The organism is Aquiflexum sp. TKW24L (genome assembly GCF_023502205.1).
Classification (GTDB): Bacteria; Bacteroidota; Bacteroidia; order Cytophagales; family Cyclobacteriaceae; genus Cognataquiflexum.
On sequence record NZ_JAMFLG010000014.1, the window covers coordinates 1 to 57,671 of the forward strand.

At 40.2% G+C, this 57,671-nt stretch carries 43 protein-coding genes and 1 riboswitch (1 of these 44 running past the window's edge); of the genes, 17 read left to right on the plus strand and 26 right to left on the minus strand.

The features are described from left to right. Window positions 1–686: 686 nt before the first annotated feature. The 4 genes from M3O96_RS10850 to M3O96_RS10865 form a co-directional block, all read right to left on the minus strand. Window positions 687–2,192, minus strand: a complete 1,506-nt coding sequence (locus M3O96_RS10850; protein ID WP_249720580.1) for a glycoside hydrolase family 32 protein — start codon at window positions 2,190–2,192, stop codon at window positions 687–689. A gap of 37 nt (window positions 2,193–2,229) precedes the next feature. Continuing rightward, window positions 2,230–4,368: a glycoside hydrolase family 97 protein gene (locus M3O96_RS10855; RefSeq protein WP_249720582.1), complete on the minus strand. Its 2,139-nt coding sequence runs from the start codon at window positions 4,366–4,368 to the stop codon at window positions 2,230–2,232. Between the two features lie 71 nt (window positions 4,369–4,439). After that, entirely contained in the window at window positions 4,440–7,154 is a 2,715-nt protein-coding gene (locus M3O96_RS10860) for a cation-translocating P-type ATPase (protein ID WP_249720584.1), read from the minus strand. Between the two features lie 156 nt (window positions 7,155–7,310). After that, window positions 7,311–8,399, minus strand: a complete 1,089-nt coding sequence (locus M3O96_RS10865; RefSeq protein ID WP_249720585.1) for a site-2 protease family protein — start codon at window positions 8,397–8,399, stop codon at window positions 7,311–7,313. A gap of 360 nt (window positions 8,400–8,759) precedes the next feature. On the opposite strand from M3O96_RS10865, the gene M3O96_RS10870 reads away from it, so the two are divergent. From M3O96_RS10870 to M3O96_RS10890, 4 genes are all read left to right on the plus strand, one after another. Further along, window positions 8,760–12,137: a methylmalonyl-CoA mutase family protein gene (locus M3O96_RS10870; protein ID WP_249720587.1), complete on the plus strand. Its 3,378-nt coding sequence runs from the start codon at window positions 8,760–8,762 to the stop codon at window positions 12,135–12,137. Between the two features lie 237 nt (window positions 12,138–12,374). Continuing rightward, entirely contained in the window at window positions 12,375–12,791 is a 417-nt protein-coding gene (locus tag M3O96_RS10875) for an OsmC family protein (RefSeq protein WP_249720589.1), read from the plus strand. Window positions 12,792–13,054: 263 nt separating this feature from the next. Further along, window positions 13,055–14,056 (plus strand): PDC sensor domain-containing protein, encoded by a 1,002-nt coding sequence (locus M3O96_RS10885; protein WP_249720592.1) that lies wholly within the window; start codon window positions 13,055–13,057, stop codon window positions 14,054–14,056. Then, window positions 14,057–16,954, plus strand: coding sequence for a PAS domain-containing hybrid sensor histidine kinase/response regulator (locus M3O96_RS10890; RefSeq protein ID WP_249720593.1), 2,898 nt, complete (start codon window positions 14,057–14,059; stop codon window positions 16,952–16,954). A 9-nt stretch (window positions 16,955–16,963) separates the two neighbouring features. On the opposite strand, the gene M3O96_RS10895 is transcribed toward M3O96_RS10890, so the two are convergent. The 5 genes from M3O96_RS10895 to fmt form a co-directional block, all read right to left on the minus strand. Further along, a complete protein-coding gene (locus M3O96_RS10895; protein WP_249720596.1) occupies window positions 16,964–18,280 on the minus strand; it encodes a dihydrolipoamide acetyltransferase family protein in 1,317 nt (438 codons plus the stop codon). Window positions 18,281–18,363: 83 nt separating this feature from the next. Then, on the minus strand, window positions 18,364–19,626 hold the full coding sequence (locus M3O96_RS10900) for a competence/damage-inducible protein A (RefSeq protein ID WP_249720598.1): 1,263 nt from the start codon (window positions 19,624–19,626) through the stop codon (window positions 18,364–18,366). Continuing rightward, window positions 19,623–20,123, minus strand: coding sequence for a dihydrofolate reductase (locus tag M3O96_RS10905; RefSeq protein ID WP_249720599.1), 501 nt, complete (start codon window positions 20,121–20,123; stop codon window positions 19,623–19,625). Before M3O96_RS10905 ends, M3O96_RS10900 begins: the two co-directional genes overlap by 4 nt. A gap of 128 nt (window positions 20,124–20,251) precedes the next feature. Continuing rightward, on the minus strand, window positions 20,252–21,178 hold the full coding sequence (locus M3O96_RS10910) for a DUF4412 domain-containing protein (RefSeq protein WP_249720601.1): 927 nt from the start codon (window positions 21,176–21,178) through the stop codon (window positions 20,252–20,254). A 165-nt stretch (window positions 21,179–21,343) separates the two neighbouring features. Beyond that, window positions 21,344–22,267, minus strand: coding sequence for a methionyl-tRNA formyltransferase (gene fmt, locus M3O96_RS10915; protein WP_249720603.1), 924 nt, complete (start codon window positions 22,265–22,267; stop codon window positions 21,344–21,346). Between the two features lie 306 nt (window positions 22,268–22,573). On the opposite strand from fmt, the gene M3O96_RS10920 reads away from it, so the two are divergent. From M3O96_RS10920 to M3O96_RS10935, 4 genes are all read left to right on the plus strand, one after another. Next, window positions 22,574–22,939 carry a hypothetical protein gene (locus M3O96_RS10920; RefSeq protein ID WP_249720605.1) on the plus strand — a complete coding sequence of 122 codons (366 nt, stop codon included), beginning with the start codon at window positions 22,574–22,576 and terminating at the stop codon, window positions 22,937–22,939. An 83-nt stretch (window positions 22,940–23,022) separates the two neighbouring features. After that, window positions 23,023–23,358 carry a hypothetical protein gene (locus M3O96_RS10925; protein WP_249720606.1) on the plus strand — a complete coding sequence of 112 codons (336 nt, stop codon included), beginning with the start codon at window positions 23,023–23,025 and terminating at the stop codon, window positions 23,356–23,358. Between the two features lie 595 nt (window positions 23,359–23,953). After that, entirely contained in the window at window positions 23,954–28,279 is a 4,326-nt protein-coding gene (locus M3O96_RS10930) for a PAS domain S-box protein (RefSeq protein ID WP_249720609.1), read from the plus strand. Between the two features lie 62 nt (window positions 28,280–28,341). Continuing rightward, window positions 28,342–29,649 carry a hypothetical protein gene (locus tag M3O96_RS10935; RefSeq protein ID WP_249720611.1) on the plus strand — a complete coding sequence of 436 codons (1,308 nt, stop codon included), beginning with the start codon at window positions 28,342–28,344 and terminating at the stop codon, window positions 29,647–29,649. On the opposite strand, the gene M3O96_RS10940 is transcribed toward M3O96_RS10935, so the two are convergent. Beyond that, window positions 29,646–30,230, minus strand: coding sequence for a RidA family protein (locus tag M3O96_RS10940; protein WP_249720613.1), 585 nt, complete (start codon window positions 30,228–30,230; stop codon window positions 29,646–29,648). The two genes, M3O96_RS10935 and M3O96_RS10940, sit on opposite strands and share 4 nt — an antisense overlap. Before the next feature lie 138 nt (window positions 30,231–30,368). Then, a riboswitch (SAM riboswitch) is annotated at window positions 30,369–30,468 on the plus strand. A gap of 59 nt (window positions 30,469–30,527) precedes the next feature. On the opposite strand from M3O96_RS10940, the gene M3O96_RS10945 reads away from it, so the two are divergent. The 4 genes from M3O96_RS10945 to M3O96_RS10960 are packed head-to-tail and all read left to right on the plus strand — an operon-like array spanning window position 30,528 to window position 36,099. Continuing rightward, window positions 30,528–31,571 carry a homocysteine S-methyltransferase family protein gene (locus M3O96_RS10945; protein WP_249720614.1) on the plus strand — a complete coding sequence of 348 codons (1,044 nt, stop codon included), beginning with the start codon at window positions 30,528–30,530 and terminating at the stop codon, window positions 31,569–31,571. Beyond that, on the plus strand, window positions 31,564–34,272 hold the full coding sequence (gene metH / locus M3O96_RS10950; protein WP_249720616.1) for a methionine synthase: 2,709 nt from the start codon (window positions 31,564–31,566) through the stop codon (window positions 34,270–34,272). Before M3O96_RS10945 ends, metH begins: the two co-directional genes overlap by 8 nt. A 2-nt stretch (window positions 34,273–34,274) precedes the next feature. Then, window positions 34,275–35,228, plus strand: coding sequence for a methylenetetrahydrofolate reductase [NAD(P)H] (gene metF / locus M3O96_RS10955; RefSeq protein WP_249720619.1), 954 nt, complete (start codon window positions 34,275–34,277; stop codon window positions 35,226–35,228). Between the two features lie 22 nt (window positions 35,229–35,250). Then, window positions 35,251–36,099, plus strand: coding sequence for a hydroxymethylglutaryl-CoA lyase (locus tag M3O96_RS10960; protein WP_249720620.1), 849 nt, complete (start codon window positions 35,251–35,253; stop codon window positions 36,097–36,099). Window positions 36,100–36,152: 53 nt separating this feature from the next. Here M3O96_RS10960 and M3O96_RS10965 read toward each other — a convergent pair whose 3' ends face one another. Continuing rightward, window positions 36,153–37,205 (minus strand): acyloxyacyl hydrolase, encoded by a 1,053-nt coding sequence (locus M3O96_RS10965; RefSeq protein WP_249720622.1) that lies wholly within the window; start codon window positions 37,203–37,205, stop codon window positions 36,153–36,155. A 238-nt stretch (window positions 37,206–37,443) separates the two neighbouring features. Here M3O96_RS10965 and M3O96_RS10970 point away from each other — a divergent pair, with 238 nt between their 5' ends. Both M3O96_RS10970 and M3O96_RS10975 read left to right on the plus strand, forming a co-directional pair. After that, window positions 37,444–38,001, plus strand: coding sequence for a PepSY domain-containing protein (locus M3O96_RS10970; protein WP_249720624.1), 558 nt, complete (start codon window positions 37,444–37,446; stop codon window positions 37,999–38,001). A gap of 52 nt (window positions 38,002–38,053) precedes the next feature. Further along, window positions 38,054–39,706, plus strand: a complete 1,653-nt coding sequence (locus tag M3O96_RS10975; protein ID WP_249720625.1) for a Na/Pi cotransporter family protein — start codon at window positions 38,054–38,056, stop codon at window positions 39,704–39,706. 73 nt (window positions 39,707–39,779) lie between these two features. On the opposite strand, the gene M3O96_RS10980 is transcribed toward M3O96_RS10975, so the two are convergent. After that, a complete protein-coding gene (locus M3O96_RS10980; RefSeq protein WP_249720627.1) occupies window positions 39,780–40,607 on the minus strand; it encodes a universal stress protein in 828 nt (275 codons plus the stop codon). Window positions 40,608–40,751: 144 nt separating this feature from the next. On the opposite strand from M3O96_RS10980, the gene M3O96_RS10985 reads away from it, so the two are divergent. Continuing rightward, entirely contained in the window at window positions 40,752–41,516 is a 765-nt protein-coding gene (locus tag M3O96_RS10985; protein WP_249720628.1) for an SDR family NAD(P)-dependent oxidoreductase, read from the plus strand. A 115-nt stretch (window positions 41,517–41,631) separates the two neighbouring features. After that, window positions 41,632–42,285 (plus strand): Crp/Fnr family transcriptional regulator, encoded by a 654-nt coding sequence (locus tag M3O96_RS10990; RefSeq protein WP_249720631.1) that lies wholly within the window; start codon window positions 41,632–41,634, stop codon window positions 42,283–42,285. A gap of 45 nt (window positions 42,286–42,330) precedes the next feature. Here the strand turns inward: M3O96_RS10990 and M3O96_RS10995 are convergent, their stop codons facing one another. The 12 genes from M3O96_RS10995 to pdeM all read right to left on the minus strand — a co-directional run bounded on the left by M3O96_RS10995 (window position 42,331) and on the right by pdeM (window position 54,499). Continuing rightward, window positions 42,331–42,948, minus strand: a complete 618-nt coding sequence (locus tag M3O96_RS10995; protein WP_249720632.1) for a carbonic anhydrase — start codon at window positions 42,946–42,948, stop codon at window positions 42,331–42,333. After that, complete coding sequence (locus M3O96_RS11000; RefSeq protein ID WP_249720634.1) at window positions 42,948–44,699, minus strand: SulP family inorganic anion transporter; 1,752 nt, start codon at window positions 44,697–44,699, stop codon at window positions 42,948–42,950. The genes M3O96_RS10995 and M3O96_RS11000 overlap by 1 nt, the downstream gene beginning before the upstream one ends. Window positions 44,700–44,866: 167 nt before the next feature. Further along, window positions 44,867–47,848, minus strand: coding sequence for a TonB-dependent receptor (locus M3O96_RS11005; protein ID WP_249720636.1), 2,982 nt, complete (start codon window positions 47,846–47,848; stop codon window positions 44,867–44,869). Window positions 47,849–48,128: 280 nt separating this feature from the next. Next, window positions 48,129–48,473, minus strand: a complete 345-nt coding sequence (gene gldC, locus M3O96_RS11010) for a gliding motility protein GldC (protein ID WP_249720637.1) — start codon at window positions 48,471–48,473, stop codon at window positions 48,129–48,131. A 134-nt stretch (window positions 48,474–48,607) separates the two neighbouring features. Continuing rightward, on the minus strand, window positions 48,608–49,267 hold the full coding sequence (locus tag M3O96_RS11015; RefSeq protein ID WP_249720639.1) for a 3-oxoacid CoA-transferase subunit B: 660 nt from the start codon (window positions 49,265–49,267) through the stop codon (window positions 48,608–48,610). Between the two features lie 285 nt (window positions 49,268–49,552). Then, a complete protein-coding gene (locus M3O96_RS11020) occupies window positions 49,553–50,251 on the minus strand; it encodes a CoA transferase subunit A (RefSeq protein ID WP_249720641.1) in 699 nt (232 codons plus the stop codon). A gap of 18 nt (window positions 50,252–50,269) precedes the next feature. Beyond that, window positions 50,270–51,202 carry a bifunctional riboflavin kinase/FAD synthetase gene (locus M3O96_RS11025; RefSeq protein WP_249720643.1) on the minus strand — a complete coding sequence of 311 codons (933 nt, stop codon included), beginning with the start codon at window positions 51,200–51,202 and terminating at the stop codon, window positions 50,270–50,272. Further along, window positions 51,189–51,872, minus strand: coding sequence for a tRNA pseudouridine(55) synthase TruB (gene truB, locus M3O96_RS11030; RefSeq protein ID WP_249720644.1), 684 nt, complete (start codon window positions 51,870–51,872; stop codon window positions 51,189–51,191). The genes M3O96_RS11025 and truB overlap by 14 nt, the downstream gene beginning before the upstream one ends. Before the next feature lies 1 nt (window position 51,873). Then, the gene (locus M3O96_RS11035) at window positions 51,874–52,668 is read right to left on the minus strand and encodes an undecaprenyl-diphosphate phosphatase (protein ID WP_249720645.1); all 795 of its coding nucleotides are present in this window, start codon (window positions 52,666–52,668) and stop codon (window positions 51,874–51,876) included. A 3-nt stretch (window positions 52,669–52,671) separates the two neighbouring features. After that, on the minus strand, window positions 52,672–52,881 hold the full coding sequence (locus tag M3O96_RS11040) for a DUF3098 domain-containing protein (RefSeq protein WP_249720647.1): 210 nt from the start codon (window positions 52,879–52,881) through the stop codon (window positions 52,672–52,674). Window position 52,882: 1 nt separating this feature from the next. Continuing rightward, window positions 52,883–53,773, minus strand: coding sequence for a cell division protein FtsX (locus tag M3O96_RS11045; RefSeq protein WP_249720649.1), 891 nt, complete (start codon window positions 53,771–53,773; stop codon window positions 52,883–52,885). A gap of 51 nt (window positions 53,774–53,824) precedes the next feature. Then, entirely contained in the window at window positions 53,825–54,499 is a 675-nt protein-coding gene (gene pdeM, locus M3O96_RS11050; RefSeq protein ID WP_249720650.1) for a ligase-associated DNA damage response endonuclease PdeM, read from the minus strand. A gap of 123 nt (window positions 54,500–54,622) precedes the next feature. On the opposite strand from pdeM, the gene M3O96_RS11055 reads away from it, so the two are divergent. After that, window positions 54,623–55,066, plus strand: coding sequence for a DUF2147 domain-containing protein (locus M3O96_RS11055; protein WP_249720651.1), 444 nt, complete (start codon window positions 54,623–54,625; stop codon window positions 55,064–55,066). A gap of 444 nt (window positions 55,067–55,510) precedes the next feature. On the opposite strand, the gene M3O96_RS11060 is transcribed toward M3O96_RS11055, so the two are convergent. Both M3O96_RS11060 and M3O96_RS11065 read right to left on the minus strand, forming a co-directional pair. Beyond that, complete coding sequence (locus tag M3O96_RS11060; protein WP_249720653.1) at window positions 55,511–57,445, minus strand: TlpA family protein disulfide reductase; 1,935 nt, start codon at window positions 57,443–57,445, stop codon at window positions 55,511–55,513. Between the two features lie 98 nt (window positions 57,446–57,543). After that, window positions 57,544–57,671 carry the end of a VOC family protein gene (locus M3O96_RS11065; RefSeq protein ID WP_249720654.1) on the minus strand. The gene runs 262 nt beyond the window's last position, so the window shows 128 of its 390 coding nt (coding positions 263–390); its start codon lies off the right edge, out of view — the gene reads right to left on this strand; its stop codon occupies window positions 57,544–57,546.

Genomic DNA, 57,671 nt, shown 5'->3' on the forward strand with positions numbered 1-57,671 from the left:
TTAATTTACCACGGCGCTCAGAAGGCACAGGGGAAAAGAAAAAAAAACGAGGAGTGTTGGTGGACAAACATTGGCGGCGACTGACCACGTAGTGGTCAAATATTGGTAGCCCCGAGTGAGGCACGAAACTCGGGGTAAAAAACGAGAATAGCGATTCTGGTTTTTGGCCGAGGAAATGCAAATGAGGAATTATGGTCTCCGCCAAAAACAGGGAAGGTTCAAAATCCTTTGCGAAACCATTATATCCTTTGCGGTTAAAAAATTTACCACGGAGCACTCAGAGGGCACAGAGGAAAAGGAGAAAAAAACGAGGAGTGTTTGTGGGCCAAAAATGGCAGAGACCGACCACGTCGTGGTCAAATATGGGTACCCCTTTGCAGTTAATTAATTTACCACGGAGCACTCAGAGGGCACAGAGAAAAAGGAGAAAAAAAGGAGGAATATTTGTGGGCCAAAAATGGCAGAGATCAACCATAAAGTGGTCAAATATGGGTAGCCCTTTGCGGTTAAATAATTTACCACGGAGCGCTCAGAGGGCACAGAGGAAAAGGAGAAAAAAATGAGGAATGTTTGTGGATACAATGCCTATGGCGAAAAGCACGCCCATGTCCGTGTCTTCACGGACATCTAAAATGTAGCCAGTTGGGGCATTGTCAATAGCAAAGAATATTTTTATGGTTTTTTTTTTACCAAATGGACATGAGATTATGGATCGAACCAGAATTTTCAAATCCTGTCAGTTTCAATTTAGTGTAGGCTTCAGTCGGGAAAACCAATTCTGACATGACTATTTCTCCGTCATTGACAAAAATCTCTACAGACGAGCGATCGACAAAAATCCTTAATGATTTTACTTCTATACCATTGAGCGGGGCGGTATGGACTTTGGCAAATCTTGCTTCGAAGTCTACCAAACCAGATGCTGTTCTGTCAAAAACCAAACCATCCCCTGACTTTTTGAAAATGACTTTTTCTCCTTTTTCATTTAAAAGTTCGATCTCAAAATCAGTTCCGGCGGTGGGTGTCAGTTCTAATTCTACCAATTCTTCTTCCAGGTTAACCGATTCACCCGAGATTTCTTTGGTGAATTTTCTTAAGGATTGTAATTCTGAAACAGGTCTTGAGGCTACTTTATAATCGTCTCCCGATTTAACCAATTCAAGACTTCTAGGCAAAGTTGTCGCCGATCTCCAAGGGTGTGTTGGTACGACTTGGGCATAATCCCAATTGCTCATCCAACCAATAAAAAGCTTTCTGCCGTCTTGTTCAGGCACATTAGACCAAGTAACACCTGCATAGTTATCAGCACCATAATCCAACCATTTGACATCGTCATGATCTGCTATGAAGTTTTTTCCATCAAAGTCACCGATAAAATATTGGGTTGCGGATCCGCCGTTCGGACCTCCTGGATTGATGCTGACAAATAGGATCCACTTTTCTGTTCCGTCCGCTGCTTTCAGTTGGAAGAGATCAGGGCATTCCCAAACGCCTCCATATGCCGCCCAATCCGGGTTGAAGGAACTTTCCAATGTCCATTCCAAAAGGTTTGGCGAAGAATAAAAACTAATTCTGTCCAACACGGCCAAGGACATAACCCATTTGCCTAAACCATCTCCGCCTTTTAACCAAGATACTTTTGGATCTCTGAAATCTTTGATGCCAGGATTTTTCAACACAGGATTGCCTGCGTATTTTATCCAAGTTCTACCTTTATCCGTGCTGTAAGCTATTCCTTGAGTCTGGAAATCGATTCTTTTTTCTTTTTCTCCCACAGGATCATGGTAGGTATAAATGGCTACCATCGCGGGATTTTCTTTGGTTCCCAATCCGCTCGTGTTGTCATGATCGATCACTGCCGAACCAGAGAAGATATAACCCAAAGAATCGGGTTCGATGGCGACAGGCAGATGCTCCCAATGAACCAAATCAGTGGAAATCGCATGTCCCCAATGCATCGGACCCCATATGGTACTGTCTGGATAATACTGATAAAAAAGATGGTATTCCCCATCGAGATACACCATGCCATTTGGATCATTCATCCAATTGGCCGCTGGCGTAAAGTGGTATTGGGGCCGATGAGGTTCGTTGTGTTCTATGATTGATTCTTGCGCCACAGATCCCTGCTGATAGCAGGAAGTAGTCAGAATTGGTAAAAATAAGAATGTTATAAGATTAAATTTTTTCATGATTTTAGAAATGACTCTTTAAAATTTACCTAATGACTTATAATTTCTTCAACCCCTTTAATTCCTCTTTACTTGCCTCCTTAATACTGATGGCATAGCCACCGCCGGGAGCGCTGAGTTGAGACAACTTGGATTTGGAGGTAACGACCACTTTTCTGATGTTGTAAGCCTGAGGATTGTTTCTGTAATGGGCGCCTTTGGCATCGGAATAGATCGTTGCAATATAAGTTTTCTCTGCATCCAAGAAATTAAAATTGATGTTAGAAACCCTTTCACGAGTCCCATTCACGTTTCCGACAAACCAACTCGAAGTACCTTTTTCTTTCCTTGTTATGGTCAGGTAATATCCCGGTTCTGCTTCCAAGTACCTGCTTTCATCCCAATCTAAAGCCACATCTTTGATAAATTGGAAGGCATCTGGGAACCTTTCGTAGTTTTCAGGCAAGTCAGCAGCCATCTGCAGCGGACTGTACATGGTCACATAAAGTGCAAGTTGGTTGGCCAAAGTACTGTTGACCCAAGAGTTGTTTTGTGGATTGATTTTGCTGATATCCATTTCAAAAATCCCCGGAGTATAATCCATCGGTCCACCGATTAATCTTGTAAATGGAAGCACGGTGACATGGTTTGGTTTGGAACCGCCAAATGCCTGATATTCTGTTCCCCTTGCAGATTCATTACCGATCAGATTGGGATAGGTTCTGCCAATTCCCGTCGGGCGAACTGCCTCATGGGCATTGACCATAATTTTGTAGTCAGCGGCTTTTTCTAGCGCATATTGGTAATGGTTGACAATCCACTGACTGTAGTGATTCTCTCCGCGTGGAAGGATAAATCCCACATATCCGCTTTTCACGGAGTTGTAGCCATTGTCTTTCATAAACTTATAAGCCTCATCCATATGCCTTTCGTAATTCCTCACTGAGGAAGATGTCTCATGGTGCATGACCATTTCCACACCTTTACTTTTTGCATAATCCCGGATTCCAACCAAGTCAAAATCAGGATATGGCGTAAGGAAATCAAATACAAAATCCTTGGAATTGCCAAACCAATCTTCCCATCCAATATTCCAACCTTCTACCAAAACCCCATCAAAACCGTGCTCAACAGCGAAATCAATGTATTTTTTGACATTGGCAGTCGTCGCACCGTGCTTGCCGTTTGGCTTGGCTTTGGAAAAATCAGTGACTCCAATCTGCACTGCCGGAAATTCGTCTGTATATGCCCAAGAGCTTTTTCCTGTGATCATTTCCCACCAAACTCCAACATATTTCATGGGTTTGATCCAAGAGGTATCTTCGATTTTTGAAGGTTCGTTGAGGTTGTAAGTCATTCTTGACGCGAGGATTTTTCTTGCATCATCACTTACGATAATGGTTCTCCATGGCGAATTACTTGGCGTCTGTAAATAACCTTTGTCCCCCAATACATCTGGGGTTAACCAGGATTCGAAGACCATGGTTTTGTCATCAAGGTTGAGGTGCATGGTCGAGTAATCAATTAAAGCTGCTTCATGCAGGTTGATGTAAAGCCCATCCGCTGTTTTCATCATCAGCGATGTCTGTATTCCCGTTGGGGAAAAAGGCTTTTGCGCTAAATTGGCAGTAACAGCAGAAGCCATCAAAGGCCGGATTTCAGAAAGTTTGGATTCGGTATAGTCGTATTCTTGCGTGTCATAGTCTCCCGCAATCCAAAAAGCCGTATGGTCTCCGGCCATGGCGAATTGGGTTTTTTCTTCCTTGATCACAAAATGAGCAAGATTTGGTTGGGAGGGAAATTCATATCTGAAGCCCAACCCATCATCAAACAAGCGGAAACGGATGATCAATGTCCTCCCTGTGGCTTGCTGATCGAGGACGACAGCCAATTCGTTGAAATGGTTTCGGATCTCTTTTTCCTCGCCCCAGACCGGAGTCCATTTTTCATCAAAGGAGTCATATTCTATTTCTTTGATTGAAAAACCTTCTGTAAGTAAAGGTTGGTTTTTGAGCTCCAAACCCAATTTACTCGGCTTGATGACCTCTTTCCCTTTGAATGTCATATCATAGGTCGCTTGGCCTTCCTTTATTTCAAAGTTAAGTTTGAGGTTACCATCCGGGGATTGGATGGACTGTGCCCAAATCAGAAAGGGTAACAGTAAGAAATTAACAGAAAGTAAAATGAATTTTTTCATAATGTGGATTTGATTTTGCTCAGATAGAACATATTTCGATTATTGTCCCTAAATCATATTTGAAGAAAAAATTAGTGGGTATTTGTGGCCATCCTATTGTAAATCAGCTTGAATACTTCCATTACAAGAATAACTGGAATAGCTAAAGCAAATACAGTGAGCCATTCATTTAAGGAAACCGGCGCAACCCTCAAAATTTCCTGCATTGAGGGGATATACATGATGCTGATATGCAAAGCCTGTACTGCAATGATAAGAATTATCAACCAGTAATTTTTGGCTATGGAGATTTTAAAAGTCGATTTTCTTTCCGACCTACAATTGAAAATATGAACATTCTGCAATAACACCATGAGCAGCAATACCAGATTTCTGGCACTCTGTTCATCCATTTGCACATTTTTGATCAAATGGTACCAATATCCAAATGCAATACCTCCGATAACTAAACCTGAAAGAAGGATTTGTAGGCTCATGATTTTATTGAAAATTCCCTCACTTGGCTTTCTGGGTTTTCGTTCCATGGTTTCAGGTTCACCGGCTTCAACAGCCAAAGCCTTGTCCTGAATTCCATTGGTCACTAAGTTTAGCCATAGGAGCTGTACTGCCAATAATGGCAATGGAAGACCTGAAATTATGGCCAAGAGGACCATGAAAACTTCGGAGGCGCCCGTAGAAACCAAGAGATAGATTACCTTCCTCACATTGTCATAAGCAAATCTACCCTCTTCTACGCCGGCAACGATAGAGCTGAAGTTATCGTCCACAACAATCATTGCCCCAACATCTTTTGCAACATCAGTCCCTGAACCCATAGCTACACCTATATTTGCACGCTTAAGTGCCGGGGCATCGTTTACTCCATCTCCTGTTACAGCTACAAATTCTCCACTTTTTATCAGGACATCGACGATTTCAAGTTTTTGTTGGGGAGAAACTCTACCAAATACCGACGTGGACAAAACCAATTCTTTAAATTTCTCTCCGTCAGGATTACCGGCTTGGAGCAGCATTTTTCCTGTGATGACAGGCTGATCATCATTTTGGATTCCAATCTCCCTAGAAATGTTGGCAGCGGTGGCAGGATGGTCTCCTGTTATCATGATGACTTTAATCCCTGCCTTTTTACATTTGTCTATCGATGATTTGGCTTCCGCTCTTAATGGGTCTATGAAGCAAATCAGGCCTACAAATTCAAGTTCCGGTATATCTTCCTCCCGAGCATGGACTTCTTGTTGGGATAAGCTGGCAGTATTTTCAGCAAAAGCAAGTACCCTGTAACCGTTCTTTGCCAATTCTTCTGCCTGGTCAAGGACCTGTTCCTTCGAAAACCCTCTTTCCTCCGGATTGCTACAAAAATCCAATACAGTCTCTACAGCCCCTTTCATCCCACAATAAGTATTGGACCCTCTTTTATAAAAAGATGCAGAAAATTTCTTCTCCGATTCATAGGGTATTTTACCTATAGAAGGCAAAGCTTTGCTGATCTCCATGGGGGATACTCCGGCTTTATATCCCAATCCAAGGAGGGCAACATCCATGGCATCACCATGGTAATCCCATTTGTCTTTTTTCTTTTCCAGCACACCCTCATTCGCCAAAATGGAAATTTCAATGATTTGTTTCAATCCATTAAAATCAGAAAGATCCCTTATTTTCTCAGAGGTTCCCGTGGTGTAAATTTCGCCTTCTCCATTATATCCTTCCCCTGAAATGTCGAATGATTTGCCATCCGGAAGATAGATTTTCTTCACAGTTTGCTGGTTAACTGTTAGTGTTCCGGTTTTATCACTCGCGATTACCGTACAGCTTCCCAAACTTTCGACGGAGGTAAGTTTTCTGACTATGACATTTCTCTTTGCCATCCTTTTGGTGGCAACAGCCAGGGCTATTGTTAGAGAAACAGGCAATCCTTCAGGAATGGCAGAAACGGACAAAGCAACCACAAAGAAAAATATAGCAGACATGTCCATACCCTGAAAGCGCAGCAAAACTGCAAGAATCACGCAAAGGACAACAATGAAGTAGGCAATGTTTTTGGTGAATTTTTCCATTCGGAGAATCAAAGGAGGTTTGGCTGATTCTCCCTGTGAGACATTCTGGGCAATTTTTCCCACCTCTGTATCAAGTCCTGTGTAGATGACTATGCCACTTCCTCTGCCTGACATGACCGTGGCACCTGCAAAAGCCATGTTTTTTTTATCAGCCACAACAACATCTTTTTTTATTGCATCTATGGTTTTGATGACAGCTTGGGATTCCCCGGTAAGGAAACTTTCATCAATCTCCAGACCATTGGCATTTATCAGCCTTAGGTCTGCCGGAACTTTGCTTCCGGATTCAAGCAAAACAAAGTCGCCAGGAACCAATTCTTCAGAGTCTAAAGATTGCTCGGAGCCTTCCCTCATAACTCTGGAAGTGATTCTAAGAAGCTTTTGTAAGTTGGCGGCACTTTTTTCAGCATTATATTCCTGAAAGGCACCGATAGCAGTATTAATCAATATTACCAAAAAAATAAAAATGGCATCCTTGGGTTCTCCGATTACTACAGAAGCAATTGCCGCCGCAATGAGAATAAAAATCAATGGATTGACCAATTGGCCAAAAATGATTTTCCAAAGGTTGATACGATGTTTTTCGGGAAGCGTATTACGCCCAAATGCAACCTGCCTTTCCTGAACCTCTGAATTACTAAGTCCCTCTGATGAGGTTTTGAGTGTGGTCAACACCTCATCAGATTCCAATGAATGCCATTTCTTTTCTATGAGTATTGCTTTGTCAATCATTGCTTTACTGTTTATGGACAATCATTTGAATTATTGATTGCTTTGACCATTACTTTTTTTGCTTGATTTATTTAGAATAACTACTAGTGAAATCTTTTCCCATACCTTCAAAAAACATCCTATCAAGATAGTATAGGGGTACTTTCCGCATTGTCTTTATTTTTGAATAGCCGTCTTTACCATGACAAATTCACTGATATTTTCTTGGTCCAGAATTCCGAGGAAGTGACCGTTTTCTATAACGAAAGCAACTTTTCTACTTTCTGTAAGCATTCTTTTCCAAGCATCATCTAGGTCTTCTTCGGTTTCCACTTTCATTGGATTCATATCAGCTACTTTTTCAATGATCAGATTTTCGCCTCCTTCCTGTAGGCCTTTGATGATTTGATTACGGCTCAAAGTTCCCACTGCAACATCGTCTTTCACCACTACAAAATGGGTTGCTTGGGAATTGAGCAATTTTTCAACAGCTTTAGAAAGCGGTGCGTCAAACGCTAGAATCTGGAATTTCATCATTACAGCATCTTTCACCTTAAAACCCTTGAGCAAACTTTCCTGCTGGGTATGACTAACCTCTGCTGCCGCTCCAAGGAAAATAAACAGGCCGATCAAAACCAGTATTGGATTGTTAAATAATCCATAGAAAATGAAAAGTATGGCAAGGAATTGACCAATGCTTCCTGCGATTTTGGTAGCTCTTGCCCTAGGCATGCGGATGGCCAAAAATGCCCTCAGAATCCTGCCCCCATCCATAGGAAATGCAGGGATGAGGTTGAAAAGTGCCAGAATCAAATTAGCAGAAGCAAGATACAGAATGAAGGTACTTGGTCCGATTTTGATACTTTCAAGTTGTTCAAGAGCGGTCAAGTCAAAGCCTGTGAAGTTCAGGACAATAGACAGGATCAAGAATATTCCGATATTCACCAAAGGGCCAGCTATTGCGACCCAAAGTTCCTGCTTGGGTTCTTCCGGTAATTTCTCCAACCTTGCCACACCGCCGATAGGATATAGGACAATATCCTTTGTCTTGATGCCATATTTCTGTGCTGCCAAAGCATGTCCAAATTCATGGAAAACGACACAGGCAAAAAGAGCCAATACAAAAATGATAATCCAAAGAATATCCATCCCAGGCATTCCCTGACGTGAATTAGAGATGATAATCCAAAGTAGCAAGAGTGAAAAAGTCCAATGGATAAAGACCTTTACATTTTTGTAACTTCCCAAAGACAAGGATAATTTCATAAGAATCAAGTTAAGTGTATGGCTGAACCCGAATTTAAGCCATTTTATCGGTGTACCCTACAAAGAAAATAGTCTGGGATCTTAAAAAGGCTGATATTCGTCAGGAATAAAAATGATTCTCTTTTTGTAAAAGAGTTGTGTATTCCTCTGTATTTTGGAGAGAAATCCAAAGTCTGTTTGGCGATAAGTGTTATGGAGATATAATTCCAAATATTGTTTGGGAGATGCTGTTTTTTTGACCTTTCAACTTTTTTATTTTTCTTATATTCGCATTCAATAATTAAGAATTAATTTATTCCATTTATCATCCAATACACTGATGATCATCGGCTGTTTGTAAGATATACTAACCCAAATAAAATGTCATTTACGCAAGAAATTTATAAACCCAAAAACCACATCAGACTTGTTACCGCTGCCTCTCTTTTTGATGGGCATGATGCCGCAATCAATATCATGAGGCGGATCATCCAAGCGACAGGCTGCGAAGTCATCCATCTTGGACATAACAGATCCGTTCAGGAAATCGTCGATTGCGCCATTCAGGAGGATGTTCAGGCGATTGCGATCACTTCCTACCAAGGTGGACACGTGGAATTTTTCAAGTACATGTTTGATTTACTTCGCGAGCAAGGCGCAGGTCACATAAAAATATTCGGTGGAGGTGGCGGAACAATTTTACCTGAAGAAATCAAGGAACTTCATGCCTATGGGATTACCCGAATATATGCTCCTGACGACGGACGGGCGATGGGTTTGCAAGGAATGATCAATGACCTTGTCAGCACTTCGGATTTTCCTGTCGGAGATGATTTCCAAAACATCAAATTGGACAAATCAAACCAATCGAGTATTGCAAGGATAATTTCCGCTGCTGAAAATTTTCCTGAGGAAAGTAAATCGGTCTTGGAAGAAATCAGAAAAGTGGCGAGCACTAGCAAAGCTCCGGTTTTGGGAATTACCGGCACAGGCGGTGCGGGAAAATCTTCCTTGGTAGATGAATTGGTCAGGCGGTTTTTGATAGATTTTACTGATAAGAATATTGCCATCATCTCTGTAGATCCTTCCAAAAGGAAAACAGGTGGTGCGCTCCTAGGAGATAGGATAAGGATGAATGCGATTGATCATCCACGGGTTTACATGCGTTCTTTGGCCACGAGGCAATCCAATCTTGCCCTTTCCAAATACGTGCAGGACGCGGTGGACATTGTCAAAGCAGCTGATTTTGACTTGATCATTTTAGAAACTTCGGGTATTGGTCAGTCAGATACCGAGATTATTGAGCACTCAGACATGTCTTTGTATGTGATGACGCCTGAGTATGGTGCCGCCACACAGTTGGAGAAAATCGACATGCTTGATTTTGCGGATATCATTGCTTTAAACAAATTTGATAAAAGAGGTGGACAAGATGCCCTCCGTGATGTCAAAAAACAATACAAGCGAAACCATAATCTTTGGGACATTACCGAAGAAGAAATTCCCGTGTTTGGGACTATCGCCTCGCAATTTAACGATCCCGGGATGAACAACCTGTACAAAGCCATCATCCATAAATTGGTGGAGAAAACTGGTGTGGACTTGCAGACTTCTTTTGAACTCAGCAAAGAAATGTCTGAGAAGATCTACATCATTCCCCCGGCGAGAACAAGATACCTCTCAGAAATCTCAGAGAATAATCGAGGGTATGACAAATGGGTAATGGCCCAAAAAGAAGTAGCGCAGAAACTATACAGCATACAAAAATCCATTGAAGCCGTCAAATCCACCAAAGTTGCTGATGTCGATAGATTGGTCAAAGAACTTCAAGAAGTCTACGCCCAGGTAGAATTGGAACTTGATCCAAAAAACAAAAAATGGCTGGAAACTTGGCCTGAAAAAGCCCAAAGATATGTGGATGATTTTTATGTGTTCAAAGTTAGGGACAAGGAAATCAAGATCCAGACTTATTATACATCACTTTCCCAATCCAAAATTCCAAAAATTTCCCTTCCAAAATATGAAGCTTGGGGAGATTTGTTGAAATGGGGCTTGACTGAAAATGTCCCAGGCGAATTCCCTTATACATCAGGCGTTTTTCCTTTCAAGCGCGAAGGTGAAGATCCTACAAGGATGTTTGCAGGAGAGGGCGGCCCAGAGCGGACCAATAAGCGTTTCCACTACGTTTCAAAAGGGTTGCCTGCAAAAAGACTTTCGACAGCCTTTGATTCCGTGACCTTGTATGGCGAAGACCCGGATTACAGGCCTGATATCTATGGGAAAATCGGAAATTCCGGAGTCAACATCTGTTGCTTGGATGATGCCAAAAAACTGTACTCAGGTTTCAATCTTGCCAATCCGATGACTTCAGTCTCCATGACGATCAATGGACCTGCAGCAGCCATGACTGCATTTTTTATGAATGCAGCCATCGATCAGCAATGCGAGATTTATATCAAAGAAAATGGGTTGGAGGAAGAGGTCAATTCCAAAATTGAAGCGATTTACAAAGAAAAAGGTGCCGCAAGGCCAACATATAATGCTTCCATTCCGGAGGGAAATGATGGTCTTGGACTGATGTTGCTAGGGGTGACAGGAGATCAGGTATTGCCGGGGGAAGTCTATGAAAAAATCAAAGCTTTTACCTTAGCCAATGTCAGAGGAACGGTTCAAGCCGATATCCTCAAAGAAGATCAGGCACAGAATACCTGCATTTTCTCCACTGAGTTTTCTCTGAGATTGATGGGGGACATGCAGCAGTATTTTATCGACCAAAATGTCCGGAATTTCTATTCAGTTTCTATTTCGGGTTACCATATAGCTGAGGCCGGTGCCAATCCGATTACACAGTTGGCTTTGACACTTTCTAATGGATTCACCTATGTGGAATATTATGTGTCCAGGGGAATGGACATCAACCAATTTGCGCCAAACCTTTCCTTTTTCTTTTCCAATGGTATCGATCCGGAATATGCCGTAATAGGTAGGGTGGCAAGGAGGATTTGGGCTAAGGCCATGAAATTGAAGTACAATGCCAATGAGCGTTCGCAAATGCTCAAGTACCATATCCAGACTTCGGGACGATCACTTCACGCTCAGGAAATTGACTTCAATGATATCAGGACGACCCTTCAGGCGCTGTATGCGATCTATGACAACTGTAATTCGCTACACACCAATGCCTATGACGAAGCCATCACGACCCCAACAGAAGCCTCGGTACGGCGTGCGATGGCTATCCAACTGATCATCAATAAAGAATTGGGATTGGCAAAAAATGAAAATCCGATCCAGGGAGCATTTATTATCGAAGAACTCACGGATTTGGTTGAGGAAGCGGTTTATAAAGAATTCGACAGAATCACCGAAAGGGGAGGAGTTTTGGGTGCCATGGAGACAATGTACCAAAGGGGAAAAATTCAGGAGGAAAGCCTTTATTATGAGACTTTGAAGCATACAGGAGAGTATCCGATCATCGGTGTCAATACATTTCTGTCATCTGATGGTTCACCGACAGTCACCCCCGGAGAAGTGATCCGTGCTACTGAGGAGGAAAAAGAAGCCCAGATCCAGACGTTAATCCAACTCCATGACAAGAACTCGGAACTTACACCAAGCCAATTGAACGAACTGCAACATGTCGCTGTTCGGAATGAAAATATATTTGAAAGACTGATGGAGGCCGCCAAAACCTGTTCTTTGGGACAGATTACCCGAGCCCTGTATGAAGTCGGCGGTCAGTATAGGAGGAATATGTAAGTACGATGTACGAAGTTTGAAGTAGGAAGTTGGGAAGTAGGAAGTTGGGAAGTCAGTAGGAGGTAAGAATTGAAGTAGAAAGTGGGAGGTAAAAGGTAAATGGTTTCTCTACTTAATAAGGGGTTGGTGGTAAATTCAGTTAACCAGTTAATCAAATAATCAAATAGCCAGTTAATCAAATAACCCAATAACCAGTTAATCAAATAACCCAAAAACAAATAACCTATTAACAATAATATGAGCAAAAAACACGTCACCGTCAGAATGAAGGCGGATATGGAATATGAATCTACCAATCACTTTGGCAACAAGGTGGATATCGATATGTATGACAGCGAACATAAAAAAGCCCAATCTCCCATGGAGTTGCTTTTGTCGGCTTTGGGAGGCTGTTCGGCAGTGGATGCCGTCCTGATGATGAAAAAGAAGAGAAGAACGATCACTGATTTTTTCATTGAAATCATTGGTGTCAGACATGAGGGTATTCCAAAATATTACACTCAGATTGATATGAAGTTTGTTTTGGTTTCACCAGATGCTACAAAAGAGGAATTTGCCAAGGTGGTGACATTGGCTGTTGATAAATACTGTTCAGTAGCTTCTTCGCTCAAATCTGAGATCAGGCATATCTCTGAAGTCAGGAGACCGGAATGAGGGTAGTCAGTGAGTTTTCTAAAGAAGGTATCAGAATTTCAGTGTTTTCATGGAACAATAAATACCTGCTAAAATTTGAATTTGGTCCTATGGAGCAAACCTTCAAGATACCTGAAACGGACATCTTGGAGGAATCCGACCTTAACGTGTTTTACGAGGGTGTTTTTTTTGATAAAGTTGTCCTAAGATTTAAAGAAATGGGTGAAAGCTTTCAAAAACAAGTTGAAAATCTTTAGATTTAAAGATTAACTGATGTCAACACAATGAAAGTTTTATTGATCCTTTTGTTTTTTGCTTTTATCGGTTTTGCTTCTTGTAAGCCTTCCCCGGAAAAAGAAAGGCAGGCAAATTTTTTTGAAATCAACACTTTTGTTTCTTTATTGGAATATGACCTTGGACTTCTTGAAGAAGAAATTATCAAGTTGGGCAAAGTTTCTCAAGAATTATTGGAAAATCCAACCTTATCTACTTCGGTCCTTTCAGACCAAAATTTTGATTTGACAGGTGTTTCTTCAAATTCGGAGCCTGGTGCCGATCCTGAAAAAAGCTCTCTTTATTTTCCAACCTCCGGCAAGGATAAGTTAGCAGTTCGTGAAATGATTTTATTGACAACCCCATTGGACGAGGAATTTAAAAAAGTCGTCAAAAAGTTTCCAACAGTTTCTCAAGTTTACTTCAATTCCAAAATTCAGCTCAACAGACTCTTCCCTCCATATGATGTCAATACAATGTTGGAACCGGATCTAGATGTGACCAAGTTCAATTTTTATTACAAAGGGGATGAAAAAAACAACCCTTCTAAGGGACCTGTTTGGATAGAGGAAATGTACATTGATCCCGTGGGGAGAGGGTGGATGGTTACCTTGACGCAACCAGTATATGTCGATGGAGATCTGAAAATGGTTTTGGGATTCGATATCACTTTGAATGATATCATTGAAAATTACATTAACAAATCAAAAAAAGAGCTGATAATAGTGGATAGGAAAGGAACTGTTGTCGCAGGAAAGACCAAAGCCATAGAAGCACTTGCACTGCCATCGCTAAAAAACTATACCTATACCCAAACCATAACTTCGGATAGTTATAGAAAAGAAGATTTCAACCTATTTAAAAGCAAAGATAAAAATGTCCGGGCCCTTGCTGACAAAATTATCAACTCCAATGAAGAGGAATTATGGCTTTCGGAAAATAAAACGAAACTCAAAATCCTATCAAAAAAAATGGACAAACTTGATTGGTATGTTCTTGAAATCCAATTTTAAATGATTCCAAAAGATTATTCCCTCCCAAAATCTGAAACAGGCCTCTACCGCATTTTAGTGGTTTTGGGGATTTTTGTTGTTTTTCTAATTACTTTTTTGGGCTTGGCCTTTTTTCAAGCCCTCAATGATAACCAAATCAATTCTAGCAAAACCACCCTAAATAAACAAGCTGAGCTCGCGTCCAAACAGATTGAAAACAGATTTACGGCATTCTATGATGACATGGTTTTTTTTGTCAATAACCTCGAGCCGGATACCTACGCTGTCAATGACAATGAAAATCTTGCCTTTGAAAAAAGAGCAAGGAGGATTTTCAACAACCACAGGGACTTGCTTGATACCGTCAAAGTGATATTCCCAAATCAAGCGGTAATCTTCCATTTTGACAATCGAAATAATTTCGTTAAAACTTTTTTCGATAAACAACAATTGTCTCAGGAGTTGGGTAAGAATGAGATTTTTTTGAACAATGAATCAAAAAATGTTGCGATCCGGGCCATTGTAAATCTCGAGCGGTTTTTTATTGATGAAATGACAAATTATTACCTCGGGATATCCGGTGAAAAGTTGATTTATTGTGACGGAAAGCTCTTGGGAACACATGAACAGAAACTCAAAAAGGGGTTTTTAATTGATGAAAAAATTTTAGAAAAGATAGCTGCCCAAGTTGAAGAAGGCCTTAAAGGGGACTTCAGTGGTGCTTTTGTCAATCAAAATGAGGAATTGGAATTTGAGGCTTTGATCCACCATTATCCATTTTCGATTTATCCTATAAAAAGTAAATTCACCACTGTTTTTGTTGTCAACAAAAATGTGGTCACTTCAGGTATTTTCAGTACCCATTTTTATCTGATTTTGGCATTATTGATTTTGTTGGCATTGGTTATTTTGATTTTATTTAAGTCCATAAAAAATTCCCAAGTCACCAACGAAGTACTATCTAAAAATGCAGATGAGATTTCGGAACTCTTTAGGAGGCAGGCCCTGCTGCTTCATGAGACCAAAGGCTTCATTTATTTTCAGGATTCTGATGGGAAAATGACAAGTGTGGGAAGAGAGGTCAAAGGGATTCTTGGATATGACACGGAAGATTTTGCCTTAAATTACAAGAAATACATTTCAAAAAAAGACATCGCCAAACTTGAAAAAGCCATTGAGGTTTCTATTTCGAACAGAAAAGACAGCCTTTCCATAGAGTTGGATTTTAAAACCAAGACGGGAAAATTAAGACGGACCAAGATTTTTGAAAGACTGGAATTTGATGAAAATGAAAATTTTTTAGGGAATGTCGGGATTTGCACTGATATCCAGGAAAAGTACGAAACAGAACAGGAAATTGTCAACAGTGAAAATAGGTTAAGGGCTGTATTAAAAAGCTTGCCTGACCTGATTTTCATTTATGACAATGAAGGCAGGTACCTTGATTTTCATGTTAAAAATAAAAGTCTACTTGTAGCGCCACTCGAAGGTGCGATCGGTAAGAAGATGTCCGAAATATTGCCTGAATCACTTGCAAAGCCTATCCAACAGGTTTTTAATAATACAATCAAGACCGGAAACATGCAGACAGTGGAATATGAAGTGGATATTCCTTCCGGAAAAAGATTGTTTGAAGCGAGATTTTTTAGACTTGACAATGACAAAGTGATGTCGATTGCCCGAGACATCACCGGGCAAAAACTTTGGGAGAGAGGACTGATGGAGGCAAAAAAAGCCGCAGATCAGGCCAATTTGGCTAAATCAGAATTCCTTGCTAACATGAGCCACGAAATCCGAACACCGATGAACGGGCTTTTGGGAATAATTCCACTTTTGGAAACAACCCATCTGGACCAAACGCAAAAGGACTATATCCAGATTATCAAAGACTCTGGTGAATCTCTTCTCAATATCATCAAAGATATCCTTGACTATTCCAAGATTGAGTCCGGAGAAATGACCCTGTATAAATCAGTGTTTAATTTTAAAAATGAAATTGAAAAAACTTTAAAGATATTTTCGGGCCTGATCAAGGAAAAAGACATTCAATTCTCTTTTCATTTCGGACAAATGGTGCCGGAATATGTCGAGCTGGACAAAGAAAAGTTGAGGCAAATTTTGATTAATATCATTGGCAATGCTATCAAGTTTACACCGGATGGAGGGAAAATTTCTGTCAATATTTCCGCCGAATCAATTTTTGAAAAGAATGTCATTTTGAATTTTGAAGTGAAGGATAATGGGATAGGAATTCCTGCCGACAAAATAGAGATGCTGACAACACCTTTTTTCCAGCTTGACAGCAGCAGTACCAAAAGGCATCAGGGAACCGGACTTGGTTTGGCGATTTCCCAAAAAATCATTGAGTTGATGGGTGGAGAAATGATTATCAAAAGTGAATTTGGACAAGGGTCTGAATTCACTTTTAGCATTTTTGGTACGATTTGGCACAAAGATGAAAATCTTGACGTAAATGTTCAGGAGGAAGAAGAATTGGAAGGCTTTGTTTGGAAAGACATGGCCCAAGAGTTTCCATTGAAAATCCTTTTGGCAGAGGATAATTCTACCAACCTACTATTTATGGACATGCTCATGATCCAATTGGGATATGTGTATGATGTCGCCAGAAACGGGGCAGAGGCTGTCCGAATGGTAAAAGAATCTGACTATGACCTGATCTTGATGGATATTCAAATGCCTGTTATGAATGGATTGGAGGCTACACAAGTTATCCGAAAATCATTGGGAAATAAAATTACTATTGTAGGGTTATCTGCCAACGCTTTTCAGGAAGACGTTGACCAGGCCTTGGAAATAGGTATGGATTCCTATATTTCAAAGCCTTTAAAAATTAATGAAATAACGAGTATAATCAGGTCTTGTTCTGAAAAAATCCACATAAAAAAAGAGGTCAACTGACCTCTTTTTTTATAACTCTGTATCCAAATCAAATGCCTCCAGATAGTCGGCCACCCTTCTCACAAACATTCCTCCCAAAGAGCCATCCACCACTCGATGGTCATAAGAATGGGAAAGAAACATTTTATGTCTAATAGCGATCACGTCTCCGGTTGGAGTTTCGACCACAGCAGGTTTTTTCTGGATTGCCCCCACTGCTAGGATTGCTACTTGCGGCTGCATGATAATCGGAGTTCCCATCACATTGCCAAAGGATCCCACATTGGACACTGTATAAGTGCCTCCGCTCAATTCGTCAGGCGAAAGTTTGTTGATACGTGCACGGTTAGCAATGTCATTGATTTTTTTGGAAAGGCCGATCAGATTTAGCTGATCAGCATTACGGACCACCGGCACTATAAGGTTTCCGGAGGGCAGGGCCACAGCAACTCCTATATTGATATCTTTTCTTTTGATGATTTTTTCTCCATCCACAGAAATATTGATCATCGGAAAATCTTTGATTGCTTTGGCGACTGCTTCGATAAAGAACGGGGTAAATGTCAATGCCTCACCTTCTTTCTTTTTATAAGCATCTTTGACTTTATTTCTCCACAAAACTATGTTGGTCACATCTGCTTCCACGAATGAGGTCACATGAGCAGAGATTCGTTTGGAATCCACCATTCTTTGGGCGATCATCTTGCGCATTCTATCCATTTCGATGATTTCATCCTGAGCCGAAATGCTCATCTCTACCCGTGGGGCAGAATAGGTAGAAGGGACTGCCTTTGCGGAGGCATCAGACCTTTCTAATGTCTGTTCACCACGATTTTTCAAATACACAAGTATATCCTGCTTGGTGACGCGGCCATCTTTTCCTGAGCCGGCTATTTTTGCCAAATCGGACTTGCTGATTTTTTCTTCTTTTGCAATGCTTAATACCAAAGGAGAATAAAACCTGTCATCTCCATCTTGTAATTCTTCCTGAGAAAAAGAGGAAACAAGAGCAGCAGATTGCTCCGGGGCAATAGAAAGCAATTCTTCTTTAGCACCGGAAGCTTTGACCTCAACTTCAGAAGTTTTTTGGGAATCAGAGGAATCAGGTTCGGTTTCAAGGATAGCAATAGGAGCGCCCACCGCCACGACCTCGCCTTCTTTTGCTAGGATTTTTTTCAATATCCCGGCATGGGTTGCGGGCACCTCGGTATCAACTTTATCAGTGGCAACCTCTAATACTGATTCATCCTGCTCGATAAAATCACCTTCTTTTTTCAGCCAAGTGAGTATGGTTCCTTCAATTATACTTTCACCCATCTTGGGCATCAGCATTTCTACATTTGCCATGCGTATATTATTTAATTGGGTTTATTTCCAAGTTTTAAAATTAAATTTTATTTTAACCAATGCAAAATCAGTGAACATAATTTTTATTCTGTTTTTTCTAAAATGCTAAGTCGTAACAAATTCAAAACTGCTACAGCAGTGAGCTGGATATTGAGCATCCTGTCTTGAGTGAGTTGAAGTTTTTTAGTTACTGTATTGCCTTCAAATGCACAGGCGATCCAAACTGTGCCCACAGGCTTTTCCGCCCATCCTCCTCCCGGCCCAGCGATTCCACTGCTTGCCAATCCGAAATCGGCATTGAATTTTACCCGGATATTTTCGGCCATTTGGATGACAGTAGGTTCGCTTACAGCGCCATGTTTTTCCAAAGTTTCATTTTCAACTCCGAGCAGGCTGTTTTTGAAATGATTATGATAAGGAATCAGACTCCCCTGAAAATAATCACTACTCCCCGCAATACTGGTAATAAGATGAGATATATAGCCTCCCGTACAGCTTTCGGCTAAAGCCACTTTTTGGTTATTTTGTTTTAATAATCTTCCGACAGCTTCCTCCAGTGTTTCCTTGTTGTACCCAAAAATGTACTTGCCAATTATAGGGAATACTTTATTGATTTGATCCTCAACATCATTTTGAAGGATGAAAAGGTCTTCACCAAACGCTGTCAGCCTAAGCTTTACTTGACCCAAAGATGGTAAGTAGGCGAGTTTGATGTGCTGAGGTAGATTTTTTTCCCAATCTTTGATCAGGTCAGCAAGCCAGCTTTCACCGATTCCAACAGTTTTTATTAACTTATGGTAAATGTTGGGAAGGGTGAAAAGAGACTTGATTTTAGGAATAACAAATCCTGTCATCAGATTTTTCATTTCATGTGGCACGCCTGGCATTGACATCCATTTTTTCCCATTTTGTTCAAACCACATTCCTGGTGCAGTTCCCATTTCATTGGGAACGTAAACACACTTTGTGGGCAAGTGTGCCTGAAACCTATTGAGATCGGTCAATTCTCTTCCCCTTTTTTCGAAAAATGTTCTTACCGCTTCCAATGCCTCCGGTACCAATTCGAGTTTGCAGTCAAAATATTCTGCCAAAAGTGGTTTTGTAAGGTCATCGTTTGTTGGGCCGAGACCGCCTGTCATTAAAATGATGTCCGCCCTTTTTTCTGCGGCTTCAAATGCAGCTAAAATCCCATCCCTGTTATCGCCAATTGTGGACCTATGAACCACCCTGACTCCGATTTTATCCAGTTCCTGACTGATCCATTGGCTGTTGGTATCCACGATCTGACCATAAAGAAGTTCATCCCCTATGGCGATGATTTCTGCTTTTACCTCTTTGTAATTCATTTGGAATTTCTTTTGTAAACCACAAAATCAAAATCGTATTGGTTTTTTTCATCCTTTTTGAATGAGGTGGTGGAAATATTAGTCCATTCATTTTTGTCAATTTCTGGAAAAAACACATCACCATCAGGCATTGCGTACACTTCTGTAACTAGTAATTCATCTGCAATAGGTAAAGATTGACGGTAGATGTCCGCACCGCCAATGATAAATATCTGGTCTAATTTTTTCCCTATGCAGATTTGCACTGCTTCTTCCAGAGAGTGGGCCACCAAATGGCCTTCAGGAACACAGAATTCAGGGTTATTGGTTATGACAATAGATGTTCGGTTGGGTAGGGGTCTGCCGACTGATTCATAGGTTTTTCTACCCATGATGATGTGGTGACCTGTGGTATGACTTTTGAAAAGCTGGAGATCAGCAGGAAGACGCCAAACCAAGTGGTTGTCTTTTCCTATGACGTTATTTGTTGCCTTGGCAACTATGATGGTTATTTTCAATGTTTTTAAGATTTTGGCTAAGTTACCAAGGTTTGTCCAATCAAGAAATCTTAGTGGCAAAGAATGGCCAAACAGATGAAAATTTTCTTTCATCTGAAGGCTTAAAAAACCCAAAAATAGAGTGCTGTTTATTTGCCCTCTTTCATTGACTTTGCAATGCTCGGAAAATCTTCCATAATGAAACTTTGCTTGTTTTTTTCCTGCAATTCCAAAGTGACCATGTCGACGGTGCTTTTGTCTATTTTGCTGACTACATGCGCCTCCATCATATTTCCGGTTGGTAGGTTTTTGAAAAGATCAGGATGTTGGTCCTTCATTCGGGCGGTTAAAAACGGGTTGTTTTGGCTCCAGAATGGGGTGTTTCCAATAATCGGTGTTTTTGTGACCCAATAGTTTGTTGTGTTTTCTTTTGTTTCGATTAGGTACTCCTCACATTCATGACCTAGGATCACTTTGGAGTTCCCGGTTTTTTTGAATGTCACATCTTCTGCATCTTCTACACTAGTGACCCCAGTTTGACTCATTGCTGCGTAATCGTATGCAAATGCCATTCTCATTTTTTCCCCTTCATTTTCAAGTAGTGTGATGGCTATATTTCGATTAAAATCATAAATGAGCACGTAAGTACCGTCTTCTTTTTTGGTTTCGTCGGTAAATTTCATAGCAGTAATTTTCGGGTCTTTTGAAAAATAGGAAGAAAGCTGAATTGGCTCATTTGGCTTGCCTTTTTCATCTTGCCCGGTGATTTCCAAAACTGCAAACCCTTCAAAATCATATGCTTCATCTACTTCCACATCGCTGTATATAGAAGCCATCATCTTCTCAAAGTCTACCCCGGGAATGGAGTCAGGATTGTCCGTCCCATAGATATCTTTAAACATTTTGTCGAGCTTCCTTCGAGCCAATTTTTCCATCTCACTTTCTACTTTTTTTTCTATTGCCCTACTCACACCTCTTTCTGCTGCGTTTTTAATCCGATTGATAAATTGTGCTTGAGCAGAAAAAGTAATTAATAAAAAAACTAGGGCTGAGCTAATGGTGAAGGTCCTTTTCATGGCTTTGTGAAATATTTGTGCAACAATTATTGATTTTTAAACAAATAATTTATGACAAAAAATTGGAAAATTATAACCTTTGAGTCGAAACCTTTAGGATAAATTCAAATTAAAACTGCCAAAATGTCGATTACTTATAAATAATATTGATTTTGGTGTAAAAAACTAAAGAAGTTTATAACCCCTCAAAAACTCCTCTATGCCGAGTTTCTTTTTTCCTTCCAATTGAAGTTCAAGAATTCTCAGCGAACTGTCACCTGTTTTGAATATCAGTTCCTTTTTGCCATCAGAGTGAAATGCTCCTATTGAACCTTCGGAAATTTGATCAGTAACTTCACTTTTAAATATTTTACAATTTTTTCCATCCAAAACAGTCCAAGCGGCCGGATAGGGAGAAAGTCCCCTAATAAGATTATGGATGTCATTGGCGGATTTTCTCCAATCAATCTCACATCTTTCTTTAAAAATTTTTGGAGCGTGGTGGATCGCTTTTCTTTCATCCTGAGCAAATGTTACGACCTTATCATCCTCAATTGCGGCTACGGTTTTCAAAACGAGATCAGCACCTTTTATCATCAGTCTATCATATAATGTCCCGATAGTATCATCTGGAAAAACTGGCTCTTTTTCCTGAAATATAATGCTCCCTGTATCAATTTCATGTTTAAGAAAGAATGTAGTCAGTCCTGTCTCTGTTTCTCCATTGATGATCACCCAATTAATCGGTGCCGCACCTCTGTAATTTGGAAGCAAAGATGCGTGGAGATTAAAAGTGCCACGCGCCGGCATGTTCCATATTATTTCAGGCAACATTCTGAAGGCAACAACAATTTGTAAATCTGCTTTAAACCCCCCAAGTTCTTCCTTAAAATCAGGTGATTTGAGGTTGGTGGGTTGCAGGACCGGAATGTTGTATTTCAATGCTACATCTTTTACAGGGGAAGAAATTAATTTTTGACCCCTTCCCTGAGGTCTGTCTGGTGCCGTCACCACAGCCACAATATTCCATCCATTGTTAACCAATATTTCAAATGAAGGAACCGCAAATTCAGGCGTTCCCATAAAAACAATTCTTAATTTTTTGTCCATTTATCTTCGATTAAAGAACTTAAATGTCGGGAATAATTTATTTCAACGGGAACTAAAAAAATTTAATATAAAACTTTCTGTCCAGTTTGTAAGAAATAAAATTTTGCAAATCAATATAATTTAAATATAAAATTTTAATTTTGATAGGTTTTATGTTTTAAACACTATTTATTATTCTAATAGTCATTATTTTGTTATTGGTAATGTTTAGTGATTTATATTGTTGTTTTTTTAATAAAATCAGGGATAAACAGTCTGATAGAAAAAAAATGCTAGGATTAATAAAAAATTATTTAATTTTGCAACATGAATTTTAATGTAGAATATGGACTTTCTAATGGTATCAGACTTTTTGTCTGTACTATGGCCGTATTTTTTACACTATTAGCGGTTCTTGGTAGCTTTGAGAAAAAGGCGGAATTAATCTACGCCGGAGAATTTGTTTCAGAAGTAGAATTTAAATTCATTGAATTTCCAAATACGCTTCAATTTCCCTCTAGTAATAAAATTTCCAAGATTGAAAGAATCGAATTTATTCAACCCGTTCAACGAGCAGTTTATACGGTTTTAGATTCTCCTAAATTCAAAATCAAATCTGTCGCTGAGACAGTACATATATTTTTTCCGATTAGGTTTTTGTTCAAGTATTCTTTGAATACCCACGCGCCTTAATTTGGATTAATTCACCTTCCCTTGATTTGTTATTCGTCGATGTCCTCCGAATTTCAATCTCCCCCAAAATAACAACTTTATTGATGCATTCTTTTTGGATTGCAAAACATTGTACTGTAAAATCCAATGGATTGCAATTCATAAAAAACAATCAAATAATTGAAGATAATAGCTTGAGCATTTCAAAAAAACAAAAATCAAACACGTCTGTCAAGGACATTAAACAATCAAACACTATGAAAAAGACAATCTTTGCAATGATGATCGCTGCTACTGCTTTTATGGCTTCTTGTGGCAACAAAACAACTGAAGAAGTAGAAGTAATCGAAACTCCGGTTGAAGAAGTCACTCCTGAAGTTATCGAAGAAGTACCTGTTGATACCACTACTGTAGCAGCTGATACAATTGCTGTTAATTAATTAGAAATATTATATAGAACAAAAAAAATCCCCGATATCATCGGGGATTTTTGTTTTAGGGTAAACCCTTTGTTGAACTTAAACACATAATAGAGAAGCTCTAATAGATGTTCAAACTTAGAGAAATAAAAACCTCAATAAAATAACCAATACTGGGTATTTTTTTGCTTGATATATTAGATAAACATAATTTCTTATCCGAAAAAGTATAATTATATGAACGAATGTTTGATTTTAATAAAAAATAAAGCCAAAAAATTTTAGTTAATTCTTTCTTTCAAGTTGAAACCACACGACTTTGATTGACTCAAACCTTTTTTATCCAAATAATGGATAATTTATTTTTCGAAAATTAAAGCTTTATATATTTTTAGCTAATGGATTTTTGGCTGGCTGAAATTTTGGACAGGAATTCATAAATAATTTCTTTATTCATTGAACCTTAGGACTTGATTATAAGAAAATTTTAATTTGAACAAATTGATTGATTTTGTCTTTTAAATGATTAAACTTCGACTACCAAAGGGTTGATTTAATCTTAATTACCCAATAAAAAGATGTAGTTTCAATTGAGCTGACATTCTATCCGCAATTCATGAGTGTAGTCAAAAATTTAGATGTTTTAGGTTTTTTCAATCAGATACAAGAGCCTGTCGTTGTTTTTTCTGAAGGGAACGATATTTTTTTGAATGATTACTTTAAGAAGAATATTCAAGGGAACTTCGATGATTGGAAGGATATTTTTATTTGTGAAGATATCCAGAAGATGCTATTTGAATTTTTTGCAACGGGGGAATTTTCGGACGATGTCTGCTTTTCTACATTAACCCAAGTCAATAGCGAAACTTCTGATTATAGATGGGAATTCAAAAAAATCTATACAGAAGAAAATCAGAGGTTTTGTGTCGCTATAGCAAAAAAAACAGATCCTGAAATTGAAGGCCCTACAGATGGACAATTACAGCAAGTCGAAACCAATTCCAACCTTGGTTTAAATTTTGTCGCCAGTATTTTGCGGCATAGCCACGATATGGTTGCAATTTTGGACATTGAGGGGAGATACAAATTTATTAGTGCTGCTGTGATTGACAAATTGGGTGTTGATACTTCAAAAATCATAGGAAAATCTTACAGGGATTTTATAGATCAGGGAATCATTGATATCGAAGACGGTGATTTGGAGCAGGTGTATTCTTCCAAATCTGAGGTGAATATCAATTTTTGGGTCAATATACCCGGTGGAAAAAGGGTTTACATAGAAAGTTACAGCAGGAATTTACTAGATGACCCAAATATTAACGGTATACTTTTTAGCGCTAGAGACATAACTGCTTATTGGAAAGCCAAAAAATCTTTGCAAAAAAGGTATGAGCTTGAGAACCTGATCAACAGGATTTCTGCAAAATTTGTAAATGCCGGATATAATCAGGTAGACCATGTATTCAGATTATCCCTAAAGATGTTAGGTGAATTTGAAAAAGCAGACCGATCATATATTTTCTTGGTTCATGATGACCTTCAGGAGATTGAAAATGTATACGAATGGACTGCGGCAGGTATCGAACCACAGATCCAATATCTAAAAAATCTACCCATCACTGCCGACAACCTCACCATCGAATCTCTTCGAAAAGGTGAAATTTTGGTTGTACCGGATGTTGATCTTATGCCTGACAATTTTAAGGCAGAAAGGGAAATCTACCAACAACAGGGTATCAAATCATTTGTCCTCATTCCCATTTTTTCAGAAAATAAACTGATTGGTTTTTTTGGACTTGATGCTGTTCATGAAAAAAGAGCCTGGCATGAAAAAGATGAATATGTGCTCCGCCAGCTGGGTGATATATATGCGGGAAGTTTTATCAACAGGGCAATTAAAAAAAGGCTCGAGCGCAATGAAAAGCTTCTTGCTTCTACAGAGATTTTGGCTAAATCAGGCTCATGGAGATTCAGTAAGACCAAAAGGAGGATTTTCTATTCTGTTGGGCTGAGAAGGATCTTTGATTTGGAGGAAGATGTTTATTCCTCTGATTTTTCCGGGTTTTTGAAAAGGATAAAAAAAGGGGATAGGAGAGATTTTCTTGAGAAATTAAAAATCGCTGTTCAAACAAGGAGTACCACTTATGGTGAATTCAGCATTTTTACCAAGGAAGGAAAAGAAAAATTCATCAGCTTCACCATACAGGTGAGGGAAATTCAAGACAGCGAGGATGTAGAAGTCTTTGGCTATTGTTCAGATATCACGCATAAAAAGGATGCTGAAAATTACCTGAAACTCCAATCCCAGATCCTAACCCAGGTAGACGATCCCATTGTGGTGACTGATGCTACACTCAAAATTATCTATATCAATAAGGCTGGTTTAAAAGAGTGTAAAATAGACGAAAGTGAAAACTTTCAGGGAAAAATTACTGACTTATTCGAATTCATTTTTGAAGATACCAATACTTTGGAAAGGCTTTTGGGAAACCTTATAAACAATGAGGGCATAACCAGGCAAATGCAGCTCAGGCTGAGGACAGGTGTGGTTGATCCCTATGAGGTTTCAGTCCAGCAATTTTTGAATGATGATCAGGAGAAAATCGGGTATTCATTTGTGATCAGGAATCTTTCACTTCAGGTCAGACAAGAGGCTATTGCCAGAAAGGCCCAAATGATCGTGGAAAACAGTCCTGCTGTTTTGTTTACTGTTGACCCAAATGAAAATTTCCGAATTCTCTATATTACAGATAACATCAGACAATTTGGATATAACTCCGCCAAGTTGGTAAGCTCCCAAACAAGTATTCTTGATTTGATTCACCCAGATGATGTGATCCAGCTTTTGGATTACCATTATGCAAGGGAAAGTGAAAATGGAATCCCTGCTTTTTCGGGTGAATATAGGATCAGAAAAGGGGATGGTTCCTTCCGGTGGGTGGAAGATAGAACCCGAGAAGTATATGATTCTGAAGGTAGGATTTTTGTCCATGAAGGTATCTTACAAGACATCACCGAAAGGAAAAATAACCGTGAAGAGATCATTCGAAGTCAGGAAAGATATCGGGTATTGGCTTCCAATATTCCGGGGACAAGTATATTTTTGATCGACAGAGACTTGCGGTACATTGTTGCCCAAGGAACAAATTTTGCAGAATGGGGGATGACTGCAGGGGATTTTGAAGGAAAAACCTTAGCAGAAGTCCATCCTGGCAATCTCAACGAGATTCAACCGATTGTGACTAGGGCTCTGCTCAAAAATGAGATTATCCAAAAGCATCTTGTATTCCGTCGTCGGGTATATGAGATCACCGTCCGTCCAATCATGTATGGCGGTGAGATTGAGTATGCGCTCGGGATATTAAGAGATATCAACGAGGAGCATCAGGCAAAAGAAAGCTTAAGAAGAAATGAGGAAAAATACAGGAAACTTGTAGAGGAATCAACCGAGATCATTTTCTCGCTGGATTTGGATATGACCTTGACCTACATTTCACCAAATGTCAAGCAATTTCTCGGATATGTTTCAGAGGATGTAATGAAAAGAAAGCTTGTCGAATTCCTCCATCCTGAAGATCTATCGGTGTTTGCTGAAAGAAGCAAGTCTGAGCCAAATTTTTTCAAAGACAATCAATACCTAGAATTTAGGCTTTTACATCTTGCTGGTGATTACAGGGTATTCAGTTCCAATGGAAAGTTGGTGACCGATGAGTTAGGAAAAAAAATGTACTACACCGGGATTGCACGGGACATTACAAAACTAAAAGAAGCGCAGAAAGAGCTTTTTCATGCCAAAGAGAAAGCCGAACAGGCATCGACCATTAAGTCCCAGTTTCTGTCCATCATGAGCCATGAAATCAGGACGCCTATGAACGCAGTTATTGGCATGGCCCATCTCTTGATCGAGGATGACCCGCGCCCGGATCAGCTTGAGAATTTAAAGACGCTTCAGTTTTCGGCTGAAAACCTGTTGGGTTTGATCAATGATATTTTGGATTACAGTAAAATTGACTCAGGAAAAGTTGAGCTCGAAAAAGTGAATTTTGAACTGAGTAATGTTTTCAATAGAATACTCCATTCTTATTCTTATCAGGCAAGGGAAAAAGCCCTCAATGTAATTTTTGAAGCAGATCCCTCTTTGCCATCAAACCTGATAGGAGATCCGGTAAGGTTGGGTCAGATAGTTAATAATCTGGTTTCCAATGCAGTTAAATTCACCGAAAAGGGATTCATCAGAATCAAGTTGACCAAGGAAAAGGAAAATGAAAAGACAATCACAATCCGGTTTGACTTTGAGGATTCAGGAATCGGCATTCCAAAAGACAAGCTCGACCTGGTGTTTGAGGCATTTACCCAAGCAAGTGCAGCTACAACTCGAAAATATGGAGGTACTGGTCTTGGTCTTGCTATAGTCAAGCGATTGGTACAGTTGTTTGGTGCAGAGATCAAAGCTTACCAAAGGGAGGACGGTGGTACCAGATTTACATTTACCGCAGTATTTGAAAAACCCCATTCTAAAGCCATTCCTTTTCAAAATGATCATTCAGATGGCTTACAATTCCTAGAAAAGGCGAGTATTCTGGTAGCAGAAGACAACCTAGTCAATCAGATAATGATCAAGAAATTCCTTCATAAGTGGGGAGTGAAAAATGTGGTGATTTCCAATGATGGAAATGAGGCGATTGAAGCATATCTTAAGCAGGAGTTTAATTTGATTTTGCTTGACCTTCAAATGCCCGAAATGGATGGTTTCCAAGTGGCGGAATTCATCAGAAACATGGAAGATCAAAAAAAGAAGAATGTTCCTATAATTGCATTGACTGCCTCTTCGTTAATTGAAGTAAAAAATCAATTGGAAAAAGTGGGAATGAATGATTATATAAGTAAACCGTTTAACCCCGATAATCTTTACACCAAAATACTGAAATACCTTAAGCCATAAATTTGAAAAAAGGAGACATCGATACACCCTTTCCCTTTAATTTTGGAAATAAACAAATTGGTATGAGGCTTTTCTTAGTATTGTTTCTTTCTATTTCTTTTGGATTTCCAGCTTTTTCCCAGATGCAGAAGTCCAACAGGAGTACTATGTACATGACCTATGGTAGGACCGGAGCTAATCTTAGGGAGTTTAATCAAATGCTGGCTGAAAGAGGGCTTTCTCCCATGAGAAGTAGTTATTCTAACCTTAGTTTTGGTTACGTCACCAGATTCAATGACTTCATTATTGGTTTAGAACTTTTTCAAAATAGCGGGCCAAAGTCAAATTTTGATGGATACGAGATAGATTACCAAAGCACAAGGTTTTATGTTAATGTAGGATTTGCTTTCACGGAGGAAGGTAATTTTCAATTGATCCACTACATGTCAGTAGGAACCGGGTTTTTGAATTTCCAGATGCTGAAGGAAAATCCCGCAACGAACCTCGAGGAGTTTTTTCAGAATCCGGCGCACGGTTTTATCCTTAGGGATGGAAATCTCCATAAAGGAACCTTGAACATGACAGGATTCCTTACTGAAATCGGGTTTCAGATGAGCTATGATGTGCCTATCCCCGGAAGGGAGGAGGCCATTGAACTGTTGGCAAGGTTTGGATATTCATTTAGCCCTTTTGAGGATTCTTGGAAATTGAACGGCATCAGGTTCAATAGTACCCAAAGTGGTGCTTTTATTAGATTGGGGGCCGGAGTTACTATCCCCGACCACAATTTCTTTTATAAAGATGCAGCCATTGGGGCACATTTGATTTATGGATTTCATTTTACCCAACCGGATGAATTCAATTCAGTTTTGGAACAAAATGGACTTGCTCCCTTCAAGGGAAGACCAAACAATATTGGTTTAAAAGTCTTGGGTGAAAGCAAAGGCTTCCTCTACGGGATTGATATTTATAATTTGGGTCTTTCCGGTCAGGCAAATGAATCTAAAAGCCATACCTTGAACAGTCTTAGGGTTTATGGAAATGCAGGTTTGAAGTTTTTTGAAAGAAAAAATCTTGAATTTGGAGGAACGGGTGGAATAGGCTATGCCAACATACGCTACTCACTGCTCGAAAATAACAAACCGGATTTCCCAAGATTATTTGAAGAACCGTTGCATGATGCATTTTTGAGAAAAGGTGGTCTGATAGCCAAACCTGAAGTTTATGTAGCTTATGGGATTCCCCTTTCACCAAATCACTCTTCGAAACTGATGATTGGAATTAATGGAGGATATGAATTACCCTTGGCCAATTTCAAGTTACTCGACCTGTCAATGGCGGGATATATGTCCAATCCCTACTTCCAGTTAAGCGTCGGGATAAGGCATTAAATGTCTTCGATTTCCACAATCAGTTCCACCTCTACGGCAATGTTCATTGGCAATGCATTCATTCCCACAGCAGATCTCGCATGCTTTCCTTTTTCTCCAAATACTTCCACCATCAGGTCTGAAAACCCATTGATTACTTGGGGTTGTTGGATGAAATCTGAATTGCAGTTCACCATTCCCAATACTTTTACGATTCTTTTGACTTTGTTGAGATCTCCTAATTCAGCTTTGAGAACTGCCAACTGATTTATTGCGACCATCCGTGCAGCTTCTTTTCCCTGCTCAATTGTCAAATCCTGACCTACTTTTCCGGTAATAAAAGTGCCATCTGGCAGTCCCGGGCCTTTTCCAGCTAAGAAAAGTAAATTTCCTGTTCGCACCACATTGACATAATTTGCTACAGGGGTGCTTGGTTCAGGCAGGATTATCCCTAATTCTTTGATCCTTTGTTCGGCATCCCAAGAATTTTCAGATAATTGCTGGTTTTTGTTTTCTGGGCTGTTGCATGAAAGGATAAAAAGAAAAAAGAATTTTGATAAAAAAATAAAAACAAATCCGGGAAAATGGGTTTTATAATTCATGGATTAAAAGGGATTAGAAGTTTGATTATAATTGATATGATAGGTTTGATTTCGCTGATATGAGAAATATATACCTATTCTATTGAAGAATCTTTATAAAACACCACAAAAATCCAATAATTGCTTTTAAATTTGAAAAGCTTATCGAGAAAGACCGAGGGAAAGGCCCTATGACGTCTTGGCAACCTGAATACAAGGTGCTAATTCCTATTCCGGAGAAGCCGGAAGAAGATGAGCGGAAGAATGAATTCCTTTTTTCCGGTTGCTGCTCGCATAAGTTTTTGATACTAAATATTCATGAACAGAACCGCATTATTACTCTCCTTATCCAAGAAAAAAATTCTTATCCTCGATGGTGCCATGGGCACGATGATTCAGCGATTTAAGTTGAATGAGGAAGATTTTAGGACACCTGAACTTGCAAACCACCCCAAACCATTAAAGGGTAACAATGACCTTCTTTCTCTTTCCAGACCGGATGTCATCAAATCTATTCATGCTGCTTATCTTGAAGTAGGTGCCGATATCATCGAGACCAATACCTTTAGCGGGACTTCCATCGCACAGGAAGATTATGGATTGCAGCACCTTGCCTATGAGATCAATTTCCAGTCTGCAAAAATTGCCAAAGAGGTCTCTGATGAATTCACTTCAAAAAATCCAGACAAACCACGTTTTGTGGCAGGTGCATTGGGTCCCACAAACAAAACAGCTTCTCTTTCCCCTGATGTGAATGATCCCGGATATAGGGCGATCACATTTGATCAATTGTCCGAAGCCTACAAGGAACAAATCAGGGGATTATTGGATGGGGGATCAGATATCCTTTTGGTCGAAACTATTTTTGATACCTTAAATGCCAAAGCAGCCTTATATGCCATTCAGGAAGTATTTGAAGAAAGAAACATCCCTTTAAATCCTGAGGAAGGTGGGATTCCCATCATGATTTCCGGAACAATCACCGACGCATCCGGAAGGACACTTTCAGGACAGACGACGGAAGCATTTTTGATTTCTGTGTCCCACGTTCCTCTCTTCAGTGTTGGACTGAATTGTGCTTTAGGTGCAAAAGAACTTAGACCATATCTCAAGGTATTGGCAGATAATGCACCATTCTTGGTTTCTGCTTATCCAAATGCCGGTTTGCCAAATGAATTTGGCCAATACGATCAGGGAGCAAATGAGATGGCTGATCAGATCGAAGATTTTTTGAAAGAAGGGTATGTCAATATTTTGGGAGGATGTTGCGGAACTACTCCTGAGCATATTGCAGCCATAGCTAAGGCAGCAGAAAAGTATGTTCCTAGAAACATTGAATTTGTCACAGCAGAAAATGAGTAGGATCCAAAAACATAATGCCATGAAATTATCAGGTTTGGAACCTTTGGTTTTCACCCCTGAAATCAACTTTGTCAATGTTGGCGAAAGAACCAATATTACCGGTTCGAAGAAATTTGCACGGCTGATTCTCAATGGAGAATATGACGAGGCTCTTGGGATTGCTTTAGACCAAGTCAGAGGAGGAGCCCAGGTATTGGATGTGTGTATGGATGAGGGCATGCTTGATGGTGTGGCTGCCATGAAAAAGTTTCTTAACCTCATTGCCTCCGAACCTGAGATCAGCAGGATTCCGATCATGATTGACAGTTCCCGATGGGAAATCATCCTGACAGGATTGAAATGTATCCAAGGAAAGGGAATCGTTAATTCGATAAGTTTGAAGAATGGCGAATCTGAATTTATCAATCAGGCCAAGACGATTAAGAAATTTGGTGCAGCCGTTGTTGTCATGGCCTTTGATGAAAAAGGTCAGGCAGATACCTATCAGAGAAGAATTGATATCTGTAAAAGGAGCTACGATATATTGGTAAATGAAGTCAGATTCAATCATCAGGACATTATTTTTGATCCGAATATCTTTCCTGTAGCCACAGGAATGGATGAGCACCGAAAAAATGCACTAGACTTTTTTCATGCTACCCAATGGATCAAGCAAAACCTCCCGGGAGCCAAAGTAAGTGGTGGGGTGAGTAATGTTAGTTTTTCTTTTAGGGGAAATGATCCTGTAAGGGAAGCCATGCATGCCGCCTTCCTATATCATGCCATCCGTCACGGTATGGATATGGGAATCGTCAATCCTTCCATGCTTGAGGTGTATGACGATATTCCAAAAGATTTATTGCAAAAAGTGGAAGATGTCCTTTTTGATAGGACGGAAGATGCCACTGAGCAATTGCTTTCATTTGCAGAAACCGTAAAAGCTTCAGGCAAAAAAGAAATTGTCAACGAAGTCTGGAGAGAATTTCCTGTTGAAAAAAGGATAGAACATGCATTGGTCAAAGGAATTATCGACTTTGTCATTGAAGATACGGAGGAAGCAAGATTGAAATACCAAAACCCGCTCAAAGTCATCGAAGGTCCTCTGATGGACGGTATGAATGTGGTCGGTGATTTATTTGGAGAGGGCAAAATGTTTCTTCCCCAGGTGGTCAAATCTGCAAGGGTTATGAAAAAGGCAGTGGCTTACTTGGAACCTTTCATGCCAAAAGTCGGAGATTGGAATTACAATGCCGAGCAAAGCAGCATCAAAAAAATCCTCTTGGCCACCGTCAAAGGTGACGTCCATGATATTGGGAAGAACATCGTAGGAGTAGTTTTGGCGTGTAACAGCTATCAGATCATCGACCTCGGTGTGATGGTAGATGCTCAAAAAATCATCGATGAAGCCATCAAGAACAAGGTTGACATCATCGGTCTCAGTGGCTTGATAACACCGTCATTGGATGAAATGGTCTATGTCGCTTCTGAGATGGAGCGTCAGGGTATGCAGATCCCTTTGCTGATAGGCGGAGCTACGACCTCGAGAATCCATACAGCGGTAAAAATTGACCCTGTTTACAGCGGCATTGTCATCCATGTCACGGATGCTTCCAAGTCTGTCCCGATCGCAGGGGAATCCATCAATGAAGAAACCAAAACTGCCTACCACAAGCAGATTAAAGATACCTACCTCCAACTTCGGGTTGAGCATGAAGCCAAGCAACAAGTAAAGCAACTTGCCACTTATAAAGAGGCAAAAGCAAACCCTGTCTTTATCGATTGGGAACATTACGAGCCAATTGTACCGGCTCAATTGGGAGAGACGGTTTTCCAAGATCTCGATCTTTCTGTTTTGAGAAAATATATCGACTGGACGCCATTCTTCAGTACTTGGATGCTGACTGGAAGGTATCCTAAAATTTTCGATGATGCGGTTGTCGGCCAAGAAGCAAAGAAACTTTTTGATGATGCAAACAAGATGCTGGATCAGATCATTACTGAAAAGTGGATTCAGGCAAAGGCAATTGTGGATTTGTTTCCTGTAAAGCGGAATGAAGATGATGTTACGGTCCTCAAAGATGGTTCTAATACCGGATACAAGTTTCACTTCCTTCGCCAGCAAGGTAAAAAAGGCAAAGGTGTTCCCAACAGGTCATTGGCAGATTATATCCATCCCGAAAAAACAGATTATATGGGAGGATTTGCAGTGACAGCCGGATGGGGTATTGAATCTAAATTGGCTGAGTTTCAAAAAAACCATGACGATTTTCATGACATTATGCTCAAAGCTTTGGCTGACCGTTTGGCAGAAGCAGGAGCAGAGTATTTACATGAGTTGGTCAGAAAAGACCTTTGGGGTTATGCAAAATCCGAAATATTGGATAATGAATCCCTGATCAAAGAGGAATACCACGGAATCAGACCGGCACCCGGCTATCCTGCCTGCCCGGAACATTCTGAAAAAAGAACCCTTTTCGATTTACTCCAAGTTGAAAAATCTATTGGAATAACATTGACCGATAGTTTTGCCATGTATCCTACCTCCTCTGTCAGCGGATTTTACTTTGGTCATCCTGAGAGTAAATATTTTGGTCTGGGTAAGGTAGGCGAAGATCAAGTTGCGGATTATGCACTGAGAAAAGGAGTAACCAAAAAACAGGCTGAAAGGTGGTTGTCACCTAATCTGGCTTATTCACCATTATTACAAGTTCAAGAAAAGTAGCAATGAAAATCACAGAATATATCGCACAGGCAGAGAAGACCCTGTTCTCCTTTGAAATCCTTCCTCCTTTGAAAGGTCAAAGTCTGAAAGATTTGTTGGTGGGAATTGAGCCATTGATGGAGTTTAAACCTCCATTTGTAGATGTGACCTACCATCGGGAAGAGTTTATTTACAAGAAACATCCCAACGGACTTCTCGAAAAAGTAAGTACCAAGAAGCGTCCCGGTACAGTCGGAATTTGCGCTGCTTTGATGAACAGGTTTCATGTCGAAGCGGTACCGCATCTGCTTTGTGGAGGCTTTACCATGGAAGAAACTGAAAATGCCCTTATTGACTTGAATTTTATCGGAGTCCAAAACGTACTCGCCTTGCGTGGTGATGCACCAAAAAACGAAGGGAATTTCCTACCTGAACCAAACGGACATCAATATACCAGAGATTTGGTAAAGCAGATTATTGGGATGAATCATGGGAGGTACCTGCATGAGGAAACTGAAACGGGTTTTCATACTGACTTTTGTGTTGGGGTGGCCGGCTACCCGGAGAAGCACTTTGAAGCACCAAGTTTGAAATTTGATCTTAAGCATTTGAAAGAAAAAGTAGATTCCGGCGCCGAATATATTGTCACACAGATGTTTTTTGACAATCAGAAGTTTTTTGAATTTGTGAAGAAAGTCAGAGAATTGGGAATTACCATTCCGATTATGCCGGGATTGAAACCCATCACCACTTTAGGACAGATCAGCATGTTGCCGAGGACTTTTTTCCTGGATTTGCCGGATGCCTTGATGGATGATCTCGAAAAGTGCAAAACAAATGCTGACGTCAAAGAAGTGGGAATTGCTTGGGCTATCCAACAAAGTAAAGAATTGGTTGCCAACGGGGTTGAGGTATTGCATTATTACACCATGAGTAAGGCTGATGCCACTTATAAAATAGCCAAAGAAGTCTTTTGAGGGATTTTGCTACATTCGTGCCATGATCAAACTGGTGGAATGTGCCCGGGATGCCATGCAAGGCAGAGCGGAATTCATAGATACTTCAATTAAGGCTGCGTATATCAACCAACTGCTTCAGGTGGGGTTTGATACGATTGACTTTGGGAGTTTTGTGAGTCCAAAAGCTATTCCTCAAATGAGGGATACAGCGGAGGTTTTGGAGCAGCTTGACCTTTTTGGTACAAAGTCCAAACTCCTCGCAATAGTGGCAAATACAAGAGGAGCTGAGGATGCCTCCCATTTTGAAGAGATTGATTTTTTGGGTTTTCCACTTTCTTTATCAGAGACATTTCAGCAGCGAAATACCAATAAGTCAATTGCTGAAGCTTTGGAGGCAGTAGAAGAAATTCAAAATCTCTGTGAGATCAAAGGTAAAATCCTAGTTACCTACCTGAGTATGGGTTTTGGTAATCCTTACGGGGATGCGTATTCTCCTGAAATGGTAGCTGAATTTGTCAGAAATTTGGATGGAATGGGTGTCAAAATCATCTCTTTTGCCGATACTATCGGCACTGCCCAACCGGAATTGATTTCAGAATTATTCTCTGTCAATGCCAAATCCTATCCCAACATAGAATTTGGTATGCATCTGCATTCCCACCCAGATAACCTAACTCCTAAAATTATAGCGGCTTTAAAAGCAGGCTGTATCAGGTTTGACAGTGCCATGCTTGGATACGGTGGATGCCCTATGGCCAAAGATGACCTTGTAGGAAATGTGGCAACAGAATCCTTGATTAGGATTTTGGAACAGGAGGGGTATGAATTTGACCTCAACATCGTTGAATTTGGAGAAGCGATGAAGCTTGCCAATGTGGTTTTTCATTGAAAAGACTTCGGAGGTTATAGACTTTGGTTTTTAATACAGAAGAAAAAGTCATTTCAAAAAATCCATCCTAATCTAAAATCCATATACTCAGCGACGTGCCCATGGGCTTTGAGTCCTGCACCAATCCGGATGTTTTTTCCTATCAGGTAATTCAATGTATATCGCTGGTAAAACTCCCGATCCTCTTGATATCCCAATGGTTTGGACAGGTACTTGACCATGCGCTGACTGAAATCAAATTTTCCAAAAAGGAAATGGTTCTCCAAAAAGATTCCGGGAATCACAGCCTCTATTCGGCTTTCTTGGATAGGCAGTGAAAAGTCCTTAGCGATCTCAATCCCTCCTCCCAAGCCGATAATTCCGGTAAACTTACGGTAGGTACCTCCAGCAAGGGTAAAGTTTGGTTGACGGGTTCCATTGTCGGAGTCCCGTGTATTGAATCCCAAGTCTGCATAAAATGACCATTTGTTCGGGAGAGGGCTTTTTTCATAGCTTGGTAAATCGGCTTTTCGGGTATAATGAACAACTCCCAATCCCCACATCGGATAGTTCATCCCCCGATTGGGCTGACTTTGACCCCCATTGGATATGTGGTTGTATGAAAATGAGGCCTGTAATTCCCATTGATGACTAAGTTCAAAGAAAAGTTTTGGAGCAACAAAAATTAGAAAACTGATAGACGAACTAAAGAATGTATTCCTTGGATTTTCGATAGGGTCATAAATTCGGGTAAGGTAACTTACACCCATTCCTGTAGAAAGACTTGCCGACCACCTGTCAGTTCTGAAAAGGTATGGTTCAAAACTTCCTGAAAGATTCCAAGCCTGACCCAACTCCCTGGGATTTTGAAAATCTACGACTGATAGATTCAGCCCCAAATAATGAAAGCAATTGCAGGCTTCCCAGTTTTTGCGGGTTGATCTCATCCATTGGGTAGATAGATTCAGGGAAATGGGTCGGCTGGAAGCCAGATCCTGAAGTTCAGGATTATGGGGAATTATCCATCCATATTGACTTTCAAGGCCTATCTTATGAGAACTGACCTGCGCTTCTGCATTTACAGCCCAAAAACTTAGAATAAGAAAAATCAAAGCAGCCTTTTTCAAAATTTTCTTTTTTTGATTTTTACGAAAATGAAACAAAGATGTGTGGCCATAGAAAGGGTTTTTTATCCTTGTAAACGATAAACATTTCCGGTGGAATATTAGCCAAAAGAATTTTCAATAAAGTGAATTTTCTACGAAAACTGTGCTTCGTCTTTCTTCAAGAAGACCGCCTGAAAAAAAATAAAACACTTCTGCCCCGATTTTAATTATTTTCGCCGATTGTTATTGAGTATTTCTTATGATTTCCAAAAAAGCCCATCAAACCCGTATCTACAGGCGAATACACAAATGGATTAGTATAGTCTTTGTTTTTTTTCTTGTGATTATTGGCATCACGGCTATTCTTTTGGCTTGGAAAAAAGAATTGGGTCTCATCCCCAAAACCCAAACTACTAAAGTTGAAAACCCTTCCAAATGGATTCCATTGGATAAAATGATGGAGATCGGGCAAACGTTTGCAAGAGACAGCCTACAAAAAAGTGACCTGATCGACAGGATAGATGTCAGACCCGAAAAGGGCATAGCCAAGATTGTTTTCAAAAGGCATTTTACAGAAATCCAAGTTGATGGCTATTCGGGAGAGATTCTGTCAGTCAGCCAAAGAAATTCCGACTTGGTGGAAAAAATCCATGATGGAAGTATTTTAGATTTTTTGATGGTGTCGGATTCCGAAATTTTCAAAATCACCTACAGCACCTTGACCTCAGTTGTCTTGCTTTTGCTTTGTTTTACAGGTTTTTTTCTATGGTATTTGCCTAAGATGATAAAGAAATTAAAAAGCCGGAAGGTCACTTAAATCATTCTAATTGTCACCATTGCTTTCTATATTTGGTCTAGGCTGAAAGGTTATGGATCAAATTGACTTTGATTTTTGGAAATTTTTTGCAGGCATTGGGATATTCCTTTGGGGGATATTTCACCTTGAGAATGCCATCAAAGAAATCGGAGGAACTTCATTCAGGCAGCTGATGCACCGGTTTACCGATTCACCGTGGAAAGGGATTTTGATTGGTACCTTGGTGACGGCGATCGTACAGAGCAGTTCCCTAGTGACATTGATGACTTTGGCATTTTTGGGGGCAGGAGTACTGAATCTTAAAAATGCTTTAGGAGTGGTGTTGGGTGCCAACTTAGGAACTACAGCTACTGCTTGGATCGTGGCAACCTTGGGTTTCAAATTCAGCGTAGAGGCATTTTCTCTTCCTTTTTTGGGGATTGGGATTTTTCTGTTTCTCATTTTTTCGAATAGACCTTACCTTAAAAATCTTGGTGCTTTTGCAATAGGTTTTGGGTTACTTTTTTTGGGATTGGATTTCATGAAAACCTCCATTGAAGCCATTGCAGCAGGGATTGATATGGAAAAATTCCAAGGCTATGGATCCTGGTTATACCTGATCATAGGAATGGTACTTACAGCACTGATCCAATCAAGTTCAGCTTCTATCGTCATTGTTTTGAGTACGATGAATGCGGGCATTATCGGTTTGACTGAAGGTGCAGCCATGGTCATAGGAGCCAATATTGGCACTACGTTTACCATAGGGATAGGATCTTTGGGAGGAACTGCAGATAAAAAGAGGCTGGCGTTTGCCCATTTTTTATTCAATGTTGTCTCAGGAATATTAGTGTTTTTCTTCTTGGATTGGATATTGATGATCACCATGAAATGGTTTTCCATCAGTGATGCCTTGATGGAGTTGGTGTTTTTTAACACTTTCCTCAATGCGGTTGGGATTATTATGTTTTATCCTTTTATGAACCAATTAGACGGATTTCTCAAAAAGCTCTTTGTAAAAGATGAGCCTCAGGGAATATCCAAGTACATCAAAAACGTCAGTCCAAAAGTCCCTTCTGTAGCTTTGGAGGCTCTGGAAAAAGAAATTTTGTTGGCTTATGAGAGTACGGTCAATTTCATCGTCAATGTGTTGGAAAATGGGGAATTGAAAGGAAACACCATGTCCATTTGGCGAAAAATTCTCTACCAACCCGTGGATCTGCTTGAAGAATATGGAATGATCAAAAAACTTGAGGATGAAATTACCAAATACCACATTCTTCTTCAGGAAGAATTTCTGAGTGAAAAAGAAGCTCAAAAATTGACATCACTGATGTTGGCAATGAGGACATTGGTTTTTGCCGCTAAGGACATCAAGGATGTCATGCACAACATCAGGGATATGGAAGATGAAGAAGATAGGGTCGTGGTGGATCTCCACGGCAAGATCAAGACTTATGTTGTTTCTTTTCTTGAAAAAATGGACGCATATATTAAACTAGAGGTAGTTCCTAAGGATGAACCAATGTGGATCTTTGAAAATTCAAAGCAATACAAAAACTGGATTTCCGAATTGTATGCTGACCTCAAATTACAAGAACTTGAGTTTCCTGTTTCGACGCTCAACAACGTTATCAAACAGGTGATTAGTGGACTTGATAATCTGGGAAGTTCGGTCATTCATTGGAAACATCAGAAAAAAGAGGTCATCGACGTCATGCCCTGAACCTAAAGCAACAAGCCTTTGAAATGTTTTTTCAAAGGCTTGAGGAGCAAGGGTAAATTTGTTGTCAGTTAAGTTATTCTATCTTGACACTCAATACTGCTATTTCTGACTTGTAAAGGACCGTATCAGTCACGCCGACCTGATAGGTCGCCATCCCTTTTCTATTTCCGGATGCGATACCGATAAAACCAATTTTCCTTTTTTTGGCAAATTCAACAATCCCGTTTTCAGGTTCTGCATGACAATAGACATGTTTGTGAATCACAAGGTCTTCAAATCCTTTTGCATAGGCATCCATTCTGGATTCGGCAATATCAGAATTCACAAAATGTGTTGGGGTATTTACAAAGAGGAAGTGGACGGAGGTTTGGAAATCCTTCAAAACCGCTTTCATTTTGGTAAAAGCTGGTCTGGAATCTTCATTGAACATGGAAGCAAAGACCATTTTCCTAAGGTCATTTCCACTCAATGGTTTTTTGACAGCCATCACCGGACAGTCTGCATTTCTCAAAACATGCTGGAGGGTGGACCCGACAAATTTACCGTCTATGTGACCTGCGCCGTAAGCACCGATTACAATCAGATCAGCTTTATGTTTTTTGGATAAGTCTAAAATAACTTGCTGGGGAACACCAATCCCCACTACAGGTTCGACGGGAACAGCATGAAGTTTGTGTTCCAAGATGAATGACTTCAATTTATCTTTGGCCTCTGCTTCCATATCCTGTACATCACTGTTTTTGGCTTTTTGTTCATTGGAGAGGTGATTCCAGTCCAATAACGTGCTGACAACATTGACACAAGTAATGCTGCTATCAGCCTTTTGTGCGATTTTCAAAGCACTCAAAAAGGCAAAATCAGAGTAAGAGGAAAAGTCGATAGGAACGATTATTCTTTTCATGGTTATTGGATTTTGGTTGCTAATAGGATAAAGGTGGGTATTTATTAGAAAAAATTCTATGATCAAAATCATGTCTAAGTCTGATAATATTCTTATTTAAGAAACTGTCAATGAGGTATTTTTGGTAAACAAATCCAAAAAATCATGAAAGCTTTAGAAAATAAATCTATCATAATTACAGGCGGTGCCGGCGGAATAGGTAAAGCAACAGCCCGGATGTTTCTGGATGAGGGAGGTAAGGACGTGTTGCTAGTGGACATCAACCAAAAGAATTTGGATGAGGCAAAAAGTGAATTAAATAATCCAGGGGTTCATTGCTTTGTTGCTGATATCAGCAAAGCTGATGCAGTGAAAGCATACACCGACAAGGCAGTTGAATTGTTTGGAAAACTTGATGTAGTATTTTTAAATGCAGGGTATGAAGGTGTGGTCAAACCGCTGACCGAATATCCGGAAGATATTTTTGATAAAGTTTTGGATATCAATGTCAAAGGTATTTGGCTTGGGTTGAAGTATGCATTCCCCTACATGCAAAAATCCGGAGGCTCAATAATTATCACTTGCTCCGTGGCTGGCCTCACAGGAATAGCGAATATGGTGGCGTATATCACCAGCAAGCATGCGATTATCGGTACCATGAGAGTAGCAGCCTTGGAAGGTGCTCCATATCAGATTCGGGTCAATACTGTCCATCCGGGACCTGTAGACAATAGGATGATGCGGTCTTTGGAAGAGGGCTTTGCACCGGGCGCGGGAGGGGAAGTCAAAAAAGGCTTTGAAAGTCAGATTCCATTGGGAAGATATGCGACCAATGAAGACATTGCTTCCACTGTCACTTTTCTTGCATCAGACAAAAGCAAATATATCACAGGTGCAATGCATGTAGTAGATGGCGGATTTGCAATTTAGTTTCATAGGGTTAATAAGGTTAAAAAAGGCTGAAGTTGAATTTCAGCCTTTTTTTTTGTGATAGTTGTCACTAAATTGCTCCAGTGACAAAAACATTCTTGTTTAAATAATGACTATGGAGTTAGAAGATTTAAAACAAAAGTTACCCAATATAACAGATCCTGCACTTTTACGGGCACTTTTGGAAAATGGGAAAGAACTGGTTTTTCAGCCGGGAAAAGTAATTACCGAACCGGGTCAGTTTGTGAAAATGGTACCTATTGTATTGGAAGGATCCATCAAAATCATGAGGATGGATGAGGACGGTAAAGAGTTGTTTTTGTATTACCTGGAACCCGGTGAAACTTGTGCCTTGTCATTGACTTGCTGTACATCTTCCCGTCCAAGTGAAATAAAGGCGGTTACCGAAGAGCGAACGGTGATTTTGGCTGTTCCTGTTGAAAAACACGAAGAATGGTCAGATCATTACAAACAATGGAAGGATTTTGTGGCTATGACTTACCAGTCAAGATTTCATGAAATGTTGGTGGCATTGGATGCTGTCGCTTTCAAAAGAATGGATGAGAGGTTGATGCGGTATATACTGACCAAAATGAAGCAACACAAATCCAATGAATTAAAAACGACCCATCACGAAATCGCCACTGAATTGGGAACATCAAGGGAAGTGATCTCAAGATTATTGAAACAACTCGAAAAGAAAAAATGGATCGAGCTCGGGAGGAATATTATTTATGTCAGGGACGATTTTGAAGAATTGATCAGCTGAAAAAAAATAGAAAATAAAAAACCGGGATTTCCCGGTTTTTTTATTTTAAGTGACGTTTGGAATGATATTGTATTTCTTTTTGAGGTCGAGGACAAATCCTGTATTGAAATCAAACACCCAAGCATACAGATTCAATTTGAATCCTGATTCCATCGCCTGTCTGTAAATTGAAGTCTGTTTGATATTTTCTATTTGTTCCAATACGTTCAATTCGACAAGCCTGTTGAGTCTTTGATTTTCATCTTCGATGCTGTTCAGTTCTCGTTTGTGGTGTCTGATCACGTCTTTGATATTTGCCAGCCAATTGTCGATCAATCCATTTGTATTGTTTTCATAAGCTGCTTTGACTCCTCCGCAGCCATAATGGCCATAGACAATAATGTCCTTGACCCCAAGATTTTCGACTGCATATTGCATCACAGAAAGGAAATTGAGGTCAGTATGAGATACTACATTTGCGATGTTGCGATGGATAAAAAGCTCCCCAAGCTCAGATCCCAACACCATAGATGGCGATACCCTGCTGTCCGAGCAGCCAAGCAATAACGCTTTTGGCTGCTGTCCTTGCTTCAAATCGTCAAAATATCCCTTGTTTTGTGACAATACAGAACGCACCCAGTTTTGGTTATTCTCGAGGTAGTGATTGATATCAGAGGTGCACATTACTTTGGATTGGTTTGGGTGGCATAGGAAGAATACTTTTCAAGCGTTTCTTCTGTAATGGAATGGTCAAAAGCAGAAAGGGCAGTATTGTCATCCAAGAATATATGGTCCGAACCGACACTTTCTAATAAAGCCCATCTGTTCAATACATCCCTTACTGGACCTTTGATACTAGTCATAGAAATGTCCATACCTGATTTTCTCCAAGTATTGATCCACTCATTAAGTTCATGCGCACCCGTACTATCGATATTGCTGACGCTTTCCATATTGAAAACAAGCATTTTCACTTTCTTCCCTTTCTCTAAAATCCAAAGGTCCAACTTGTCTTTGATAAATTCCACATTGGCAAAATATATAGGCCCGTCAATCCTGACCATCAACAAATCGTCTCTCACTTCAAGATTTTGAAATCTGGTAATATTTCTGAAGGTATTTGTTCCCGGAACTCTTCCCAATTGTGCAATATGTGGCCGTGAGGCCCGATAGATGACGACTAATAAGGATAAAACCATTCCCGAAATGATACCTGTTTCAATTCCTAAGGTCAGGGTAATGACAAATGTGGCTACCAACATGGCAAAATCAGATTTATCCTTGTGCCATAAATGAACCGGTTCTTTGAAATCTATCAATCCGGAAACAGCCACCAAAACAACAGCAGCAAGGATGGCACTCGGAAGATTGTAGAACAGTCCGGTGAAAAACAATAGCGTCAGTATGATCAAAATAGCACTGAAAATAGAGGCCATAGTTGTTTTTGCCCCTGCATCATTATTGACGGCAGTTCTTGAGAATCCTCCTGTGACAGGATATCCTTGGAAAAAAGCGGCTCCAAAGTTAGCCATGCCCAAGGCAGTCAATTCCTGATTGGCATTCAACCTATAGTTTTTATGTTTGGCCTGAATGGTTTTTGCTACAGCAAAACTTTCTGCAAATCCCACCAGCGAAATGGTCAAAGCTATGGGTAGCAAAGTTTTCCAAGTCGATAAATCAAAAGAAGGAGAGGACAATGAAGGTAATCCACTTGGGACATCTCCGACTATTCTAACACCTTGACTTGTCAAATCAAATCCGGATACCAATGCGATACCGACCATCACAGCAATTAATGGAGCAGGAAAGCCTTTATGTATTTTCTTTCCGAATTTGATGATAATGATACCGACCACGCCGATACCAAATGTAATCCAATGGATATCTCCGATATTTTGAAATATGGCCACTATCATTTCTTGGATATGTTCTGAGTTTGGAAGGTTGATCCTAAATAAGTGCTTGATCTGACTCAATCCAATGATGATGGCTGCAGCCGAGGTAAACCCGCTGATGACAGGGTGGGAGAGGAAGTTGACCACAAAACCTAACTTGAATAAGCCCATTCCAAACTGGATCAGTCCAACTAAGAAGGCCAATGAAATGGCGTAAAGCAGGTATTGCTCAGGTGAGGAGGCGTTCAAAGTAGCGATTCCGGCTGCTGTCAGCAAGGATACCATCGCAACAGGACCGACAGCCAATTGCCTGGACGTTCCGAAAATAGCATATAAAATCAAGGGAACAGTGACTGCATAAAGGCCATGGATGGGTTCCAATCCTGCGAGCATGGCATAGGCCATTCCTTGTGGGATCAACATAATACCCACCGTCAGGCCTGCCGAAAGGTCACCCTGAAGGTCCGTTTTTTGGTACTTGGGTAACCATTCCAAGATAGGGGCGTACCCTTTTAAACTTTGGAAGAAATTATTTTTCATAGCTGAAATTCTATTCTCAAGTTAACAAAAATCAAGGATATGTATTTTTTGCCTTGAAATCATTCCCAAAATTCATAAATAAAGGCCTTGCAATTTGTGATGATTGTTACCCAATAAAAAAAGCCATCCTTTTGGGATGGCTCTCTATGATGGATATTGATGATTATTTAATTCAAGAATTCATCAAATGTGATGGAAACAAAATACATGGATCCGACTGTCGGGTTACCCCAAGCCTGACGGTAACCGCTGTTGAATAAGTTGGTACCACCCACTTTGATGATAGATTTGATAGACTTCACTTTGTAGCTTACCTGCGCATCGAAGATGCTGAAAGCAGGCATCACAGAAAGTCCTTGGGTAGAAACGTTGTTTCCTACAAAAGAAGATTGCCAGACAAACTGATCCTGCCATCTCCAAGAAACCGCGAAACCAATGTTTTTGAAGACTTCTCTGTTTGCAAAATTAAATACAGTCCTGTATTCCGGCGTGTTGAATGCAGGTTGGAAGCCATCCAATTCATTGATGTTGTCCAACTTGTTAAAGGAGACGTTACCACCAATGGTGTAGCCTTTAGGCAACTGGTAATCCAAACCTAAAGCCCAACCATAAGATTTGATGATTTCTTTCCTGTTGACAGGCATGGAAAAGATATTTCTTCCACCTGGCCCTACACCTATAAGGTTAAGGCCTGTGATGGCATTTGGACCGGCTTCACCTGCAACAGAAGCATCTTGAAGTAAGACTTGACCTCCAATAAAATTCTCAAATCTGTTGTAGTAATAATATCCGTCTATCAACAACTTGTTTTTGATCAAAGATTTATATCCAAATTCATAAGACTTTACTATTTCAGGTTTGAAATCTGTTAATTCATAAGGTATTAATTTATCTAAGTTGGCTTCCGAAGCAACTACAGGTACAAGTTGAGGAGTTAATGCAGCAATTGCGGCAGGTGCTTGAGCAGGTGGAATTAAACCGGCTTGAACTTGTTGTGTCACAATTGCAGTGGCTTGGGCTATTGCTGTAGCTAAAACGGTAGGATTTACGGTAGGTCTAAGAAGACTCGAGACACCCGCTCCAAATTGAGAAACAGTTTGTGAAGTATATACAGGATTGTTGTTAAAATTATACCTCTCTCTGAACAAAGGCAATCCCCCGATCAATCTTGCCTGTGGGGTAAGCAAATCAATGAATTGATCTTGGGTAGTTGGTAATCTGAAGCCAGTCTGATAAGAAGCCCTGAAGTTGTGTTGTCCTGCGGTGTATACTGCCGATACCCTTGGAGACCACTGGCCTTCAAAATTCTCATTTTTGTCATAACGGACAGATGCCGTAAGTTTCAACTTGTCATTAATCAATCTCTTGGAACCCTGAGCGTATCCTCCATATTCTTGGATGGTAAATTCATTGCCATCATCATCTGTTGCAAAAAGGGTTTTTTCAGAATTTAACTGATAAGTTCTGAAATTGGCTCCAACAATGAAATCAGCGAATTTGATGTCCTTGAAGCTGTAGGAACCTTCATAGTGATAGAGGTTTGTTTTATCGACAAATTTTGCCCCTACACCATTTGGCCCCCCTGGAATAGGTCTTGAGGTAACATCTGCCAAAGCTTGATTGAATTGAGCGGAACCCGGAAGATACCTTCCTTGATCAGCAAAGGCCCTTGCTATGGAATGAGCAGCGCTGGCATTAGCACCACTTCCGACAGCTTGTGCATATGCACCTGCATACTGTGGGAACCAAGAACCCGGGATGTTTGCCGGATTAAAACTTGGTTTCCAAGCCTCATTGATACCTTGGGCTGCAATGCCCACTGCATAAGCATCACCTGATCTTTCCTGTGTGGTATATGCCCTAACAAACCAGTTAGACCCTCTTAATTCCGCTTTGTATTGGCTCAACATAAAATTAGCAATGGAATACCTGTCGGCACCGGTATACACCGTAGTTCCACTTCCCACATTGCCTTGAAGAATTGCTTCGACTTTATCTGTGATTCTCCAATGTAATGCAGCATTCAATTTCAAAGACTTTGTATTATAATCTGCCACATCTCTTTCTTCATATCCGGTTCTAGAAACAAAAGTTCCCAAAGGGATTACACTTGGGGCAAATCGACTAATGTCTATTGCAGTTTCGTCACCATATATGTTGACACCGTTGAATCCTGGGTTATTTGTTCTTGTTCCGCCTTCTATAGTAGAACCATTCAAAAGTGATTGGTCTCTAAAGTCATTTGCCTGCCAATCGTCAGCATTCAGGTAACTGACATTGACTTTGATCGCTACCCTGTCACTGAGAGAAGTGGCATACCTTGCGGCAAAGTCATAGAAACCTGTGCTTGCTGTACTTCTGTTATTTTCACTCATTATTCCACCTTTCATCTGGACAGAAAGTCCTTGGTATTGGAAGGGATTTTTACTGTTTAGGAGCAAAATCCCGTTAATTGCATTTGGCCCATAAAGAGCGGATGCTGCTCCGGGAAGTAATTCCAGACTTTCAAGATCCAATTCAGAAATACCTGCAATGTTACCAACAGAGAAGTTCAAGCCTGGGGCTTGGTTGTCCATGCCATCCACCATCTGAACGGTTCTGACGTTTCCGTTTGCATTGAAACCTCTTGTGTTAAAGGATTTGAAAGTGAGTGATTGTGTACTCATTTCTACGCCTTTGAGGTTATTTAACCCATCATAGAAACTGGCTTGTGGGGCTTCTCTGATAGAAATGATATCCATCCTCTCTACTGTTACAGGAGATGTAAGCACACTTTCTTCCACCCTTGAAGCAGACACGACAATTTCCTGACCCAAGATAGAGGCTTCTGATAAGCTGACTTGAAGGTTTGTGACATTGTCCTGTGTGATTTCAACTTCTTTGCTTGAAAAACCGACCATCGAAAAAATCAAAGTGAGTGGTGGCGCTTGGTTAACCCTTAATGTGAAATTACCACTCAGGTCTGAAATGGTCCCGACTACTTTTCCTTTTACCACAATGTTGACACCAACAAGGGTTTCCTTAGTTCCTTCTTCGATCACTTTTCCTGAAATTGTTGTCGTCTGTGCGAAAACATCAGTCGTGCTGAAGGAAACAATCATTAGCAGCAATACTAAAACTTGCCAGCTGTATTTTGTAGATTTTTGCATAGGGTAATTTGGGTTTGTTGTTTGAATGATTGTAAGCTGAATTAATTGAATGAAATTTAGATTAAAATACCAATTATCAATATAATTCCCCGAAAAAAATTTAAATTAAAAATCAATTGATTTTCTAAAAACATGAGAAAATGGGTTTCTCAAGACCAAAAATTGCAAAAAGAATAATAAGGATTAGTAAAAATTAATTTCCGTTCAGGGTTTTCCTGCAATGACATTTTCAGCAAAAGGTTAAAAAAAAGCAAAACCCTGCGGAATGGCAGGGCTTAGGTCATTTTAAAGTCTTCTTATTCTCTTCGTTGACATGGGTCACTAACCTGTCGCAAAGGGTTTTGATTTCTTCTGACATGTATTCATCGCCGGTGCTGTTTAGAATAGCCTGTCCCATACCGCCGAGGATATCGATGTAGAATCTTTTCATTTCGACCACTGACATGTCTTCAGTCCAAAGGTCAATCCGAAGGGTACTTTGGTTCAAGTTGTCCCAGACATTCAAACTGATACTTTTTGTGGCTTCGAAACCATCCTCTTCTTTGTCGGAAGCATCCCATAGGATAGTTTTTGGAAGATTTTTTTCGTCAAGATTTATAGAAAATTTTATTTCTGAATTTTTCATGGTGGTTTGATAATTTCAAAGCAAAACTAGCAAAGGCCTTTGCAAGTTCCTGTTCAGTTATTTTAATTTTGTTTTTTCCTTATTATGGAGTCCTTTCTCCTTGCATCTGACATCGGTCATCCGACATCATTTTCTCAATCAAATACCATCTCGGGGATTTCTCCTTCTACCAAAAGTCTTCCTTCAGTTTTGCTGACGATTTCTTCCACAGATACTCCCGGTGCTCTTTCCAGCAACTTGAATCCTCCTTCAGGAAGTACGTCCAAAACAGCCAAATCCGTCACGATTTTTTTGACACATTTGATCCCTGTGATGGGCAGACTGCATTCTTTCAATAATTTGGACTGTCCGTCTTTGCTGCAATGCTGCATGGCGACGATGATATTTTCGGCAGAAGCTACCAAATCCATTGCTCCGCCCATTCCCTTGACCATTTTCCCGGGGATTTTCCAATTTGAAATATCTCCGTTTTCAGAGACTTCCATCGCACCCAGGATAGTCAAATGGACATGACCGCCTCGGATCATGGCAAAGGAATCAGCAGAATTGAACAAGGCTGAACCCTTTACCATCGTAATGGTTTGTTTGCCGGCATTGATCAAGTCAGGATCTATTTTGTCTTCGGTAGGAAAAGGACCAATGCCCAGCAATCCGTTTTCAGACTGAAGTACGACTTCCAAATTTTCAGAGATATAATTGGCAACCAAGGTAGGAATACCGATTCCAAGGTTGATGTATTGTCCGTTTTTGACTTCTCGGGCTATTCTTTTGGCTATTTGGGTTTTGTCTAGCATGGGAATTTTAATTGGTTGTAATGGTTGGAGTTGTTGTAATTGTTGTAGTTGTTGTAATTGTTATAGTGGTTGTAGTTGTTGTCTGCTTCGCGTTATCTGGTTGTCAAGTTTACAGTCCTGACTGCCTGCTGCGACTGCCTACTGAAAACTGTCTACTGAAAACTGCGACTGCCTACTGAAAACTGCTCCCTGAAAACTGCCACTGCGACTGCCTTCTGAAAACTGCCCACTGCGACTATTTTTCTCATTTCTCGTTTCTCGCTTCTCGTCTCTCGTCTCTAAGTTCTACCCTTTACTCACCGTTCTCTGCTCAATTCTCTTTTCGTAATCCACGCCTTGGAAAATCCTTTGGACATAAATCCCAGGAGTATGGATATGGTTGGGATCGAGTGTGCCGGCAGGAACCAATTCTTCCACTTCGGCGATGGTGATTATTCCAGCTGTTGCCATCATGGGGTTGAAGTTTCTGGCTGTTCCTTTGAAAATCAGATTCCCGGCAGTATCTCCTTTCCAGGCTTTCACAAAAGCAAAATCTGCTCTCAGGCCTTTTTCCATCAGGTACATTTTACCCTCAAATTCCCTCATCTCTTTTCCCTCTGCTACTTCTGTTCCTGCACCTGCAGGAGTAAAAAAAGCGGGAATTCCTGCGCCGCCAGCTCGGATCCTTTCTGCAAGTGTTCCCTGTGGGATCAGGTCCACTTCCAGTTCTCCGCTCAATAGCTGCCTTTCAAACTCTGCATTTTCACCGACATAGCTTGAAATCATCTTTTTGACCATACGCTTTTTGAGCATCAGTCCGATTCCAAAATCATCCACACCGGCATTGTTTGAAACACAGGTCAGACCTGTCAGGTCTTTTTGTAATAAAGCTTGAATGCAGTTTTCGGGGATTCCGCAGAGGCCAAAGCCTCCAAACATCAGTACTGAATCAGAGACAACGTCCTTGACGGCTTCTGCAGCATTGGTAACGGTTTTTGTGATCATACAAAAATCTATTTTGGGTTATACTTGGGTCAAAATTCTTCTGGCCAATTCTTTGTCTTTGGCCAATTGCTTTTGGAGAGATTCCAAACCTGAAAATTTGATTTCAGGCCTAAGGTAAGATTTCAGATGGACACAAACCCTTTTGTCATACAAGTCTCCATTGAAATCAAATAAGTTGGCCTCAATCGTTCGGCTACTTCCATTTACGGTGGGGCGGTTGCCGATGTTGAGCATACCATGGAATGTTTCTCCTTCTATGTCCAAAGTCACTGCATAAGCCCCATCACAAGGAATAAGCTTGTAATCATGTGTAATATGGATATTGGCGGTTGGAAATCCAATGGAGCGTCCAAGTTGCTGTCCTTTGATGATGATGCCATTAAGTTCATAAGGCCTGCCCAGAAATTCATTGGCAACATGTACTTCGCCTATTTCCAATGCCTGTCGGATTTTGGTACTTGAGACGCCAACATGATCCACGTCTTCGCGGGAGATTTCCTCCAACTCAAAGTGGTAGCGACCCATGTTTTCCTTCAGGTATTCAAAACTCCCTTCCCTGTTTCTACCAAACCTGTGGTCATATCCAATCACCAATTTACGGGTTTGAATCTTATCAATCAGGATGGTCTGGATAAATTCTTCTGAACTTAATTCTGAGAATTCTTTGGTGAAGGGTATTGTCAACAAATGATCAATACCGAATTCCCGGAGTAATTTTGTTTTTTCTTCAAAAGTAGTCAGCAACCGGAGGTTATGTTCTTCAGGATGGAGGATAAGCCTTGGGTGGGGCCAAAAAGTAATCATGACGGTTTCTCCTCCGATTTCATCAGCAATGGTTCTGATGCGATTTAGGATCTTTTGATGCCCGAGATGGACTCCGTCAAAAGTTCCAATCGTGACAACAGGATTTGATACCTGATTGAAGTCTTCTATTCCTTCATAGATTTTCATCCTGTCTGGCTTTTATTTTTTCAATCAAATCTGTCAATTCTTCTGCATCGCTTAACCTGAATTCTCCTATCCTTGTTCGTGTCAAGGCGGACATATAGGCTCCAACTCCCAAGATTTCACCCAAATCTCTTGCAAGGCTACGGATATAGGTTCCCTTGGAGCAGACTATTCTGAAGTGGACTTCAGGATTTTCAAATGACGTGATTTCAAATTCAGAAACCGTCACTGGCCTTGCTTCCATTTTTACCTCAATGCCTTTTCGCGCAGATTCATACACTCTTTTTCCATCTACTTTGATAGCAGAATGCATGGGTGGAACTTGCAGAATATCTCCGGTGAGTTGGGCGACAGCTGATTTGACTTGATCCAATGTGATGGATGAAGGATCGGCAACATCAATCACTTCTTTTTCGAGGTCAAAGCTTTCTGTGGTTTTGCCCAAAACAAAAGTACCGGTATACTCTTTTTCCTGCGCCATGTAGGAGTCAATGGACTTGGTTTTCTTTCCTGCGCAAACAATAAGTAATCCTGTAGCAAGTGGGTCCAATGTGCCTGCATGCCCAACCTTTTTGATTTTCAGGGCATTTCTTACCTTTTTGACAACATCAAAAGATGTCCATTGATAAGGTTTGTTGATCAGGAAAACTTCTCCGTAAGGTTCCTCTTGCATCTTACAAATATAGACCTGCAAATATTGCAATCAGACCGACGATGGAACAATAAATGGCGAAATAGACTAATTTGCTTTTCCTGACCAAAGAAATCATCCAAGTGCAGGCAAAAAATCCTGCTATAAATGCAGCAATGAATCCTGCTGATAAATACCCAAAACTTGCTTCATTGTAAGTCAATGCGCCATCCAAGATGTCTTTGGCGATTTTTCCCAAAATCAGGGGAACCACCATCAGAAATGAAAATCTTGCGGCTTTGTTTTTATCAATTCCCAAAAGGACTGAGCTCGAAATCGTTGCCCCAGATCTGGAAATCCCCGGAAGCATCGCCACCATTTGGGCTAGTCCCACTAACACAGCTTTTCTGAAAGTCACATCGTTTTCAGTGCTTTTTGCTTTGTCGGCCAAAAACAGCAATACGGCTGTTATAAGAAGCATAAAGCCTACAAATACAATTTGACCGCCAAAAAACTGCTCTAACTGCTCCTCAAAAAACAAGCCTACAATCACCGCAGGGATCATGGAAATGATGATTTTGACAGTAAACTGGGTTTCTTCATTCCACTTGAATTTCAAAAGTCCCTCAATGATTTCGACAATGTCTTTTCTAAAGACAACCAATGTTGCCAAGGCGGTAGCAAAATGAAGTACAACGGTGAACATCATACTCTCTTCAGGTAGCTTGTCACTTCCTAGTAATGCAGCACCCAATTCAAGGTGTCCGCTCGATGAAACAGGCAAAAATTCGGTCAATCCCTGAACAATGCCAAGGATGATCGCATCAATAATATCCATAAATTATTTCTTTTCGGAATGGGCAAAAATCGCATAAAATTGAAAAAGGAAACCTCCTAAAGTAACGATGGGTCCCAATGTAAGCCCAAGAAAACCAAACCCATGGGGCTCAGAATCCAAACCCATAATAACAAAACCCAAAACAATAATGCCGATACCAATCAGCATCAATCGGTAATTTTTTCTTGAAAAAGGAAATTGTGAATGGTCCATATTAGTATAATTCGTCCAAAGACATGTTTAAATACTTGTTTACTGCCTGTAGGGTACTCAAAACGGAAAGCATAATTCCTGAAATTACCAGTCCCCCAAATAAAGCATATAGCAAATTGTAATCCTGAAGTAAAGCAAATCCGTCAATATTGGCTTTGGTATATTCGATCATGCCAAATAAAATCGCTGAGGCAATGATTCCGGAAAGCAAACCAAAAACGAATGCCCTTCCTAAAAACGGTTTCCTGATAAATCCCCTTGTGGCACCTACGAGCTGCATGCTTCTGATCAGGAATCTCTGTGAAAAAAGTGCCAACCTGATCGTATTGTTGATCAGCATCACCACAGTGAAAACCAAAATCAGGATAAATCCACCCATCACAAGTGCCACCTTAAAGAGGTTTCTGTTGATAGATTCTACCAGGTCTTGCATATAAGTGACTTCAAACACCCCATCCATGGCCTCAATCTCTTTGACTATTTCTTCTATTTGTTCACCGGTTTGGTATTCTTCCGCGATCGCTATCGTATAGCTGTCCCGTAAAGGATTGTCATCCAAAAACTGTGTAAAATCCTCGCCTGTATCTTCAAGGAAAGACTTTGCGGCTTCATCTTGGGAGATGAAGGTAATGGCCAGCGAATCACCTGTCTGAAGGACATAAGGTTTGGATTCAAAAGATTTTCCAATTGCCTTCAATTCGGTTTCAGAGACATTTTTATTGAGAAAAACCTGGATTTCAATATTCTCCCGGATGATCTTGGTCAAGGTTTTTGCCTGAATGATGATCACCCCAAAAAGACCCAAAATAAACAAGGATAGGGTAGTGCTAAAAAGAACTGATGCAAATTTGAATTTTCCCAGTTTTGCTTTTTTCCTTGGATATGTACTCATGTTTTTTTTCTAATGGGTTCAAAATTAAACAGCTTGGCCAATTAAACCAACCTATTGCATGAAATTGACCGGAATTACTTTTTTGTCTGTGACGGCATAGACCCTGGCAGTTTTTTCACATTTCATTCTAAACAACCCTGTAAACCTTCCGAATGCCGGTAAGATCATTTGATTATTGCAAATGAAATAGCAGGGAAGGGTCAGTCTTTGCTTGGCTGTTCCGAATAGGGAAATTCCCGGATGGATATGTCCACAGAAGTTGAAAAATCCCTCAGAGACGCTTTCCATGGGTTCATGGGTCAGGATATAGTTTTCAATTATCAGGGATTCTGGATGAACTCTCCATATTTCAGAACGGTAAAGTGCCTTAGGAAGTATGTCGTGATTGCCTTTGATCAAATGAAACTGACAACCCGGAAAATAACAGGCAAATTCCTCCAGATCATTCCAGGATTCATTCCAATCGCTGTGAAAAAGATCTCCCAAAAAATAGACATCCGTCGGTTGGAGGCTTTCGATCAGTTTTTGGATTTTGAGAAAATCATGGATATGTACTTTTTCTGTTACCGGTATTCCTGCTTTTCTAAAATGTGCTGCCTTGCCAAAATGTGGATCAGCAATCAGTAAGGAGCGGCTTTGTGGGAGAAAAACAGCTTTTTCGGTCAATAAGTAAACTTCCTTGTCGAGGATTTGGATGATTTGGGTTCCTTTAGGATAGGTTTCCATTCCTGGCTTTTGGATCAATTTTTTTGGGATTTCAAATGAAATTATTAAGAAAATAACATGGCCACTTGAATTGGCCTCGTAAAAGTATTATTATTCGAATAGGAAATAAAAATTAACATGACCATGACTGAAAGAAAAGCAATTTTGACATTTCTTGTTTTATTGATGATAGGATTTGGAATCAACGTCCAGGCACAATCAGCCGATGCCATTGTCGGCAAATGGTACAACACCGAGAAAGATGCACAAGTAGAAATCTTCAAAGAGGGGGGGAAGTATTCCGGTAAAATCGTGTGGCTAAAAGACCCAACCGAAAACGGAAAACCCAAAGTAGACAAAAACAACACCGACCAGGCCAAGCGTACACGGCCTATCATGGGAATGAAGCTTTTAAGTAATTTTGAACATACCGGAGATGCTTGGGAAGAAGGAACCATCTACGATCCCAAAAATGGAAAGACTTATTCCTGCATCATCAAGAAGAAGGATGACAAAGTTTTGGAGGTTCGGGGTTTTGTCGGGTTTTCAATGATCGGTAGGACGGTAGAGTGGACGAAGGCGGAGTGATACTTTAAAGTTAATGTTTAAATAAGTTATTTGGTGAATCCACATACCTCGGTTCTTGATTGGGATGTGAATTTTATTACAATCCTTCGTTATATATTTTAACCTTTTTCCTCGTGTCACTTTTTGTCTTACCACAAAAAGTAACCATCCCGAGCTATCGGGAGGCAAGAAATTTTAATCCTTCCCTGCTCAATGTCACCGCCGGCCCGGATTCCGACAACTGTACGGAATTCTTCCTCCCCGCAATTGTTTCATAGTAAGACATTTCCAAAGGAGAAGATTCTAAATTTGCCAAATTATCTCGATTTTAAATTTTGAATCTAAATTGGGATTCAGCCCGTAGTGGGCGGAATATCTCTAGCCCCGAGTAACGTGCTACATTGATCTTAAAATTATCACAAATCCCCAAGCACCGCTGAGGAGGAAGGGTTTCTTCGAATTTGGTCACCTATCAACAAATTCATTTAACTGCTGAACCAACTGTTCGCCCGAACTAGGTCGAAGTATTCCTTCTTTGACTAAATTCCCTTCTTTTGTAATCAACATGTAAGTGGGAAATCCGGTGATGTTAAGTTCTTTATCAAATTTTTGGAAGTCATCTTTATCGAGAAAAAAATGTTCGCCAACCAAACCAAACTTCTTTACTTGATTTTCGAAGGCTTCCCTTTCTGAACTGCCACATATGTAGGCGAATACAACATCTTCAGGCGCTATTTTTTTTAGGGTTTCAGCATATTTAAATTCACTGATACATGGTCCACACCAAGTAGCCCAAACGTCGATATAAATTACTTTCCCTGGATATTTATCTTTGAGTTGGGCAATGACGTTGTCACCATTTTCGGCAATTGCTACACCGTCGATAAAACGTTGGTTTTTTGTACGTTCAAAATCCTCTATTTTGTTTTGGATCAATGCCAAAACTTCTGGTTTAAGACCAAGGGTATCCAATTGGTTGAGGATAGATTCGGAGATTTCCGTCCCAACTGTTTGAAAACTTATATCCAGGAAAATGGCAATAATGCTGGATCTGGGAATGTCTCCAAGATCAGCGGTTTTCTGTTGTAAATGTTCCCATTGGGCCAAAAGGTTAAAATTGGCAATATCAGACATAAAATTTTTGCTCAGCTCCTTGAACTCCTCAGAAAGAACGAGGCTATCAGCCGGAATTCCAGATTCCAATTGCATACGCCAGTTTTCTACACTTGACATTTGGGATTCGGACAGATCCTGTGTTTTCAAAAAATCATAAGTCATAGTGTTTACTTTACTGATTATCTTTTTTCCCTCAGAAGGACGCATGGGCATTGCAAATTCCCTTATGAATCCAGGATAGTCCAAGTTCATTAAATCCATTAAGTCGTTGTCAATAAGCTTTTTTACATCTTGGATATAATCATCAGGGACATCAGCAACAGTTATTTTCCCATCTACTATCCCATTATGTAACCAAATGTATCTCATCAAATCCTTTGCTGTGTTGATTCTCACATCTCGGAGATTTATATCTTTTACCAAATCACTGACTGGTATAGAATCAAAATATTTATTGTAGAACTCTTCATGCTTTTTCATCAACCCGATACGATAGGTCATGAAGTCTTCCGGTTCAAGGGTTTTCTGCAAACTGTCAGTAAGAAAATACTCCCTTACTTTCATAAATTCCGGAACCAGAAGTCTTCTTTCTTCATTTTCTACTGCCAAATCTCCCATAAAGTCAAGGTTTTTTACCTCATTCCAGCTTGAAATTCCCCCACGAAAAGAACTTTCATCCACTACAATTGCCTGCTTTGCTCCTGGTGTGGTATAATAAGTGAAAAAAGCATTTCCAATTTGAACCATCACTTCATTGGGGTAATCCAAAGGGAAAATCACTTTGAACTTCCCATGCTCATCCACATCTCCGGAAAATTGCATTTGTCCTTCGGAGAATGCATGATTGTATATAACTTTAAAAATGGATGGCATTGATTCTTTTGGGACAAAAATACCCTGTAAAAGCGCCTGATCTTGCTTGAAAAAGTCACTGTTGAGATTTGACTGTCCTACCTTCCTGTCTTTAAGATCGGTTGATTTGTGGGATTGAACAGGTATTTTTTCAGTTCCATTTTCTAAAAAACTGTCCTTCCCAACCTGAGAAAGAGAAAGTTGAAGTTGCTTATCCGAAGCTTTCAAAATGAATCTTCCGGTATCAATAAACTCAACTTCCCAAAATTCCCCTTCATATAGCGCAAAATCCTTGGCAATCATAAGCTTTAATTCATTGCTACCATCGGTGGCGTACCAACTCCTGAGAATAGGTTTGGATGGAGCTTCTTGGGAAAAGACTTGAAAATTGAGGGAAAAAAGCAGAATAAATTGAACGACTGTAATTTTCATAGTTTGAATTGATTTCCTAGTAAATGTATTAAGTTCTTATTAATAGAACAATAATTCTTTTCCTACATCTGTCACCGGAACTTTTGGCCTGATTTCAATTATTCCCAAATCCCGACTGGCACGATCTCCAATACATTTCCAAACGGATCGTCGAAATAAAAACTTTTCAGGTCGTGGTTCCATTCCTGTTCGTGGGTGAGGGTGATTCCTTTTTCAAGCAGGTTGG

Bases quoted from the DNA above. Each gene is read 5' to 3' on its own strand.
- M3O96_RS10885 (WP_249720592.1), top strand. From the start codon at position 13,055: ATGAAAGTTTTATTGATCCTTTTGTTTTTTGCTTTTATCGGTTTTGCT.
- M3O96_RS11000 (WP_249720634.1), bottom strand. From the start codon at position 44,699: ATGAAAAATAATTTCTTCCAAAGTTTAAAAGGGTACGCCCCTATCTTG.
- M3O96_RS10960 (WP_249720620.1), top strand. From the start codon at position 35,251: ATGATCAAACTGGTGGAATGTGCCCGGGATGCCATGCAAGGCAGAGCG.
- M3O96_RS10910 (WP_249720601.1), bottom strand. From the start codon at position 21,178: ATGAAAAGGACCTTCACCATTAGCTCAGCCCTAGTTTTTTTATTAATT.
- M3O96_RS10860 (WP_249720584.1), bottom strand. From the start codon at position 7,154: ATGATTGACAAAGCAATACTCATAGAAAAGAAATGGCATTCATTGGAA.
- M3O96_RS10985 (WP_249720628.1), top strand. From the start codon at position 40,752: ATGAAAGCTTTAGAAAATAAATCTATCATAATTACAGGCGGTGCCGGC.
- gldC (WP_249720637.1), bottom strand. From the start codon at position 48,473: ATGAAAAATTCAGAAATAAAATTTTCTATAAATCTTGACGAAAAAAAT.
- M3O96_RS10970 (WP_249720624.1), top strand. From the start codon at position 37,444: ATGATTTCCAAAAAAGCCCATCAAACCCGTATCTACAGGCGAATACAC.
- M3O96_RS10940 (WP_249720613.1), bottom strand. From the start codon at position 30,230: ATGAATTATAAAACCCATTTTCCCGGATTTGTTTTTATTTTTTTATCA.
- M3O96_RS11020 (WP_249720641.1), bottom strand. From the start codon at position 50,251: ATGATCACAAAAACCGTTACCAATGCTGCAGAAGCCGTCAAGGACGTT.
- M3O96_RS11005 (WP_249720636.1), bottom strand. From the start codon at position 47,848: ATGCAAAAATCTACAAAATACAGCTGGCAAGTTTTAGTATTGCTGCTA.
- metF (WP_249720619.1), top strand. From the start codon at position 34,275: ATGAAAATCACAGAATATATCGCACAGGCAGAGAAGACCCTGTTCTCC.
- M3O96_RS10935 (WP_249720611.1), top strand. From the start codon at position 28,342: ATGAGGCTTTTCTTAGTATTGTTTCTTTCTATTTCTTTTGGATTTCCA.
- M3O96_RS10930 (WP_249720609.1), top strand. From the start codon at position 23,954: ATGAGTGTAGTCAAAAATTTAGATGTTTTAGGTTTTTTCAATCAGATA.
- M3O96_RS10900 (WP_249720598.1), bottom strand. From the start codon at position 19,626: ATGAATTACAAAGAGGTAAAAGCAGAAATCATCGCCATAGGGGATGAA.
- M3O96_RS10850 (WP_249720580.1), bottom strand. From the start codon at position 2,192: ATGAAAAAATTTAATCTTATAACATTCTTATTTTTACCAATTCTGACT.
- M3O96_RS11015 (WP_249720639.1), bottom strand. From the start codon at position 49,267: ATGCTAGACAAAACCCAAATAGCCAAAAGAATAGCCCGAGAAGTCAAA.
- M3O96_RS11055 (WP_249720651.1), top strand. From the start codon at position 54,623: ATGACTGAAAGAAAAGCAATTTTGACATTTCTTGTTTTATTGATGATA.
- M3O96_RS11040 (WP_249720647.1), bottom strand. From the start codon at position 52,881: ATGGACCATTCACAATTTCCTTTTTCAAGAAAAAATTACCGATTGATG.
- M3O96_RS10890 (WP_249720593.1), top strand. From the start codon at position 14,057: ATGATTCCAAAAGATTATTCCCTCCCAAAATCTGAAACAGGCCTCTAC.
- M3O96_RS10990 (WP_249720631.1), top strand. From the start codon at position 41,632: ATGGAGTTAGAAGATTTAAAACAAAAGTTACCCAATATAACAGATCCT.
- M3O96_RS11035 (WP_249720645.1), bottom strand. From the start codon at position 52,668: ATGGATATTATTGATGCGATCATCCTTGGCATTGTTCAGGGATTGACC.
- M3O96_RS10870 (WP_249720587.1), top strand. From the start codon at position 8,760: ATGTCATTTACGCAAGAAATTTATAAACCCAAAAACCACATCAGACTT.
- M3O96_RS10975 (WP_249720625.1), top strand. From the start codon at position 38,054: ATGGATCAAATTGACTTTGATTTTTGGAAATTTTTTGCAGGCATTGGG.
- M3O96_RS10995 (WP_249720632.1), bottom strand. From the start codon at position 42,948: ATGTGCACCTCTGATATCAATCACTACCTCGAGAATAACCAAAACTGG.
- M3O96_RS10875 (WP_249720589.1), top strand. From the start codon at position 12,375: ATGAGCAAAAAACACGTCACCGTCAGAATGAAGGCGGATATGGAATAT.
- M3O96_RS10980 (WP_249720627.1), bottom strand. From the start codon at position 40,607: ATGAAAAGAATAATCGTTCCTATCGACTTTTCCTCTTACTCTGATTTT.
- M3O96_RS10920 (WP_249720605.1), top strand. From the start codon at position 22,574: ATGAATTTTAATGTAGAATATGGACTTTCTAATGGTATCAGACTTTTT.
- M3O96_RS11060 (WP_249720653.1), bottom strand. From the start codon at position 57,445: ATGAAAATTACAGTCGTTCAATTTATTCTGCTTTTTTCCCTCAATTTT.
- M3O96_RS10925 (WP_249720606.1), top strand. From the start codon at position 23,023: ATGCATTCTTTTTGGATTGCAAAACATTGTACTGTAAAATCCAATGGA.
- M3O96_RS10855 (WP_249720582.1), bottom strand. From the start codon at position 4,368: ATGAAAAAATTCATTTTACTTTCTGTTAATTTCTTACTGTTACCCTTT.
- M3O96_RS11045 (WP_249720649.1), bottom strand. From the start codon at position 53,773: ATGAGTACATATCCAAGGAAAAAAGCAAAACTGGGAAAATTCAAATTT.
- pdeM (WP_249720650.1), bottom strand. From the start codon at position 54,499: ATGGAAACCTATCCTAAAGGAACCCAAATCATCCAAATCCTCGACAAG.
- M3O96_RS11025 (WP_249720643.1), bottom strand. From the start codon at position 51,202: ATGAAAATCTATGAAGGAATAGAAGACTTCAATCAGGTATCAAATCCT.
- M3O96_RS10865 (WP_249720585.1), bottom strand. From the start codon at position 8,399: ATGAAATTATCCTTGTCTTTGGGAAGTTACAAAAATGTAAAGGTCTTT.
- metH (WP_249720616.1), top strand. From the start codon at position 31,564: ATGAGTAGGATCCAAAAACATAATGCCATGAAATTATCAGGTTTGGAA.
- truB (WP_249720644.1), bottom strand. From the start codon at position 51,872: ATGCAAGAGGAACCTTACGGAGAAGTTTTCCTGATCAACAAACCTTAT.
- M3O96_RS10945 (WP_249720614.1), top strand. From the start codon at position 30,528: ATGAACAGAACCGCATTATTACTCTCCTTATCCAAGAAAAAAATTCTT.
- fmt (WP_249720603.1), bottom strand. From the start codon at position 22,267: ATGGACAAAAAATTAAGAATTGTTTTTATGGGAACGCCTGAATTTGCG.
- M3O96_RS10895 (WP_249720596.1), bottom strand. From the start codon at position 18,280: ATGGCAAATGTAGAAATGCTGATGCCCAAGATGGGTGAAAGTATAATT.